47 protein-coding genes are annotated in these 51,683 nt (G+C 70.8%); 12 read left to right on the top strand and 35 right to left on the bottom strand.

What is annotated here, in order from left to right; all coding sequences use genetic code 11:
- Positions 1-270: 270 nt before the first annotated feature.
- Both ACYVK5_RS04490 and ACYVK5_RS04485 read right to left on the bottom strand, forming a co-directional pair.
- A complete protein-coding gene (locus tag ACYVK5_RS04490) occupies positions 271-690 on the bottom strand; it encodes a PIN domain-containing protein (protein WP_460702211.1) in 420 nt (139 codons plus the stop codon).
- Positions 687-923 (bottom strand): YlcI/YnfO family protein, encoded by a 237-nt coding sequence (locus tag ACYVK5_RS04485; RefSeq protein WP_460702209.1) that lies wholly within the window; start codon positions 921-923, stop codon positions 687-689. The genes ACYVK5_RS04490 and ACYVK5_RS04485 overlap by 4 nt, the downstream gene beginning before the upstream one ends.
- 99 nt (positions 924-1,022) lie before the next feature.
- Between ACYVK5_RS04485 and ACYVK5_RS04480 the strand changes: the two genes are divergently transcribed.
- Positions 1,023-1,445: an NUDIX hydrolase gene (locus ACYVK5_RS04480; RefSeq protein WP_460702207.1), complete on the top strand. Its 423-nt coding sequence runs from the start codon at positions 1,023-1,025 to the stop codon at positions 1,443-1,445.
- Between the two features lie 77 nt (positions 1,446-1,522).
- On the opposite strand, the gene ACYVK5_RS04475 is transcribed toward ACYVK5_RS04480, so the two are convergent.
- From ACYVK5_RS04475 to ACYVK5_RS04425, 11 genes are all read right to left on the bottom strand, one after another.
- Complete coding sequence (locus ACYVK5_RS04475; RefSeq protein WP_460702205.1) at positions 1,523-2,794, bottom strand: ATP-binding protein; 1,272 nt, start codon at positions 2,792-2,794, stop codon at positions 1,523-1,525.
- A 147-nt stretch (positions 2,795-2,941) separates the two neighbouring features.
- The gene (pcrA, locus tag ACYVK5_RS04470) at positions 2,942-5,605 is read right to left on the bottom strand and encodes a DNA helicase PcrA (RefSeq protein WP_460702203.1); all 2,664 of its coding nucleotides are present in this window, start codon (positions 5,603-5,605) and stop codon (positions 2,942-2,944) included.
- Positions 5,606-5,694: 89 nt separating this feature from the next.
- Positions 5,695-6,606 carry a hypothetical protein gene (locus ACYVK5_RS04465; protein WP_460702201.1) on the bottom strand — a complete coding sequence of 304 codons (912 nt, stop codon included), beginning with the start codon at positions 6,604-6,606 and terminating at the stop codon, positions 5,695-5,697.
- On the bottom strand, positions 6,603-7,163 hold the full coding sequence (locus tag ACYVK5_RS04460) for a SigE family RNA polymerase sigma factor (RefSeq protein ID WP_460702199.1): 561 nt from the start codon (positions 7,161-7,163) through the stop codon (positions 6,603-6,605). The genes ACYVK5_RS04465 and ACYVK5_RS04460 overlap by 4 nt, the downstream gene beginning before the upstream one ends.
- A 238-nt stretch (positions 7,164-7,401) precedes the next feature.
- Positions 7,402-8,781 (bottom strand): hypothetical protein, encoded by a 1,380-nt coding sequence (locus ACYVK5_RS04455; RefSeq protein ID WP_460702197.1) that lies wholly within the window; start codon positions 8,779-8,781, stop codon positions 7,402-7,404.
- Entirely contained in the window at positions 8,778-9,365 is a 588-nt protein-coding gene (locus ACYVK5_RS04450; protein ID WP_460702195.1) for a SigE family RNA polymerase sigma factor, read from the bottom strand. The genes ACYVK5_RS04455 and ACYVK5_RS04450 overlap by 4 nt, the downstream gene beginning before the upstream one ends.
- Before the next feature lie 161 nt (positions 9,366-9,526).
- Positions 9,527-10,978, bottom strand: a complete 1,452-nt coding sequence (locus ACYVK5_RS04445) for a hypothetical protein (protein WP_460702193.1) — start codon at positions 10,976-10,978, stop codon at positions 9,527-9,529.
- On the bottom strand, positions 10,975-11,979 hold the full coding sequence (locus ACYVK5_RS04440; RefSeq protein WP_460702191.1) for a glycosyltransferase: 1,005 nt from the start codon (positions 11,977-11,979) through the stop codon (positions 10,975-10,977). The genes ACYVK5_RS04445 and ACYVK5_RS04440 overlap by 4 nt, the downstream gene beginning before the upstream one ends.
- The gene (locus ACYVK5_RS04435; RefSeq protein WP_460702189.1) at positions 11,976-12,932 is read right to left on the bottom strand and encodes a glycosyltransferase family 2 protein; all 957 of its coding nucleotides are present in this window, start codon (positions 12,930-12,932) and stop codon (positions 11,976-11,978) included. The genes ACYVK5_RS04440 and ACYVK5_RS04435 overlap by 4 nt, the downstream gene beginning before the upstream one ends.
- Positions 12,929-14,659 carry a hypothetical protein gene (locus ACYVK5_RS04430; protein WP_460702187.1) on the bottom strand — a complete coding sequence of 577 codons (1,731 nt, stop codon included), beginning with the start codon at positions 14,657-14,659 and terminating at the stop codon, positions 12,929-12,931. The genes ACYVK5_RS04435 and ACYVK5_RS04430 overlap by 4 nt, the downstream gene beginning before the upstream one ends.
- Complete coding sequence (locus ACYVK5_RS04425; protein WP_460702185.1) at positions 14,656-15,240, bottom strand: hypothetical protein; 585 nt, start codon at positions 15,238-15,240, stop codon at positions 14,656-14,658. Before ACYVK5_RS04425 ends, ACYVK5_RS04430 begins: the two co-directional genes overlap by 4 nt.
- 189 nt (positions 15,241-15,429) lie before the next feature.
- Here ACYVK5_RS04425 and ACYVK5_RS04420 point away from each other — a divergent pair, with 189 nt between their 5' ends.
- The 3 genes from ACYVK5_RS04420 to ACYVK5_RS04410 are packed head-to-tail and all read left to right on the top strand — an operon-like array spanning position 15,430 to position 19,257.
- Complete coding sequence (locus ACYVK5_RS04420) at positions 15,430-16,407, top strand: glycosyltransferase family 2 protein (protein ID WP_460702183.1); 978 nt, start codon at positions 15,430-15,432, stop codon at positions 16,405-16,407.
- Positions 16,394-17,755 (top strand): tyrosine-protein kinase domain-containing protein, encoded by a 1,362-nt coding sequence (locus tag ACYVK5_RS04415; RefSeq protein ID WP_460702181.1) that lies wholly within the window; start codon positions 16,394-16,396, stop codon positions 17,753-17,755. The genes ACYVK5_RS04420 and ACYVK5_RS04415 overlap by 14 nt, the downstream gene beginning before the upstream one ends.
- The gene (locus ACYVK5_RS04410) at positions 17,752-19,257 is read left to right on the top strand and encodes a lipopolysaccharide biosynthesis protein (RefSeq protein ID WP_460702179.1); all 1,506 of its coding nucleotides are present in this window, start codon (positions 17,752-17,754) and stop codon (positions 19,255-19,257) included. Before ACYVK5_RS04415 ends, ACYVK5_RS04410 begins: the two co-directional genes overlap by 4 nt.
- A gap of 32 nt (positions 19,258-19,289) precedes the next feature.
- Here the strand turns inward: ACYVK5_RS04410 and ACYVK5_RS04405 are convergent, their stop codons facing one another.
- From ACYVK5_RS04405 to ACYVK5_RS04380, 6 genes are all read right to left on the bottom strand, one after another.
- Entirely contained in the window at positions 19,290-19,724 is a 435-nt protein-coding gene (locus ACYVK5_RS04405; RefSeq protein WP_460702976.1) for an adenylyltransferase/cytidyltransferase family protein, read from the bottom strand.
- 5 nt (positions 19,725-19,729) lie between these two features.
- On the bottom strand, positions 19,730-20,455 hold the full coding sequence (locus ACYVK5_RS04400) for a CDP-alcohol phosphatidyltransferase family protein (RefSeq protein WP_460702974.1): 726 nt from the start codon (positions 20,453-20,455) through the stop codon (positions 19,730-19,732).
- 297 nt (positions 20,456-20,752) lie between these two features.
- Positions 20,753-21,922, bottom strand: a complete 1,170-nt coding sequence (locus tag ACYVK5_RS04395) for a DUF1972 domain-containing protein (protein ID WP_460702972.1) — start codon at positions 21,920-21,922, stop codon at positions 20,753-20,755.
- Positions 21,923-22,102: 180 nt separating this feature from the next.
- Positions 22,103-23,506 carry a uroporphyrinogen-III C-methyltransferase gene (gene cobA, locus ACYVK5_RS04390; protein ID WP_460702177.1) on the bottom strand — a complete coding sequence of 468 codons (1,404 nt, stop codon included), beginning with the start codon at positions 23,504-23,506 and terminating at the stop codon, positions 22,103-22,105.
- A complete protein-coding gene (locus tag ACYVK5_RS04385) occupies positions 23,499-24,461 on the bottom strand; it encodes a phosphoadenylyl-sulfate reductase (RefSeq protein WP_460702175.1) in 963 nt (320 codons plus the stop codon). Before ACYVK5_RS04385 ends, cobA begins: the two co-directional genes overlap by 8 nt.
- Positions 24,458-26,191 carry a nitrite/sulfite reductase gene (locus tag ACYVK5_RS04380; RefSeq protein WP_460702173.1) on the bottom strand — a complete coding sequence of 578 codons (1,734 nt, stop codon included), beginning with the start codon at positions 26,189-26,191 and terminating at the stop codon, positions 24,458-24,460. The genes ACYVK5_RS04385 and ACYVK5_RS04380 overlap by 4 nt, the downstream gene beginning before the upstream one ends.
- A gap of 290 nt (positions 26,192-26,481) precedes the next feature.
- On the opposite strand from ACYVK5_RS04380, the gene ACYVK5_RS04375 reads away from it, so the two are divergent.
- A complete protein-coding gene (locus ACYVK5_RS04375) occupies positions 26,482-26,841 on the top strand; it encodes a hypothetical protein (protein WP_460702171.1) in 360 nt (119 codons plus the stop codon).
- Positions 26,842-26,939: 98 nt separating this feature from the next.
- Here the strand turns inward: ACYVK5_RS04375 and ACYVK5_RS04370 are convergent, their stop codons facing one another.
- The gene (locus ACYVK5_RS04370; RefSeq protein WP_460702169.1) at positions 26,940-28,313 is read right to left on the bottom strand and encodes a serine hydrolase domain-containing protein; all 1,374 of its coding nucleotides are present in this window, start codon (positions 28,311-28,313) and stop codon (positions 26,940-26,942) included.
- Between the two features lie 176 nt (positions 28,314-28,489).
- The gene (locus ACYVK5_RS04365) at positions 28,490-29,620 is read right to left on the bottom strand and encodes a glycosyltransferase family 4 protein (RefSeq protein WP_460702167.1); all 1,131 of its coding nucleotides are present in this window, start codon (positions 29,618-29,620) and stop codon (positions 28,490-28,492) included.
- Positions 29,621-29,873: 253 nt separating this feature from the next.
- Between ACYVK5_RS04365 and ACYVK5_RS04360 the strand changes: the two genes are divergently transcribed.
- Positions 29,874-31,397, top strand: coding sequence for a sugar transferase (locus ACYVK5_RS04360; RefSeq protein WP_460702165.1), 1,524 nt, complete (start codon positions 29,874-29,876; stop codon positions 31,395-31,397).
- Between the two features lie 81 nt (positions 31,398-31,478).
- On the opposite strand, the gene ACYVK5_RS04355 is transcribed toward ACYVK5_RS04360, so the two are convergent.
- The 4 genes from ACYVK5_RS04355 to ACYVK5_RS04340 form a co-directional block, all read right to left on the bottom strand.
- On the bottom strand, positions 31,479-31,937 hold the full coding sequence (locus ACYVK5_RS04355; RefSeq protein ID WP_460702163.1) for a GNAT family N-acetyltransferase: 459 nt from the start codon (positions 31,935-31,937) through the stop codon (positions 31,479-31,481).
- A gap of 140 nt (positions 31,938-32,077) precedes the next feature.
- Positions 32,078-32,551: a DUF456 domain-containing protein gene (locus tag ACYVK5_RS04350; protein WP_460702161.1), complete on the bottom strand. Its 474-nt coding sequence runs from the start codon at positions 32,549-32,551 to the stop codon at positions 32,078-32,080.
- A 238-nt stretch (positions 32,552-32,789) separates the two neighbouring features.
- Positions 32,790-33,479: a LuxR C-terminal-related transcriptional regulator gene (locus ACYVK5_RS04345; RefSeq protein ID WP_460702159.1), complete on the bottom strand. Its 690-nt coding sequence runs from the start codon at positions 33,477-33,479 to the stop codon at positions 32,790-32,792.
- Positions 33,476-34,963, bottom strand: coding sequence for an ATP-binding protein (locus tag ACYVK5_RS04340; RefSeq protein ID WP_460702157.1), 1,488 nt, complete (start codon positions 34,961-34,963; stop codon positions 33,476-33,478). The genes ACYVK5_RS04345 and ACYVK5_RS04340 overlap by 4 nt, the downstream gene beginning before the upstream one ends.
- A 135-nt stretch (positions 34,964-35,098) precedes the next feature.
- Here ACYVK5_RS04340 and ACYVK5_RS04335 point away from each other — a divergent pair, with 135 nt between their 5' ends.
- Both ACYVK5_RS04335 and ACYVK5_RS04330 read left to right on the top strand, forming a co-directional pair.
- Entirely contained in the window at positions 35,099-36,742 is a 1,644-nt protein-coding gene (locus ACYVK5_RS04335) for a PspC domain-containing protein (protein ID WP_460702155.1), read from the top strand.
- Positions 36,739-37,392 carry a hypothetical protein gene (locus tag ACYVK5_RS04330; protein ID WP_460702153.1) on the top strand — a complete coding sequence of 218 codons (654 nt, stop codon included), beginning with the start codon at positions 36,739-36,741 and terminating at the stop codon, positions 37,390-37,392. The genes ACYVK5_RS04335 and ACYVK5_RS04330 overlap by 4 nt, the downstream gene beginning before the upstream one ends.
- A gap of 82 nt (positions 37,393-37,474) precedes the next feature.
- Here the strand turns inward: ACYVK5_RS04330 and ACYVK5_RS04325 are convergent, their stop codons facing one another.
- The 4 genes from ACYVK5_RS04325 to guaA all read right to left on the bottom strand — a co-directional run bounded on the left by ACYVK5_RS04325 (position 37,475) and on the right by guaA (position 42,187).
- Complete coding sequence (locus ACYVK5_RS04325) at positions 37,475-38,098, bottom strand: prepilin peptidase (RefSeq protein ID WP_460702152.1); 624 nt, start codon at positions 38,096-38,098, stop codon at positions 37,475-37,477.
- A gap of 166 nt (positions 38,099-38,264) precedes the next feature.
- Entirely contained in the window at positions 38,265-39,686 is a 1,422-nt protein-coding gene (locus ACYVK5_RS04320) for a glycosyltransferase family 4 protein (RefSeq protein ID WP_460702150.1), read from the bottom strand.
- A 22-nt stretch (positions 39,687-39,708) separates the two neighbouring features.
- A complete protein-coding gene (locus ACYVK5_RS04315; RefSeq protein WP_460702148.1) occupies positions 39,709-40,299 on the bottom strand; it encodes a Uma2 family endonuclease in 591 nt (196 codons plus the stop codon).
- A 286-nt stretch (positions 40,300-40,585) separates the two neighbouring features.
- Positions 40,586-42,187: a glutamine-hydrolyzing GMP synthase gene (guaA, locus tag ACYVK5_RS04310; RefSeq protein ID WP_460702146.1), complete on the bottom strand. Its 1,602-nt coding sequence runs from the start codon at positions 42,185-42,187 to the stop codon at positions 40,586-40,588.
- 117 nt (positions 42,188-42,304) lie between these two features.
- On the opposite strand from guaA, the gene ACYVK5_RS04305 reads away from it, so the two are divergent.
- The 3 genes from ACYVK5_RS04305 to ACYVK5_RS04295 all read left to right on the top strand — a co-directional run bounded on the left by ACYVK5_RS04305 (position 42,305) and on the right by ACYVK5_RS04295 (position 45,321).
- Positions 42,305-42,718 (top strand): DUF3817 domain-containing protein, encoded by a 414-nt coding sequence (locus tag ACYVK5_RS04305; RefSeq protein WP_460702144.1) that lies wholly within the window; start codon positions 42,305-42,307, stop codon positions 42,716-42,718.
- Between the two features lie 135 nt (positions 42,719-42,853).
- Positions 42,854-43,996 (top strand): hypothetical protein, encoded by a 1,143-nt coding sequence (locus ACYVK5_RS04300; RefSeq protein ID WP_460702142.1) that lies wholly within the window; start codon positions 42,854-42,856, stop codon positions 43,994-43,996.
- Positions 43,997-44,139: 143 nt separating this feature from the next.
- Positions 44,140-45,321 (top strand): MalY/PatB family protein, encoded by a 1,182-nt coding sequence (locus tag ACYVK5_RS04295; protein ID WP_460702140.1) that lies wholly within the window; start codon positions 44,140-44,142, stop codon positions 45,319-45,321.
- A gap of 14 nt (positions 45,322-45,335) precedes the next feature.
- Here the strand turns inward: ACYVK5_RS04295 and ACYVK5_RS04290 are convergent, their stop codons facing one another.
- Positions 45,336-45,566: a hypothetical protein gene (locus ACYVK5_RS04290; protein WP_460702138.1), complete on the bottom strand. Its 231-nt coding sequence runs from the start codon at positions 45,564-45,566 to the stop codon at positions 45,336-45,338.
- A 712-nt stretch (positions 45,567-46,278) separates the two neighbouring features.
- On the opposite strand from ACYVK5_RS04290, the gene ACYVK5_RS04285 reads away from it, so the two are divergent.
- Positions 46,279-46,470 (top strand): hypothetical protein, encoded by a 192-nt coding sequence (locus tag ACYVK5_RS04285; RefSeq protein WP_460702136.1) that lies wholly within the window; start codon positions 46,279-46,281, stop codon positions 46,468-46,470.
- 523 nt (positions 46,471-46,993) lie between these two features.
- Here the strand turns inward: ACYVK5_RS04285 and ACYVK5_RS04280 are convergent.
- From ACYVK5_RS04280 to ACYVK5_RS04260, 5 genes are all read right to left on the bottom strand, one after another.
- Complete coding sequence (locus tag ACYVK5_RS04280; RefSeq protein ID WP_460702134.1) at positions 46,994-48,169, bottom strand: ABC transporter permease; 1,176 nt, start codon at positions 48,167-48,169, stop codon at positions 46,994-46,996.
- Positions 48,156-48,881: an ABC transporter ATP-binding protein gene (locus tag ACYVK5_RS04275; RefSeq protein ID WP_460702132.1), complete on the bottom strand. Its 726-nt coding sequence runs from the start codon at positions 48,879-48,881 to the stop codon at positions 48,156-48,158. The genes ACYVK5_RS04280 and ACYVK5_RS04275 overlap by 14 nt, the downstream gene beginning before the upstream one ends.
- Positions 48,878-50,239 carry an efflux RND transporter periplasmic adaptor subunit gene (locus tag ACYVK5_RS04270; protein WP_460702130.1) on the bottom strand — a complete coding sequence of 454 codons (1,362 nt, stop codon included), beginning with the start codon at positions 50,237-50,239 and terminating at the stop codon, positions 48,878-48,880. Before ACYVK5_RS04270 ends, ACYVK5_RS04275 begins: the two co-directional genes overlap by 4 nt.
- A gap of 11 nt (positions 50,240-50,250) precedes the next feature.
- Positions 50,251-51,054, bottom strand: a complete 804-nt coding sequence (locus ACYVK5_RS04265) for a hypothetical protein (RefSeq protein WP_460702128.1) — start codon at positions 51,052-51,054, stop codon at positions 50,251-50,253.
- Between the two features lie 73 nt (positions 51,055-51,127).
- On the bottom strand, positions 51,128-51,683 hold a 556-nt coding region (locus ACYVK5_RS04260), incomplete at its 5' end, for a peptidase inhibitor family I36 protein (RefSeq protein WP_460702126.1).

The raw sequence follows: 51,683 nt of genomic DNA, 5'->3' as shown, positions 1-51,683 counted from the left end.
CGCGCGGATCTGGTTGGCAATCTGCAGATAGGGCGGGTCGGTCCGTTCGATGCCTGCCATGACCTCCGAGCCCTCCGTTCGCTACCGTACCAGGACACCATACGCCTTCTCGCAGAATGGCTCGAGACGGCGTCCGCTCAGCGGCATTCGCAGCAGCAATCGCGCGGATCGGACGGGAACAGACTAGGACAGTCTCACAGCAAGGCGACCTACCGTCAGGTGTACTAGTACAACTTCGCGATAGGTCACGCGACTGCGGGCGCGGCGCCGTCATTCCGTCGCGGGCAGTACAGTCACATCCGCGCCGTCGCACAGCAGCGAGAGGTCATCGACGTCAGCCGTGAGCACGGCGGTGGGAGCAGCCTCCCGAGCAACTGCGGCGACGATCGCATCGACCGTCAGGTTCCGCTTCTTGCGGCGCGCATGCTCGGCTCGTTCCCGCAGTATCCCGGCCGCCACGGCCGTGGATCGATCGACGGGAACGACGTCGGACACCAGGTTCAGGACGCGATGCAGCCGGGCATCGCCGGCGCGGCCCGTGAACAACTCGGCTGCGACGACGGCGGGGACCACCACCCGTTGATCAAGACGAGCTGCGGCTTCCAGCCGCGCTTTGATCCGCGCGTCATCCCGAGCCGCCGCGGAAACTGCTTCGCTGTCCAGCACGATGGTGCGGAGCGAGGCCGTCACTTCATCTCGTCCATGTAGCGTGCGACGAGGTCCTCGTCGACAGGGCCTGAGCGCTCGATCATCTCGTCGACAAGCGTGCGCAGCTTGTCCCGCTCGATCTGGCGACGCAACGCCGAGACGACATAGGCGGAGAACTCGCCGCGGCCGGCGATGGCACGAGCCTCGGCCAGCACGTCATGAGGCGCGGTGAACGTCGCACGTTCGAAGTCTGAGCCCGCCATGGTGTCGATCATACCGACAATGTAATCGGGCCCGCCAGCGTCTCGCCGGTCGAGGGAGTCCTCCTCGCGATATTTGCGGGCAGCTCGCCGACATGCGACAGGATGTGGGCCATGGACCTTCGCATCGGCTGCTACGCCGTCATCACCGACGATGCCGGACAGATGCTCCTGCCGCACTGGAACGAAGGGCACATGTCCGGCTGGACGATGCCCGGCGGCGGGATGGAGCCCGGGGAGCACCCGGCCGACGCCGCCGTGCGCGAGGTCTTCGAGGAGACCGGCTACCACGTGGAACTCGGCGAGCTGCTCGGCGTGGACAACATCGTCATCCCCGCCGAGGACCGCATCGAGCCCGGCCGTGGCCCGATTCAGGGCGTCCGGCTGGTCTGGCGGGCCTGGATCACCGGCGGGAAACTCACCGTGGAGCAGGACGGCACCACCGACGACGTCGCCTGGCACACCCAGGAGTCGGTCGACGCCCTCGACCGGGTCGAGCTGGTCGACGTCGCGCGACGCTGGGCGGGTCTCATCTGATCCGCCCAGGGCTCAGAGCTTGGTGGAGGAACACGACCGGGAACTTATCGTTCCCGAGGACGCTCTCTCGGCCGTAGTCACGGAGCGCTGACCGGTCGCCCCTCCCAGAGCGCGGAGAGCGGAAGCGCCGCCAAGCGGTCGCCGAATGGTTGCGGCTCTGGGCCGAGGTACAGGACGTATCCGGCAACGAACCGATCACCCACTTTGTCCCTGAGCCAGGCGAGGTGCTTGAAGGAATCGCTGCGCACCGTTGAACCCGCCTTCACCTCGATCCCGACCAACGACCCATCGCGTCGCTCCAGGACGAAGTCGATCTCACGACCCTCGCGGTCCCGGTAGTACGACAGTTCCGCCCGCACCGAGCTCGTCGACAGCTGCCGCACGAGTTCGGTGAAGACGAAGCTCTCGACCATCGCCCCTGCTTGGGGGTGCCCCGGAACCGCCAGAGCTGTGGCATCGACACCGAGTAGCGACGCCGTGAGCCCTGAATCCGTGACATAGACCTTGGGTGTCTTTGTCAGCCGAGTGGTCAGGTTGTTCGACCACACAGGTAGTCGCGCCGTCAGATAGACGACATCGAGGTATCCGAGATAGTCCCGCACGGTGGGCTGGGCGAGACCTACCGCACGCGCAAGGTCCGCGACGACAACGCCCGTGCCCGACCGGGCGGCAACCAGCCGCAGCAATTGGGGAACGACGTCGGCGTGCCGCACGTCCGCAAAGCCGGCCACGTCGCGAAGCACGACCGTCGACAGATAACTCTCGAACCAGTCATCACGGAACTGCCCCGGCAGGCGCACAGCCTCGGGATAGCCGCCCGCAGCGATCGACTCGGCGTAGTGCTGGCGTGTCCACTCCGTCGCCAACGGGCGCCGGGTGAGTTCGTCGGGCAGGAAGAGATCCCGACCCACATCGGCACCCGATCTCGTTCGCTCTGCCGCGCTCAGTGGCCACAGATCGACGAACACGGCACGGCCCGCGAGAGACTCGGACAGCGTCGGCACGGTGAGGAACCGTGTGGATCCAGAAAGCACGAACTGCCCCGGCGCGTCGCTGCGGTCGGTCATCGCCTTGATCGCCAGCAGCATGGGATCGCCCCCACGCTGCACCTCGTCGATGATGTGCGGCGCGTCACCGAACTCGACGAAGCCAGCAGGATCGTCTCTGGCAGTAGCCAGCGCCGTCGGATCATCGAGCGTGACGAATCGCCCGCCGCGCGCGGCATGCAGCGCCCGCAGAAGCGTCGTCTTGCCTGCCTGCCGCGGTCCCCCTACCACGGTCACGCGAAAAGCTTGCATCCGGTCGGCCAGCAGGTCTTTAGCCCGCCGGGGGATGATCGTGCGCTCCATACCGTCAGTATATCCGCGATCTTCGAGGTGTACCTTCAGATTCGCGGTAGGTCTACTAACAGATCTGCGGAAGATCTAACCTAAGATCCGCGGAAGATCGGTCGTCTCATCCCCTCTTCCCGGAGCGCGGTCTCGCTGCTCGGCCGCTCAGAGCTTGGTGACCTTCGTGTACTTCAGCGCGATGCGCTTGGCGCCGTTCGAGCCGAAGTCGATCTTGACGACGTCGTTCTTCTCGACGCCGATCACCGTGCCCAGGCCGTAGGTGTCGTGGGTGACCTTGTCGCCCACGTCCAGGGCGGGGACCGCCTTCTGGACGTTGACCGAGCCGAACCTCGAGCTGCCGCCCGACGGCGTGTCGGCCGGGCCCCGGTCCTTCGCCGGGCTTCCGGAGCGCGATCGTGAGCCGCTCCAGGAGGTGTCCACCCGGGAGCCGGAACCCGAACCCCCGCCACGACGACCGTCACCCGAGCCGTAGCCGCCCGAGCCCCAGCCGCCGTACCCGCCGCGGATCGCCTGGGTGGAGGACTCGCGCCGCTTCCAGTCCCAGAGCTCCTCCGGGATCTCGTCGAGGAAACGGCTCGGCGGGAACTCGTTGGACATCCCGAACGCCGCCCGGACGGCCGACCGCGAGATGTACAGCCGCTCGCGCGCCCGCGTGATGCCCACGTAGGCGAGCCGGCGTTCCTCGGCGAGCTCGGTGTCGTCGTTCATGGAGCGCATGTGCGGGAACGTGCCGTCCTCCATGCCGGTGAGGAACACGACCGGGAACTCCAGGCCCTTCGCGGTGTGCAGGGTCATCAGGGTGACGACGCCGCGATCCGCGGATTCCTCCTTGGCCTCCTCGGCGGCGCCGTCGGCCACGTCCTCGTCCGGGATCTGGTCCGCGTCCGCGACCAGCGACACGCGCTCCAGGAAGTCGGCGAGGTCGCCCTCGGGTTCCAGCTCGCTGAACTCGGTCGCCACTGCGTGCAGCTCGGCGAGATTCTCCACACGGGAGGCGTCCTGCGGATCGTCCGACGCCCGGAGCTCGGCCAGGTAGCCCGTGCGGTCCAGCACGGCCGACAGCACCTCGGCCGGCCCGGCGCCGTCGTCGACCAGCTCGCGCAGTCCGGTCATGAGCTCGGCGAACGCGCGGAGCGGCTTCAGGGACCGGGTCGTCATGCCCGGGATCTCGTCGACCCGGTCGAGGGCCGCGCCGAACGAGATCCGCTCCCGCTCCGCGAAGTCCGCGACGAGTGACTCGGCACGAGCGCCCAGTCCCCGCTTGGGCACGTTGACGATGCGGCGCAGGTTCACGTCGTCGTCCACGTTGGCCAGCGCCCGCAGGTACGCGACGGCGTCCTTGACCTCCTTGCGCTCGTAGAAGCGCGTGCCGCCCACCACCTTGTAGGGCAGGCCGACCCGGATCAGCACCTCCTCCAGCGCGCGCGACTGCGCGTTGGTGCGGTAGAAGATCGCGACATCGCCCGGGCGTACGCCGTCCTCGTCGCCCAGCCGGTCGATCTCCTGGGCGACGTACCGCGCCTCCCCGTGCTCGTCGTCGGCGACGTAGCCGGTGATCCTGGAGCCCGCTCCCGCGTCCGTCCACAGCCGCTTCGGCTTGCGGCCGGCGTTGCGGGAGATGACGGCGTTCGCCGCGCTGAGGATGTTCTGCGTGGAACGGTAGTTCTGCTCCAGCAGCAGCGTGGTGGCGTTCGGGTAGTCGGCCTCGAACTCCTCGATGTTGCGGATCGTGGCGCCGCGGAACGCGTAGATCGACTGGTCGGCGTCGCCCACGACCGTGAGCTCGGCCGGGTCGAGCGCGGCCTCCGGCGCCGCCGGCGCGTCCTCCACGACCCCCGCCAGCTCGCGCACCAGCACGTACTGCGCGTGGTTCGTGTCCTGATACTCGTCCACGAGGATGTGTCGGAACCGGCGCCGGTAGTGCTCGGCGACGTTCGGGAACGCCTGGAGCAGGTTCACCGTGGTCATGATGATGTCGTCGAAGTCCAGGGCGTGTGCCTGGGACAGGCGCTGCTGATAGCGCGTGTAGACGTCGGCGAGCACCTGGTCGAACCGCTGCTTGTCCCGCGCGGCCGCCCAGCCGACGCCCGCGGGGACCTCCTCCTCCGTGCCCGCCTGCCGTGCGTAGGTGTCCGGATCGATCAGCTCGTTCTTCAGGTCGCTGATCCGGTTCGCGAGGGAGCGCGCCGGGTACTTCTTCAGATCGAGGTTCTGCTCGCGCGCCACCAGCTCGATGAGCCGGCGGCTGTCGGCGGCGTCGTAAATGGAGAAGGACGACTTGAGCCCGAGAGTCTTGGCCTCGCGCCGCAGGATGCGCACGCACGCGCTGTGGAACGTGGAGACCCACATCCGGCCCGCGGCCGGGCCCACCAGGTTCGCGACCCGCTCGCGCATCTCGGCGGCGGCCTTGTTGGTGAAGGTGATCGCCAGGATCTCCCCCGCCCGCGCGCGACCCGTGGCCAGGAGGTACGCGATGCGATGGGTGAGCACGCGGGTCTTGCCCGAGCCGGCCCCGGCCACGATGAGCAGCTGCCCGCCCTCGTGCACGACGGCGGCCCGCTGCTGCGGGTTCAGCCCCTCCAGCAGCTCGTCCGGGTCAAGGTGCGAGTACGCCCCCTGCGCCCGTGGCACCTCCGCCTCGTGCGGCAGCCCCGCCAGCCACTCGGGCTCCGGCGGGACCGCCGAGTCACCCGCGCCGTCGTCGTCCCATCGGGGCGCCACGCTCGGCAGGCGCGACGTGCCGCCCGGCTCGCCCTCGGGGCCGCCGGGAAAGCCGGGAAGATGCAGGGAGTCGAAGAGGGAGGTCATCGAGAGCAAGCCTATGCGGGGTGGCTGACATCGACGAAGGCCGCCTGGCCGGAACAACGCAGCAGACCTGGATCCGGTTGTCTCGTTCCTCACTTCTTCCGGTATGGCGCCAGCCGCGGATCGTCACGGGAGATCGGTTCGAGCGAGTGGGCCAGTTCCTTGAATGTCTCCAGGTCCGCGTCGGCGTCGGACAGCATGTACGAAACACCGTCCTCGACCCAACGGAACACGCCCACTGCAGGCCCGGCGGACGACGCGTGGAGCGCCACACCACCGTCGAACGGCACCACCTCGGCACCATCAAGACTTCTGAGGTGTTCTTCGACAGGTCCGGACGGCCAGGTTGCCTCCAGGTACGACGCCAGCCCCCCGGTGTCGTCCACCGTTTGCATGAGCTCCCACGTGAACTGGATGTCGTCAGGACCATGCCCAGGCGGGTCGACGGACAGCGGCCGGGAACAGCCGATCGAGCGGGCCGAGATGTACGGGGGCTCCGTGATCGGCACATCGGGACGGGTCACGGCGTGCGCGTAGGCCCCGTGCCAGTCCGGAAGCTCGAGCGACCCGGCTTCCACCGGATAGGCCACATCGGCGCCGCAGTATTCTCGTCGCTGCTCGAGTCTGTATCGCTCGGACTCCGTCAACTCGTCCTCGGACTGCCCGGTCAGCGGGTTCGTTGCCGGGTCGCCGGTGGACCTCGCGGCCGATGACGGAGACGATGTCGGCGTCGCCGGTGCGGTGCTTGGCCTGTCGTCCCCGGGCAGCACCCACGGCTCCGCCAGCGGGTCCCCCGTGACCGCGAGCGCTCCGGCCGCCAGCACGAGCACGCCGACCACGCCGCCGCTCACCGCGGCCGCCACGCGCCGGCGTCGGACCGTGCGCACGGCCGCCGCTGCCATCGTGGCGCCGTCGAGTGCGGGTGGAGGCGTGATCGTCCCGCTCGCCGCGCGCATCCGTCGGAGCACGTCGTCCTGTTCGCCGTAGGTGTCGTGGACGTTCATGGCCGGTCCTCCTGTCCTGGCTCGGGTGCGACGAGGGTGCGGAGCCGCGCGACCGCGCGCGACGCGGTGGACTTGACGGTTCCCGCGGACAGCCCGAGTTCGGCCGCGGTCTCCTTCTCCGACCGGTCCAGCAGGTAGCGCAGCACGACGACGCGACGCTGCTTGACCGGAAGCGTCATGAGGGCACGCAGGAGCCGGTCCCGCTCGGCAATCTCCATGTCCGACGACGGCGCCGCCGGGCCGTCGTTCCCGATTGGGTCGTCGCTGAGTACCTCCCGGCGGGTCCTGCGCCAGGTGTCGATCCGCGCCGTGGCGAGCACGCGGCGCGCGTAGGCGAACGGGTCGCCGTCGCCGACCCTCCGCCATGCCTTGTAGGTGCGTTCCAGCGCGAGTTGCACCAGGTCGTGCGCGCGATGCGGGTCGCCGCACAGCAGGTACGCGATGCGGTACAGCGCCGGGGTGCTGTCCTGGGCGAAGGCGGTGAACGCCGCCACCGGATCCGCGTGCGACCGCACGACCTCGACGTCGTGCGTCGTACCGTCTCTCTCAGTGGCCATCGCCATGTCGCTCATCCGGTCCACCGGCTCTTCGGTCTCATGCCTCACAGACGCAGCACACCCGCCGAAGCGTTCCACGTTTCTGCACCGGGCAGTCTGCACCGGGCTGGATCCCGCCGCCGTCCGGTGGGCGATCGGCAGGAAGCACGTGCCGATCACCCACCGGATCGCCGCCGCGGAGCAGTTCGGTCACGGGACGGCCGACGCCGAGAACCCGGACGCCCGGTGCGCGGAGCTCTCAGCGCTCGTAGCTCAGCGTGCCGACGACCTGGCGCGCGAGTTCCACACCCTCGTCCCCGCCCGGGAAGTTGAGGGTGACCTTCGAGTGGTTCCCGTCGCCTTCCTCGTGCAGCCGGACATCGACGCTGAGCGAACGCAGGTCCTCGTCCCCGAAGTGGGACGGCCCCTCCATGATCCGCATCGCGGCATAGTCCGCCCCGGGCACCTCGATCTCGCTGGAGCCCTCCAGGCTCGGATCGAACCAGCCCGGCCAGAAATTCGCTCCCGGATCGCCAGATTCGACGTACCCGTTCCACCGCACCTCGGGATCCGCGTACCCCGGCTCCACCGCGACAACCTCGTCGGACTCGAACTCCACCATCTCTCCGAACGTGCTCTCGTCGAGCGGCTCCGCGGTCCATCGCTCCGGATACGCGTACGAGAGTCCGCCGGTCGTCGCCCTGGTCCATCCGGCCGGGATCGCGTGCTCGATCCGCCCGAGGTCCGGATAGGTGATCATCGGCACGTACCACTCCGGTTCCCCGGAGTCCTTCAGCCAGAGGTTCCCGAGAAAGTCGCGCAGCATCTCGTCGCCGTCGGTGTCCGCCGGGAAGCGGGTCTCGATGACCCAGCCCTCGGCCCCGCTGCGGATACGGGTCTTGACCGGCCTGATCTTGGTCCCTGTCCCGTCGTCCACCACCTCGTCCGGCTCGATCACGACCAGATCGGCGCCTTCGATCTCCATCGTCATCGCCCCGGAGTCCTTGTCCGGGACGGTCCAGCCGGCGACGTCGAACACGTTGCGGAGCTCGATGTCGGCCACGACGTCTTCGATCGACATGTCGAGCGTGTCGGCCATGCCGCCACCGAGTTCACTGTCGGGATGCGCCCAGCCGATCTTGCCTCCGGCCGCCACGTCCCCGATCGCCGTCCACCCGCCCGGCGGCAGCTCGTACCAGAGACCACCGAAGAGGTAGGGGCTCGCGCCGCCGTCGGTCACGCCGTGCCGCAGGTCCGGCATCGCGGGCAGCTCACCGCCACCGGTCCTGAGGTACCGCACGGCTGCGTCCTCACTCGCCCCGTCCTCGTCCGACGTCGTCTCCGACGGCGACACGCTCGGTGACGGGTCGGGCTGCGCGGTGTCCGACGCCTCCGCGCTCGCCGACGACGCCGGCATCGGCTCCTGCCGGTTCGCGTACACGGTGCCGGCCGCCCCTACGGCTCCGCTGATCGCGACGAACACCGCGAGGCACGCGGCCGCGGTCAGTACCACCCGGCGCTGCCTCTCGCGGCGGATCGCGGAGCCCGCCATCGCGCCGCCGTCGACGACGGGCGTCAGGTCACCGGCCATCCGGGCCAGGTGGTGCCCGAACAGGTCCTGCTGCTCCGGAGCGTTCATGACCGGCCCTCCACTCGGCTCGCCGCGATCTCGTCGGCGCCCAGCAACTCCCGGAGGATCGCCAGGGCGCGGGACGCCGTCGACTTGACTGTCCCGGTCGAGACGCCCAGCGTCTCGGCGGTCTCCGCCTCGGAGCGGTCCACCAGGTAGCGCAGCACGACGACGCGGCGCTGCTTGACGGTCAGCTTCGCGAGCGCCCGCACGAGGCGATCCCGCTCGGCGATCGCGGTGTCCGACGCCGGTGCCGCCTCCGCCGTGCGCCACACCATGGCGTCGTCCTCGATGGGCACCTCCTTGCGGTTGCGCCGCCAGGTGTCGATCCGCGCCGTGGCGACCACGCGCCGCGCGTAGGCGTACGGATCGCCGTCGGCGAGCTTGTTCCAGTGCCGGAACGTGCGCTCCAGGGCGGTCTGGGCGAGGTCGTGGGCGCGGTGGGCATCGCCGCACAGGAAGTACGCCATGCGCACCAGGTCCGGGGTCCTGGCCTGGGCGAACGCGGTGAACTGCACCTCGCGGGTCCGGTCCCCCGTCACCACGACCGGCAGGCTGCCCGTGATCGCGTCGGCACTCGCGGCTGACGTCATCCGAGCGCCTCCCCGCGTCGATCGGCCGGCGCGGGACCGGTCTGTCGAAGATTCATGCTGCCTCAACGCAGCAGACCTGGATCCGGTTGTCTCGTTCCTCACTTCTTCGGGTACGGCGCCGGCCGCGGATCGTCACGGGAGATCGGTTCGAGCGATCGGGCTCAGACGGTGCGTGCGGCCTGACCCGCCCCTGTGCCGGTGCCCTGCGCCGGCTCGACGTCCCCGCCCACCGCGTCCGCCCAGCGGGGCAGGAGGACCACCACCGCCAGGACGAGCATCGGCACCGAGGCGTAGATCGGGCTGAAGAACAGGTTCCAGACGGTGAGGATCGCGACGTACACGAGCAGCGCGTCCGCCATCCCCCGCACCGTCCGCCGCACCAGCGCGATCACGACGAGCAGCAGGAGGAACAGCCAGAACACGACGCCGGCCGGCCCGTACACCGCCCAGAAGTCGCCGAACAGGGAGTGCAGCTCGATCCCCCGCCCGAACATGTACTCGTAGACGTAGTTGTTCTCGGGGTCGTATCCGAGCTGGGACATCCCGTGCTTGGCGATGGCCAGGTCCTCGCTGTTGACCGGCACGCCGGGGCCGAACCCGATCGGCCGGTGGGCGATCAGCGCCGCCGTCGCCCCCATCTCGGGACGTCCCGCCGCCAGCAGGTTCCCGCTCAGCTCGAGCTGCTCGGCGGTGCGCTGGGCCATCGCCGTCCCGAACGCCCCGTCGAGGATGAGGGCCTGCGCACCGCCGTACGCCGCGAGCCCGGCGGAGACGACGGCGCCCACCGTGATCCACGCCGACCGGCGCAGCGAACGATCGTCGATCCGCACCTGCCAGAGCACCACCGCCGCGGTGAGCAGGAGCATCGCGAACGCGGACCGCCCGTCGTCGACCGCGAACAGCACACCCAGGCACACGCACGCGACCGCCTGGGCCGCGCGCGGCACGCGCCGCCAGACGCCCCGGCCGGGACGCAGGCCCGGCGTCAGCCATCCGAGCACGATGACGGTCACCGCGAGCCCCGCGCCGAACTTGAAGCTCAGCTCGCCCCGCTGGACGACGTCGATCAGCATCCCCGTGCCGTACGCGACCGCGAGCCACCGGACCCCCAGGTGCAGCCGTGCCCACAGCAGTGCGCCGGCGCCGAGCACCAGCTCGGCCAGCCGCACGTAGTTCTCGCGCTGCAGCAACGGGTCGATGGCGTGGCCGGGCTCGGCCAGCGCGGTGAGGACCGGCCCCGTGATCGCACAGAGCGCGCCCAGCGCGAGGAACGCCCCGGCCCAGCGGTACTTCGCCGCCGCCGACAGCCACACGGGCGCGAGAGCGACCGCGAGCAGTGTGCCGACCGGCACCCCGGCCGCGACGACGAGGCGCGAGCCGACCGCGATGCTCAGCACGAGCGCGACGACGACCGAGGCACTCTGCCACTCCCGGGAGACGACGGCGCTCCGCCACCGGCGCGCGGCGGCGGCCACCTCCTCCGGGGGCTCCTTCGCCGAGGGTTCCTCCGCCGGAATCGCCCTCGGCAGCTCCCTCGTCGCGTCGTCCTCCGCCGGAGCACTCTCCGCCGGGGCCACCCTCGGCAGCTCTCTCGTCGCGTCGTCCTCCGTCAAGCCGCTACCCGTCGGTACACCGCGGCGTGCGCCGCGCCGATCTCGGGCCAGGTCCGTCCGCGGAACCGCACCGGCGCCGCCGGGATCGGCTCGGCCAGCGCCGCCGAGAGCGCCACACTGTCGAGCTCTCCGGTGTAGGTCCGGACCCAGCCCGGCCCGGCCTCGTCGGCCAGGTCGCGGTTCACCGCGTTGTCGGGTACGAGCACGGGCCGTCCGAGGGACAGGGCGAGCAGCGCCGCGCCTGAGTTGTGCATGCGCCGGTAGGGCAGCACGACGAGGTGGGCCTCGCCGATCTCGCGCGCCAGGGCGTCGTCGGGCACGAATCCGGCGCGCAGCACGATCCGGTTGTCGCCGTCGGCCATGCTCCGCACCTCGCCGAGCACGCCGTCGTCCTTGGCGGGGCCGACGATGTGCAACGCGGCCGCGTCGTCGTCCAGCGCCCGGAACGCGCGCACGAGGGTGTCGATGCCCTTGTAGGGCCGGATCAGGCCGAAGTGCAGGGCCCGCCCGGGTTTGCCGGCGGGTACGGCGTAGCCGGCGTAGGTGGAGGTGTGCTCCCCGAGCGGGATCACGGTGGCGGTCAGGTCGCGGCCGAACCTGGTGTGCGGGTTGAGCAGGATCAGTTCGTCGGTCCAGCGGTCGACGAGCCGCAGCAGCCATCCCTCGATGCCGGTCGGGGATTCGTGCGGGGACTCGTTGTGCACGGTGCGCACCGTGCGTACCCCGCGCAGTCGCATCGCGGCCAGCGAGGCGACGAGCAGGGCCGAGGCGACGGCGGTCCGCAGCGTGTTCCGGCGCCGGAACAGAGTCTCCGGCCAGTGCACGTGCAGCACGTCGACCGGTCCGAGCAAGGCGCGGCGCCGGGAGAAGGTCACGGCCTCGACGTCGTCGGGCAGGGCGGCCATCAGTTCCGTGATGTAGGGATTGGTGGTGGTCCGGATCGCCTCGGCGGAGAACATGACGACGGTCCGGCCGCGCCGCCGGGGTGCGGCGGCGGTCACGGCGTCGCCCCGAGCGGTCGGGGGCTGCGCCTCGCCGCCCGGGAGTACTCCGTGTACACGAAGCCGACGGCGCCGGCGATCATGCCCGCGCCACGCGCGGTGGTCCGGATCCCGTGGGCGGAGCCCCGGCCGGCGAGGATTCCGGCGGCGGCGCGGGCGAGCCCGCCCGCGACGCGCATCGCGCCGGCCCCGACGCCGCGCGCCCGGGCGGCGAAGCGGCCGGGTGTGGTCTCGGCGATCTCCACCTCGGCCCGGATCGTGCAGTTCCCGACCCGGTACGCCCGGCGCACCACCCACCTGCGGGTGAATCGCTTGGCGGGGATCGGGTCCTCGACGACGGCCTCGTCGCACCAGTACAGCGCGCCGCCACGGGCGGTGATCCGCAGGGTCAGCATGGTGTCCGACCCGCCGGTGAGCCCGAACGCCTCGTCGAACCGGAGGCCGTGCTCGGCGAGCCAGCGCACGTCGAGCAGCAGGTTGTTGCTCGCGGCCACGTCGATGCGTGTGCCGCTGGGATACCGCGGGCGGGTGAAGAAGCCGCCGGACTCGATCCACGCGTCCCTGCCGGGCAGGCTGGGGACCGCGGGCCCGGCCACGCCCGTCCCGCCGTAGCATTCGTGCGCGGCCAGGAGGGTGGCGAGCCAGCGCTCGCCGGGGGTCTCGTCGTCGTCCACGAAGACGATCAGCTCCGAACCGGAGGCCGTGACCTCGTCGAGTGCGCGGTTGCGCGCGGCCGCGATGCCCGGGGCGGGTTCGTGGACGTACCGGACGGCCGGATGGCCGGCCGTGACGCGCTCGAAGATCCGCCGTGCGGACTCCGTCACGTCGTTGTCGACCACCAGCAGCCCGGCGCCGGCCGCCGACACGTGCGGCAGCAGCGCCCCCAGCGCCGTCGCGAGCCGCTCCGGACGCCGGTACGTGAGGACAGCTACCGTCGCACGTGGCGCGGTCATCCCCCGTTCACCGTGATGTCGGCCCACTGCGACCAAGCTGCGTTCCCCCACGGGTCATGGGCGACGACGATGTACCTCCGGGTCGTGCCGGGCTCGGCCTCCGTGTCGGTGTAGGACATGGTCTCGCCTTGCCAGAAACTGCCGGTGCGCTCCTGGACGTGGATCGGTTCGTTCGACGTGGTCCCGCGGTACAGCGAGTAGGTGAGGGTCTTGTCGTCGCGGTCGTGGTTCGACGGCCAGGACGCCTCGACGGTGCCGGGCTGGGCCGACTCCAGGGTGAGCTGGAAGTCCGCTCCGCCCAGCCGGGGGCCGTCCGCGTTGGCGGCCTCGTCCCGCACGGTGAACCGTACGAGGCCCTGCTGCGGCTGGTTGTTGACCCGGGTGAACTCGCCGCCGTACAGGACGTAGTCGCCTGCCGCCGTGACGTCCCACGGCCCCTGGCTCTGACCGGTGTAGTCACCCGGCGTGAAGTCCGGGTACCAGTTCAGGAGCTCGGGGCGTGGCGTGCCGGGGCTGTCCGGGTAGCCGTGCTCGTCGTCGGCGACGTTCTCGCCCTCGACGGTCCGGGTCGTCGCCGTGCCGTGGTGGAACGTCTTCGGGCTGGTCTCCGGGAAGCCGCCACTGGTGGCGCAGTCGTGCTTGTGGCTCGCCATGAAGACGGAGCCCTGGAACGGCGCGACCGAGTAGGTGTCCCCGTGGCAGTCCTCGAGCCACACGAGCGCGCCGGTCTCCCAGCTCGCCGCGAACGCCCCCTCCATGGAACCGTTCTTGTCCCACTGGTAGCCCGTGCCGTAGAAGTACTCGTCATCGCGGGCGAGGGACAGGACCGCCGCGTACTTGCCGGCGTTCCGCACCACGTCGTTCACCGGCATCGACAGCATCGCGCCGGTGTCGGCGTCGAGCCGGGCCAGCCCGTACCCGGGGTTCTGCGAGCCGTTCACCGCCGTGAAGTTCCCGGCGATGACCACCTGGCCGCCCTCGGGCGAGACGACGAGGTCCTGCACCGAGCGGTCGGCGACGTCCGCCTGGAACGGCCGGGTGGTCACACCGCCGGCGGCGTCGACGGAGGCCACACGGATGCGCTCCACGTTGTTCACCGACGAGAAGATGCCGCCGAGGTAGACGGTGTCGCCCGCCACGTCCACGGCGTTGACCAGGGAGTTCACCGAAGGCCGGAACGCGGTGAGCGCGCCGGTGGCGGTGTCGAACGCGGCGGCGCGGTACCGCGTGACGCCGTTGACCGACGTGAACCGGCCGACGGCGTACAGCGTGCTCCCGTCCGGCGACGCGGCCAGGTCCTTGACCTCGCCGTTCGTCTGGGGAGCCCAGCCCTCGATCAGCTCGCCGGTGTGCAGGTCGTAGGCCAGCAGATTGGCACGCGGCGTCTCCTGCGCGCCGGGCGCGGTGCCCGCAGGGCGCGCCGACGAGAAATCCCCACCCACGTACACGACGTCGCCGACGACCTCCTGCGCCCACACGACGCCATCGATCTGCACCGTGGGCAGGACGTCGGTGCTCACGGGCGCGACCGGTTCCTCGGCGACCGGCTGATCCCTCACGGACTTCGACGGCAGCCCCACCGCGTCGAGCGCCGACTCCAGGCCCACCGCCGACTTGGAGATCGTGTCCTCGTCCGTGTCCGCGGCCGCGGAGACGCCCGCTCCCACGGAGGCGGCGAGAAGGGCTCCGGCCGCGACGGCGGCGGCCAGGGCGGGTGCGATTCTCATGGACTTAACTCTCCCTCGAACAGTGCGACGTGCAGCTGCGGGTCGACGTCGATCTCGACGAGCACCCGTTCGGTCCGGTCCTCCGGGACGCCGAACTCGTAGGTTCCGGTCACGGTCTGCCCTCCCGGCACAGAATCCGGGAGATCCTGCTCCCCGGAGCCGGAGAGCGAACTCGCCGGTATGCGGTCGGGACCGTAGTACAGGTTCACGACGCTCGCACCAAGAGCGTGATTTGCGGCGCCGGAGTTGATGACCGCCACCTCGACACGGATCGCCGGTCCGGCTATCTCACCCGGCATGGACGGCTCCGCCTCGGTCCGCTCGATGGCGACAAGCTCCACGAACAGGCCGCGGTCCGGGCTCTCGTCGACGGCGACCTCCTCGGAGTCGAGCGGGACGACGCCGGTCGTGGTGCGGCCCGCGGCGACCGGGGTGTCCCCTTCGTCGGACGAATCGTCGTCGTCGGACGCCGGCGACGGCTCCGGGGTGGCCTCGTCCCGGGGCGTGGGTGACACGCTCGCGGACGGCTGCTCGGCGCCGGCCTCCTGGACCGCGGTGCCGCACGCCGACAGCACGAACAACGTCGCAACGAGGGCAGTGACCCGTCCGGCGACGGCAGTCGCCGGGGATCTCGTCCGTGAGCCTTTCTTCCGGCCGCAAGATGTCATACGGCAAAGGTTATGGGCATGAGCGACGATATTCTCGCCGTGTCCCTCATTTCACCCGAGCTATGACTCGCCCTCGCACGGCCGTTCCGGCAGGATGCACAGGTGTCCACCACCCCTCGGCCCGCGGTCGTCGTAGTGAACTACAGATCGGCGCACCTCGCCACCGCGGCACTCCAACCGTTCGCGGGCACCCGATGGACCCGCGTGCTCGTCGACTGCTGGAGCTCGGCCGCCGAGCGTGAGCGTGTCGTGGCCGCCGGCTCCGCGAACGACTGGACACTCGTGCTGCCCGGCGAGAACCTCGGCTTCGGCGGCGGGGCCGACGCCGGCATCCGTGCCGCGCGGGACGCGGGATGCGACGTCAGCCTGGTGCTCAACCCGGACGCCACCCTCGGCCTCGCCGACGCCGACGCCCTCGCGGCCGACGTCGCCGCAGACACCGGCCTGCTCGTCGCCCCGGCGGTCCGCACCCCTCGGGGCAAGGACTGGTTCACAGGCGCCGTCCTCGACATGCGCCACGGCCGCACGCGGAGCGGCGGCCCCGACGGGCCCGACGACGTCCCCTGGATCTCCGGCGCCTGCTTCGCCGCATCCACCCGGCGGCTGCTCGACGTCGGCGGGTTCGGCGGGGAGTACTTCCTGTACTGGGAGGACGTCGACCTCAGCGTGCGGTGGACGCGCTCCGGGGGGCGCCTCGCCCTGCGGGACGACCTCACGTGCGTGCACGACGCCGGCGGCACGCAGCACGGCAACACGCGCGCCACGGGCAGGGGCAAGTCGCCGCTGTACCACTACTACAACACCCGCAACCGCCTGCTCTTCGCGTCCCGGCACGTGGCCCGGGACCGCTGGGGCGGCTGGCTGCGTGCCACCCCCGCCCACACGCGCGAGGTCCTGCTCCGGGGCGGCCGCCGCGCCGTCGTGCGCCATCCGCTGCGTACGCTGTGGCCTGCACTGCGCGGCACGGCGGCGGGAGTGCGGTACCTCCTGGCCGCCCGCCGCACCACGCCGGGCACCGCTCCCGCGGCTGTCATGCCCGCGACCACCGATCGGAAAGGCCTGATGGATGGAGCTCGCTGACTACGTCGCCGCCCTGCGGAAGCGATGGGCGGTTCTCGTCGTGGCAATCCTGGTCGGCGGCCTCGCCGGCCTCGGGTACGTGCAGACCGTCCCGCCGCAGTACCGGGCCACCACGAGCGTCTTCGTCAGCCTCGAGCGGGGTGACACCGTCTCGGATCTCATGCAGGGAGCGAACTTCACGCAGAACCTGGTGACCTCGTACGCCTCGCTCGCCACGATGCCCGCGGTGCTGAACCCCGTGATCGCGGAGCTCGGCCTCGGTACGACGACCCGCGACCTGTCCCAGCGGGTCGAGGCCGTGGTGCCGCTCGACACCGCGATCATCGAGATCTCCGCCGAGGCGGACGGCCCGTGGCAGGCCGCCGAGGTGGCGAACTCCGTCGCCCGGCACCTGTCGGAGACCGTGTCCGAGGTGTCGCCGTCGAACGCCGACGGGGCCAGCGCCGTGCGGCTGACCGTCGTCGCGGCGGCCGAGGCACCCGAGTACCCGTTCGCGCCGAACACCAGGCTCCTCACCGTCGGCGGGGCGGCGGCAGGGCTTGCCGTCGGCGCGCTGATCGCCGTCGGCCTGGCCCTGTTCGACACCCGGATCAGGACGGCGAAGGACCTGCCGGCCGGCGAGGACCTCGCGGTGCTCGGCACCGTGCCCCAGATCCGCAAGGGATCCGCCGAACCGCAACTGCTGGCCGAGTCCTACCGCCGGATCCGGACCAACCTGCAGTTCCTCGACGTCGGCGCACCGGTGCGATCGTTCGTCGTCACGTCCTCCGTCCCGGACGAGGGCAAGACGACCACGGCGATCGGCCTGGCCCACGCGCTCGCCGAGCGCGGCTCCCGGGTCCTGCTCGTCGACGCCGACCTGCGCCGCCCCTCACTGGCCGACCGCCTCGGCCTGGAGGGCACGGCAGGCCTGTCCACCGTGCTCATCGGCAGAGCGGACCTGGAGGACGTGGTCCAGCAGGCCGGACCGCCGCGGTTCGCCGTGCTGACCGCCGGCGACCTGCCACCCAACCCCGGCCGCCTCATCGAGGCCGAGTCGATGGACCAGCTCGTGCGGCAGGCGCGGGCGAGCTACGACATCGTCATCTTCGACGTCCCGCCCCTGCTCCCCGTGACCGACGCCGCGCTGCTGGCCCGCCGCACCCAGGGCGCCGTCGTCGTCGCGCGGGCGAAGAAGGTGCGCCGCGCCCAGCTGCACGACGCCATCGCGTCCCTGGACGCGATCGGCGCGACGTGCCTCGGCCTCATCGCCACCGGCGTCTCCCGCAAGGACCACGACTTCGACACGTACGCCGGCTACGGCGACGGAGAGGCCGCAGGCGTACGGTCCCGGTGGCGCAGGACGTGACCGAGCGGGACGTGACCGAGGAGGACGGGGCACGACAGGGTCTCGGGCGCCGTGCCGCACGCGGCGCCACGGTCACGGCCGCGTCCCAGGGCGCGCGCATCGTGCTCCAGGTCGCCGCCGTGGCGGTGCTCGCCAGGCTGGTGCCGCCCGCCGAGTACGGGCTGGTCGCGATGGTCGCGGCCGTCGTCGGGGTCGGGGAGATCCTGCGCGACGCCGGCCTGTCGTCGGCGGTGATGCGGTCACCCACCCTGACCAGGCAGCAGCGCGACAACCTGTTCTGGGCGAACGTCGTGATCGGCGCCGTGCTGTGTGCCGCGTGCATCGCGGCGGCGCCGCTGATCGCCCGGCTGTTCGACGAGCCCGCGCTGGCGGGGATCTGCCGCGCGCTCGCCTTCGTCTTCCTCATCAACGGGCTGGCCACACAGCACAAGGCAGGGCTGGTCCGGGAGATGCGCTTCCGGACGCTGGCCGTGGTGGAGGTGGCGGCGCCCGTGGCCGCACTGGGCGCCGCGATCGCCGTCGGGCTCATGACGCACGACCACCGGGCCGTCGTCGTCCAGCAGGTGGCGACGGCGGCCGCGACGCTCGTCGGGGTGTGGGTGGCGGGCCGCTGGCTGCCCGCACGCCCGCGGCGCCGCGCGGGAACTCGCGGCTTCTTCCGGTTCGGCGGCGGACTGCTGGGCTCCCAGCTCGTCGGCTACGGGGCCGACAACCTGGCCACGTTCGTCATCGGCCTCTCGCTCGGCCCCGGCCCGCTGGGCCTGTACAACCGGGCGTACCACCTCCTCATGCGGCCGCTGAGCCAGCTGCGCCAGCCGTCCACGACGGTCGCGCTGCCGGTACTGTCCCGGCTCGCCGAGGAGCCGGCACGGTTCGACCGCATGCTGCTGCGGGGCCAGCAGGTGCTGGCGCTGCCGGTCGTGCTGGTGCTCGCGGTGGTCATCGGGGCGTCCGACGCGGTGGTCGGCGTGTTCCTCGGGCCCGGCTGGGAATCCGCCGCGCCGCTGCTCGCCGCGTTCGCCGTGGCCGGCGGCTGCCAGACGCTCGCCTACGTCGGGTACTGGACGTACCTGGCCCGCGGGCTGAGCGGCGCGCTCCTGGCCTACTCCATGGTGACCGCCGTGCTCAAGATCGCCGGCGTGCTGGTCGGGAGCTTCTGGGGCATGAACGGGATCGCGGCCGGGTTCGCGGCCTCCGCGCTGCTCGAGTGGCCGCTGTCCTTCTGGTGGCTGTCGCGCATCACCTCGTACCCCGGCGGCCGGCTCGCGCTGGGCGGCCTGCGGATCCTGTCCCAGGCGGTCCCGGTCGGGCTCGCCGCGTGGTTCGCCACGTCGCTGCCGGACGCCGTCGGCGCGGCGGGCTCGTCCGTCACCGAGCTGCTCCTCGCGGTCGCGAGCGGGCTCGTGGTGTGGGGCCTGAGCCTGGCGATCGTTCCGGCGCTACGGCGCGACGCCACGCTGCTGGTCGAGGTGCTGCGCGCCGTCAGGGGTAAGGCGCTCTGACAGGAAGGGCGGAGGCCGCTCTCCCGGTCAGGTCACGAACCGCCGTGAGCCCGCGAGTGGAGCTCCCTGTCGAGGACCTCACGCAGGAAGGTGCTCGACGTGTGCACGGTGTACGGGAAGTACACGACCTCCACGCCGACCCGCGCGAACCGCTGTTCGAGCTCGCGCCCCTTGGCCGTACCCTTCCAGTCGTCGCCCTTGAAGAAGACGTCGAACGGCCGGCTCCGCCACGTCTCGAGCTTGTCCGGCTGCGTCTCGACGAACACCTCGTCCACGAACGTGACGTGCCGGATGATCTCCGCGCGTTCGACGAGCGGGATGACGGGACGCCGGCCCTTGGCCAGCTCAAGCATGTCGTCGTCCACGACGCCGGCGACGAGGTAGTCGCAGTTCGCCTTCGCATGGCGCAGCACGTTGAGGTGTCCCACATGAAACAGGTCCCAGGCACCAGGCGCGTACCCGATCACTTCGCTCACAGACGCCCCATCTCTCGAAACCACTTGACCGAGGCCAGCAACAGGAACACGGTCAGGCAAGCAGTGATCACCGTGTACACGGTGAAGAACACGATCGGCGCTCCCAGGAGGACGAAGACCCAGCAGAGCACGCCGTAATCGGTGGGAAGCATGAGCACCGGCCGCAGCCACGGCACGCGCCCCCCGGTCGCGGCCCGCGATTCGACGCCGCGCGCGCGGCGCAGTTGCTCCGTCAGGATCATCGCGAAGAACAGGGCGCTGCTCACGACGGCGGACACCAGCGGGACGAGCAACCATGCCTCCGGCACGACGTCGTACCGGTAGAAGCCGAGCCCGAGCGCCAGCGGCAGCGCCACCACTTTCACCGCGTCGACCACGTGGTCGAGCCACTCCCCCGCGGGGCTGCTGAGCCCGCTCAGCCGCGCCACCTGGCCGTCCGCGGAGTCCCAGGCGTACCCGAGCACGAGCAGCGCGGTCACGGCCGTCCCCTGCCCCCACGACGGCGGGAGGGCGACCAGCAGCCCGATCCCGGTGAAGGTGAACAGCGCGCTCACCGCGGTCACCGCGTTCGGCGTGAGGCCCGCCCGATAGGCACCGGCCGCGAGCACGCGCCCGATCTTCCGGTTCACGAACCGCGAGTACGCCGGCGCTCCCCTGGCCGCGCCCTTCTGCGCCGAGCTGAGCCGGGACAAGGTCTCCCGGAAACTCTCCCGCGGCCGCATCACAGCGGGCTTTCGCACGGACGCCGCGGAAGCACTCACCGTGTCACGCCCTCTCCGGCAGTGGCCTCCGTCGGAACCGCCCGACCAGGCCTCTCCCCGGAGCTACCGGCGTTCGTGGCGGCCAGAGGCACACCTCGGGTTCCGATCATCGCGCTGCGCGGGGGTCTGGTGAGCACGGTCTCCAGGGTAGGGCTCGTGACCCGGCTCGGCCATAACAAAAGCGGGTGAATCCGGCGTGAATTGCGCTCGAACACCACGCCTCGGTCGCCACGCCTCAGGCGGCCCGGCGCACCTGCTTCACAGCCCGGGCACCCGCCGGCGCCGCCGTCGGGCGAACGGGCGCGGCCCGGGCGTGTTCCGCGCGGCGAGGTCGTGGGCGAGCAGTTCGTAGCCGTCGACGACGACGTCCCAGTCGTAGTCCTTCGCCCGGCGCTCCAGCTCGCCGCCGCGCGACTCGGTATCGTCCGGGTTGGCCTCGGCCGTGAGGACCTGCTCCGCCAGTTCCACAGGCGTGCGGAAGTACCGCCCGGCGTCCCGCAGCACCTCGCGGTTGAACGGCACGTCGTACGCGACGGTGGCGGTGCCGCCGCCGATCGCCCGCAGCAGGGAGGGGTTGGTGCCGCCCACCGAGTGGCCGTGCAGGTAGGTGAACGCGTTGGCGTACAGCTGGTCGAGCAGTTCCTGGTCCCACACCCCGCCGAGCAGCCGCACCCGGGGGTCGCCGTCGGCGAGATCCTGGATGCGCTGCGTGTACTCCTCGGAGTAGGGCGCGGAGCCGACGACCACGAGCGGGAGCTCGGCGTCGTTCGCCACGTAGCCCTCGACGATGACGTCCACGTGGTTCTCCGGCTCGAAGCGCGCCACGACCAGGTGGTAGCCGCGCGGTTCCAGGCCCAGTTCCTCGAGGCGGTCGCTGCCGACCGCGGAGAGGTCCGGCGCGCCGTAGGTGATGAGGCGGCTGCCGACGTCGTACTCGGTGGCGTAGTAGTCGGCGATTCCCTGCGCGTCGGCGATCAGGGCGTCGGACAGGCGGACCGACGCCGTCTCCACCTCCCGGTAGTACCGCTTCCCGACCCGGCCCCACTTGGCCCGCCGCCATTCCAGCCCGTCGACGTGCATCGCGACCGGGATCCGGGCCGCGCGCAGCACGGGGAGCAGCGGGGCGTTGGCCGCGTTGAACACGATCGCGGCATCGGTCCGGTGCGCGACGAGGTGCCCGACCGACAAGGCGGTATGGCTCAGCGTCTCGAGCGAGCGGCGGCGCAGCGCCGGCAGCACGACACGCTCCATGCCCAGGTAGACCGGCGGGTCGGAGGCGTCCTGCTGCTCCGGCCGGCGGCAGTACACCCGCACGTGGTGACCGCGCGCCGCGAGGCGCGACCCGATCTCCTCGACGGCCGTCTCGAAACCCCCGTACCGCGCGGGCACACCTCGGGTTCCGATCATCGCGATACGCAGGGGTCTCATGGCCACGATCTCCAGAGTAGGGCTCGTGGCTCGGCTCGCACATCACGAATGCGGGTGAATCCGGCGGGACTTGACGTGGCAACACCCGGCGGATGCGGAAAGCACTGAGCGCCGGTCCCCTGCCGCCGATGGGCCTTCGGTGCGGCAGGGTGCCGGCGCTCAGCTGTCTGTGGGGCCGGCTCAGCCGGCCGGCCGGTCGCGCCAGGCGGGGGCGAGGCGGACGACGTCGCCGACGACGACGACCGCCGGCGGCTGGACGTCCGCCTCCGCGGCGCGCTCCGCGATGTCGGCGAGCGTGCCGACCGTGACCCGCTCGCGCGTGCCGTAGCCGTCCTCGACGATCGCCACCGGCGTGCCGGCCGGGCGTTCGGCCGTGGTCAGCGCTGCGGCGGTCTCCGCCAGCCGCGAGACGCCCATGAGCAGGATCAGGGTGTGGTCCGGGCCGCCGGTCACCGTGGCGGCGCGCTCGCCCGGCGCATCGCCGTCGTCGTCCCGGTGCCGTGGCAGCTGGAGGGCGTCGTGCCCGGTCAGGACGCTGAATCCGCGTGCGACGCCGCGGTGCGTGACCGGGATCCCGACAGCGGCCGGCACCGAGACGGCGCTCGTCACACCCGGGACCACCTCGGCCTCGATCCCGGCCTCGCGGCACGCGGCCAGCTCCTCGCCGCCGCGCCCGAGCACGTACGGGTCGCCACCCTTGAGCCGCACCACGTTCCGCCCGGCGGCGGCGTGCTGCACGAGGATGCGGTTGATCTCGTCCTGCGGCACGGGGTGGTTGCCGGCGGTCTTGCCGACCTCGACCACCTGCACGTCGGGCGCGAGCTCGTCGAGCAGTGACCGCGGCCCGAGCCGGTCGGCGACGACGACGTCCGCCTGCGCGAGCAGCGACCTCCCCCGGACGCTGATCAGGCCGGGATCTCCCGGCCCGCCACCGACGAGCGCGACCCACCCCGGCCGGACAGGGACGCTGACCCGGCCCTCGCCCCGATGGCGACGGATCGGGAGGGCGCCCGACTCGAGCTGCGCCTGGACCTCGGAGCGGATCGCCTTGGCGCGGCGCGGGTCACGGCCCGCGTGCACGGAGACCGTGATCTCCTCCGGTGCGAGACGGACCCGCGCGACGGCGGGCGTCCAGGCGGTGCCGGTCTCGGCGTCGCCGGCGGTGACGCAGAAGACCCGGAGGGTCTCGGCCTCGTCGGCCACCCGGCGGTCGACGGCCGCGTCGCCGGTCGCGGTGTGGACCAGCCAGGCCTCGTCCAGGTCGCCCGTGCGGTACTCCCGCCGCACCCACTCGACCCCGCCCGTGGCCACGTCGACACCGGACGTGTTCTCCGGCCGGTCACGTCCCGGCGCGCCACCTGGCGCGCCGTCGCCGATCAGCACCGCCAGGTCCTCGCAGACCGCCGGCGCGATCACCCGCACCCGCGCGCCGGCCTCGGCCAGCCCGCGCGCGCGACGCGCGGCCACCGGCCCGCCGCCGACCACGACGACGAGCCGGCCCGCCACGCGCAGCCCCAGCGGGTACAGCGAGTCCGGCGACCCGCCCTTCCGGCTCGGCCCGCCCGGCGCGGGAGTCTCAGCCATGGAGACCGCACTCCACCTTGTCGCGGCCGGCCCAGCGGCCCGAACGCTTGTCCGCGCCGTCCTCGACGCGCTGCGTGCAGGGAGCGCAGCCGATCGACGGGTAGCCGTCACCCAGCAGCGGGTTCACCACGAGGCCGTTGGCGACCGCGTACTCCTCGACCTGGTCGTCGGTCCAGCCGGCGAGCGGGTTGACCTTCACGACCTGGTTCTTCTCGTCCCAGGTGATCAGAGGCGCGTTCCGCCTCGTCGACGCCTCGCCCCGGCGCAGGCCCGTGGCCCACGCCTCGTAGTGACGCAGCGCCTGGCGCATCGGCGCCACCTTCCGCATGGCGCAGCACTTCTCGGGGTCGCGCTCGTACAGCCGCGGGCCGTACGCCTCGTCCTGCTCCGCCACGGTCCGCTCGGGCTTCACGTCCACGATGTTCACGTCCAGCGACAGCTCGGCCGCGTCCCGCGTGCCGATCGTCTCGGCGAAGTGGTAGCCGGTGTCGCCGAACAGCACGTCGACCCACGGCAACTGCTTGGAGACGAGGTGCGCCAGCACCGTGTCCTGCATCGACGACGCCACCGCCAGCCACGGCCCGAACTCCCGCACCGCCCAGGCGATGACGGCCTCCGCCGACGCCTCGCGCTGCGTGTCCGGTCCGCCGGGCAGCGACGTGCCGTGCAGCAGCGCCTGACCGCGTTCGACGACGTTCTTCAGTTCCTCCGGTGTCCGACGGCGCCGCACGCCTCCGGCCCGGATGTGGGCGTGCGCCTCGCGTGCGGCCGCACGGGCACGTTCCCGGGCCTGCGCCCGCGCCCGGATCTGCTCCAGTCGCGACATGCTGCCGCCGACGCTGGTAGCGGCGCCGTCCGCCACCGGCGTGATCACCGAGGTCGCCGCGGAGGAAGGCTCCTCGGAGCCGGCGGGCGCGCCCGCGACCGCCGTCGGACCGGAATGAGGACCGCTCATCGGAGTGCCTCCTCGTCCGCACGATGTGCCCACTGCGCGAAGGACTCGTCGTCCTCGCGCGCCTTCTCGAACTGGCGCGTGACGCGCTCCACGTAGTCCGCGATGCCGTCGGCGGTCACCTTGAGGCCGCGCACGGTCCGGCCGAGGCCGGCCTCGTCGCGCTCCTTCGAGGCGAGCCCGCCGCCCAGGTGCACCTGGTAGCCGGGTACCTGGTTGCCGTCGTCGTCCATCACGAGCTGGCCCTTGAGGCCGATGTCGGCCGTCTGGATCCGCGCGCACGAGTTCGGGCAGCCGTTGACGTTCAGGCTGATCGGCTTGAGGCGCGAGGTGTCGCCCAGTCGCTCCTCGAGCTGGTCGATGGCGGCGGCCGCGTTCTTCTTCGTCTCGACGATCGCGAGCTTGCAGTACTCGATGCCCGTGCAGGCGATGGTGCGGCGGCGGAACTCGCTCGGCCGCGTGTGCAGGCCGATCTCGCGGAGCTCCTTGGACAGAGCCTTGACCTCCTCGCCCGGCACGTCCAGCACCAGGAGCTTCTGGTGCGGGGTGAGCCGGACCCGCTCGCTGCCGTGCGCCTCGGCGAGGTCCGCGACGCGGGCGAGGATGTCACCCGACACCCGGCCCACCGTCGGCGCGACACCCACGAAGAACTTCCCGCCCTTCTGCGGATGCACGCCGACGTGGTCGTTGTCCGACGACGGCAGCGGGGGCTCGATCCCGTCCGGCAGCTCGTATCCGAGGTACTCGTCCTGCAGCACCTGGCGGAACTTCTCCGTGCCCCAGTCCTTGAGCAGGAACTTCAGGCGGGCCTTGTTGCGCAGCCGGCGGTAGCCGTAGTCGCGGAAGATCCGCACCACGCCGTGCCACACGTCCGGGGCCTGCTCCTCGGTGACGAAGACGCCGAGCCGCTCGGCAAGGCGCGGGGCGGTCGACAGGCCGCCGCCCACCCACAGGTCGTAGCCGATGCCGAGCTCCGGGTGATCGACGGCGACGAACGAGATGTCGTTGATCTCGTGCACCACGTCCTGGCTGGGGTGGCCGGTGATCGCGGACTTGAACTTGCGGGGCAGGTTCGCCAGCGAGGGGTCCCCGATGAACCGCTCCTGGATCTGCTCGATCACCGGCGTCGGGTCGATGAGCTCATCGGTCGCGATGCCCGCCACCGGGCTGCCCAGGATGACGCGCGGGCAGTCGCCGCACGCCTCCGTGGTGGACAGGCCCACCGATTCGAGGCGGCGCCAGATCTCGGGGACGTTCTCGACCTCGATCCAGTGCAGCTGGATGTTCTGCCGGTCGGTGATGTCGGCCGAGTCGCGGCCGAAGTCCTTGCTGATCTGCGCGATGGTGCGAAGCTGCCGGGTGCTGAGGGCGCCGCCGTCGACCCGCACCCGCAGCATGAAGTAGCGGTCCTCGAGCTCGTGCGGCTCCAGGGTGGCCGTCCTGCCGCCGTCGATCCCGGGCTTGCGCTGCGTGTACAGGCCCCACCAGCGGAACCGGCCGTGCAGGTCGTCGTCCGTGATGGCGTCGAAGCCCTCGCGGGCATAGACCTGCTCGATGCGTTCGCGGACCTGGAGCGGGGCCGACTCCTGCTTGAACTCCTCGTTGTGGTTCAGCGGGGTGGTGCCGTCGATCTTCCACTGGCCGTTGGGGCGGGCCTGGCGGGCCGGGCGGGCCTTGGGTGCCGTGTCCGATGCGGTCGGGCGCGCGGAGGCGTGCTCGGGTGCCTGAGTCATGTGAATGTGATCCTTGTCCGTCGTTCGCTGGTCGGTCGGGGCGGCGTACGACGGCAGGAAGATCAGCCGTCCCGAGAGGGGCGTCGATCGCCGGCGTACGCCAGGAGACACAGGCACATTCGCGTGCCACGCATCGCTTCAGGGCGCATCGACCGGATCACGTCACCGACAGTAACCACCCGGGATGGCGTTCGTAATCCCCTTCTCACATCGTGGATACCGATGTGAACCATCGATGTCGTCGATGTCTCGTGCGTCACACCCGCGACGGCGGGGATAGGCTGCCGAGCATGGAGTTTCTCTACGACGTCTTCGTGTTCGTGCACTTCGCGAGTTGGGCTCTCGTCTTCGGGGGCACGATCGCGTCCATGCGCGGCCAGGCGCTCTACAAGGCAGTCTCGCACGGAGCCTGGGGCGCGCTGGTGGCCGGCGTCATCATGGTGGGTATCGGCGAGATGGCGTCGGTCGGCGCGTTCGAGGGCGATGACACCTCGATGGCCAAGATCGGCGTGAAGCTGGTCGTCGCTCTCGCGGTCGCGGTCACCGCCCAGATCGCGGTGCGCAAGGGCGAGAACGTCTCCCAGGGCCTCAAGGGCGCGGTCCTGGGCCTGACCCTGCTCAACATCCTGGTCGCGGTCTTCTGGCACTGACGGGCGGTTGCCTGCGGCGCATGAGGTTGCTTACGCCTGAGCCGCGTCAGGCGTAAGCAACCTCATGCCCGGCCAACCTCGTTGCTCGCCGCGACCTGTCAGCAGGTCGCCAGCAGCATCGGGGTCAGGAGTTCGTTGAGGTCGTACTGCGGGGCCTCGCCGCTGAGGTCGCGGGAGTTGACACCGAGGGTGATCTGCCGCTCACCGTCGGGCGAGGACCAGTTGATGCTGAGCGTGCCGAACGCGCCGCCGTCGTGCCCGTACAGGTATTCGCCCTCGTTGCACGGGTCCGGCACGCGGTAGACACCCAGCCCGTACTCGAGGGCGCCGTCGAACAGGGCTCCGCGCGGTGTGAGCATGTCCTCGGTGGTCTCCGGCGAGACGAGCCGGCCCGAGAAGAGCGCCTCGTTCAGCCGGTTGAGGTCCCGCGTGGTGGCCGTGGCCGCGCCGGCGCCCGCGAACATCGTCGGGTCCCACTCGTCCAGCGACTCCCAGCCGGCCTCCTCGCCGAAGTACGCCGCGCCCACCATGACCGGGCCGCGCACGCCCGGCTCGGTCGGGTAGTCGGCCCGCCACATCCCGGCGGGCAGGAAGACACGCCACTTCAACAGCTTGTCGAGCGGCCACCCCGTCTCCTCCTCGAGCATGAGCCCGAGCAGGACGTAGCCCGCGTTCGAGTAGTTCCCGTCGGTGCCGGGCTCGAACTCCCACGGCGTGGAGTCGATGGTGGTCAGGTGGTCGTCGATCGTGTACCGCTGCTCGAGCGCGTCGGCGAAGTCCTCCCACGACTCGGGGTCGGCCATGCGGTCGACAACCATCTGCTGGATGTGCAGCGACGGCGCCCCGGAGCGGTGGCTCATCAGTTGCTCGACGGTCACGACACTTCCGACCTCGGCCGGCAGCACCCCGGGCAGTACCTCCTCGACCGTGGTGTCGAGCGTCCACGTGCCCCGCTCGACCTCCTGCATCGCCAGCGTGGCCACCATGGTCTTGGTGTTGCTCGCCACGCGGAACTCGTCATACGTCCTGGCGCTGCGGTGCCCGCCGAACTCTCGGAGCCCGGCGGCGCCGGCCCAGCGCACGCCCGGTGCCTCGACCCGGGCCGTGGCGCCCAGGGCGCCGTCGGCGACGACGGCCGCGACCGCGTCGTCGAGGGTGCCGGTGACGTCGTCCGACGCCGGACCGCCGGGCGCGGTGCTCCGGGTCTGCGGGCCGGCCGTCCGGGCGTCCTGGATCCGCTTCGCCTCGGCGACCGCCTCGCTGAGCTCGGCGACGAGCAGTTCCCGCGCGTCCGCCTCCCCTGGCTCCGGCGCGTGCGCCGCAGGCACCTCCCGTTCCGTGGCCGACGCGACGACCGACGACGCCGGTGCTGCCGCCGCCACGCCCCCGGCGGGGATCGCCATGGCGAGCAGAGCCCCGGCGAATACTCGTGCACCGCGTCCGGAGCGGAGCGTCTTTGCTGATCGGGTCATGTTTCCTCCTTCGCTCACGACCATCGTCACGGCGGGCGGCGGCGGGGCGGATCCGCCGCCGGGAGGACATCATCGGAGGAGATCGGCACGGGAAGTTCCTCCCACGGGAGGAGCGGCATCCACCTTTCGGCCGCGCCCAGGCCGGGAGCGGGCATCCGTCGCCGCGCGCCGTTCTCCTAGGCGCGCGGGGACAGGATCGCGCGGGCCATCTCCGAGCGGTAGCGCTCCACGCCGAAGCGTTCTTGGGCGTCCTTCCGGCCCGCCGCGGCGAGCGTGGCCGCCCGCTCCGGGTCGTCCAGCAGCTCCGCGACCGCCCCGGCCAGGGCGGCGGGGTCGCCGGGTGGGACGCTCAGCCCGGTCTCGCCGTCGCGCACGATCTCGGCCAGGCCCTGCGTCCGGCTCACCACGAGGGGGCGCTCGGCCCGCAGCGCCTGGACGGCGACGTTCCCGAACGGCTCGACGCGCGAGGGCACGACGACGACGACGGCCCGGGCGAACCACTCCCACGGGTCCGCGTACCCGACGAAGTCGACGGCGCCGGCGAGGTCGGGCAAGGATGCTCGCGCCCGCAGTTCGTCCTCGAACCACTCGTAGCCGTCGAACGCCGTGCCGCACAGCGTCAGGCGGACGTCGCGGCCGTCCTGCCGCAGCCGGCCGACGGCCTCCAGCGCCACGTCGGTGCCCTTGCGCGGGGACAACCGCCCGACGAGGACGACCCGGGCACTGCCCGGCGTCGACGCCGGACCCGGCCCCGGACCGCCGTCGGGCCCCGGGACGCCGTTGTAGATGATCCGCGTCCGCCGCCGGAGCGGCGGTACCGCGCCGACGACGACGTCGCGCGCCGTCTCCGAGTTCACCACCACGTCCCGGGCCAGCAGGAGCGGCGCGTTGAGGCCGATGCGCACGAGGAGTGGCGCGTCGGCCTCCGCCTCGTGCACGTGGCACACGGGCGCAACACCGGCGAACCGGGAGATTCCGAGCCACGCGGGGATGGTCACCGTGTTCACCACCACCACGTGTGGCCGGTGACGTCGGACGATGCCTACCATGCGCGGGGTCGCACGCACGGTGTGCAGGAACAGCCCGATGACCCCGCGAGGGTTCAGGTGGGCCTTGCGCAGCACCGGCATGTCGACGATCTCGACGCCGGCGCCCGCGTTCCGCAGCTCCTCGACGAGCGGCCCGTGCTGCGGAAGCGCGACGACGACTTTCGCTCCGGCCTCCCTGAGGGCTGTGGCGGTCTCGACCAGCTGCAGGTCGGACCCGTACAACTCGGCGGAGGCGTGGGCGAGAAGGACCGTCGTCATGGCTGAACTGTGCCATCCCGCCACCGGGGCGTGCCTGCCGGGGCGGGGGCGACGGGCCGGACGGGCCGCGACACGCCAATCACGAAACGCGGGATATCGGATGAAATCGCGGGTGAACTTGCGATGAACGACAGGCAAGAGTGCACTTTCCGATTTACCGTGATCTCGGCCCCGGTCTTCGTCGGGGTCCCCTACCTCGCTCGGAGAACCGTGACAGGCACCGATTTCAGACGAATCTGAGGGGAAATCGCGCGTGACGACAGAGGCCGTGATGGCCAAGGCCCCAGCCACGTCCGACGGCGGCACAGCGCCCCGCGACCAGACCACACCCAGCTCCGTCTCCGCCGCTCCGGACAGCGTCCGGTCCGGTCCCGTCCGGTGGCAGTCGCGCCATCGCGTGCTGGTCAGGGTGACGGACGCGCTGGTCGTGGCGGGCGCGTCCGTGGCGGCATACGCCAGCTATCTCGCGCGCCCGGCCGGCGAGGTCGATCCGATGGCGGTGCCGGTACTCCTGTCAGCGGCGGTCGCCTGGCTGCTCGCCCTGCGCGCGAGCAAGGCGTACGACTGGCACCTCTTCGGTGGCGGGATGACCGAGTACCGGCGGGTGTTCGGGGCCACCTGGAAGACGTTCAGCATCGTGGCGATCGTCGCCTGGCTCGCGACGATCTCCGGCGTCCGGGACGTGGTGCTCGTGGCGTTCCCGCTGGGTGTCGTGGGCCTGCTCGCTGCGCGGTTCGCCTGGCGCCGCCGCATCCTCCACCTGCGCGAGCGGCGCGCGGCCTGCATGACCGAGGTCGTCGCCGTCGGCCACCGGATCCAGGTGTCCCGGCTCGTCGCTACCTTGGCCGACGCACCCGACCACGGGTTCCGCGTCGTCGGCGCGTGCGTGCCCGCCGACGAGGCCGACGTCGGCGAGCTGATCGACGGCGTGCCGGTGCTCGGCGACCCGGACCGCGCCGGTGAGATCGCCGAGCGCGTCGGTGCGGGTGCCGTGGTCGTGAGCAGCTCGCACGAGATCACGGCCGACGTCGTCCGCCGCCTGGGCTGGGCCCTCGAGGCGCGCGGCATCGACCTGATGCTCACGACCGAGCTCGCCGACGTGGCCCTGCCGCGGATCAGCGTGTCGCCGGTCCCGGGGATGTCGCTGCTGCATGTGGACCTGCCGCGGTTCACCGGTCCCAAGTACGTCGTGAAGCAGGTGATGGACGGCTCGCTGGCGCTGGTGCTGACCGTGCTGGCGGCGCCGTTGATCGGGATCCTCGCGCTGGCCGTCGCCCTCACGAGCCGTGGTTCGCCCTTCTACGTCTCCGAGCGCGTGGGGCGGGACGGCCGCATCTTCTCCATGGTCAAGCTCCGCACGATGCGCAAGGACGCCGACCGCCTCCTCCCCGCCCTGTCCGCGGCGGACGACGGCGCGGGCCTGCTGTTCAAGCTGCGCGAGGACCCGCGCGTCACCGCGATCGGACGCGTGCTGCGGCGCTACTCGCTCGACGAGCTGCCGCAGCTCTTCAACGTCCTCGCGGGCCACATGAGCCTGGTCGGCCCGCGCCCGCCCCTGCCCCACGAGGCCGCCGAGTACGAGGAACGGATGCGCCGCCGCCTGCTGGTCAAGCCGGGAATGACGGGCCTGTGGCAGGTCCGCGGCAGGTCTGATCTGTCGTGGGACGAGACGGTGCGCTGCGATGTGTACTACGCCGAGAACTGGACGCCGCAGCTCGACCTGCTCATCCTCGCGGACACCGCGCGCGCGGTGATCAGCGCCAAGGGCGCCTACTGAGTTGCGTTCAACAGGGCCTTGCACCCACCTATCGGGGCTCGGAAGGTCTGCGCGGCCCTGTTGAACGCCCCTCAGCAGCGGTCAGGGCCGCTGTAGCCGCATCGGGATGTGCGGGATGCCGTCCTCGAGGAACTCCTCGCCGTAGGGCGCGAATCCGAACGTGGCGTACCAGCCCGCGAGCGGCGACTGCGCGTCGAGCACGGCGTCGCGGCTGTCACCCGTCGCGTCGACGTGCGCCAGCGCGGCGCACATGACGTCGTCGGCGAGACGCCTGCCACGCGCGGAGCGGTCCAGGCAGACGCGGCCGATCCGCCAGACATCGCCGTCGTCCAGGAGACGTGCGGCGCCGAGGACGCGGCGTCCGGCGTCGTCCGCGGAGCCGAGGAGCAGCACGTGCGACGTCGTCGGCTCCAGGTCCCGGCCGTCCAGGTCCGGGTACGGGCAGTCCTGCTCCACCACGAACACGTCCTGGCGCAGCCGCCAGAGGTCGTAGGCCACGGCGGGCTCCAGCTTGTCGAACGGGGCGACGAGGATCTCCATGCGCCCATTGTCCGCTGCCCGAACTCGCCGCACTGCTGAGACCGACGAACCGGTCCCGGGCCGCCGGAACGGTTGCGAAGACCGAGGACGCGACGCAGGAGCGCCCGCAGGGCTGAGCCCGGCGGCTCCGGAAAACACTGTCAGACGAGGAACAGGCCGATGATCCACGTCGTGGCCGCGGCGAGGGCGCCCAGGAGCTGGATGCCGATCGTCATCGCGCTCGCCTGCAGGGCGGCCACGGTGGCGCGCCACGCGGTCACCTTGTCCCGGCGCCGGATCAGCTCCACCACGAAGACCGCGGCGGCGAAGAACAGGAACAGGCCCACCACCGGCACCACGAAGAAGCCGACCACTCCAGCGATGCCGCCGATCACGATGGTCGACGTCGGCACCTCCGACCGCTTCATGTGCCCGCCGGCCACGATGTACTGCAGCACCTCGGCCACCACGAGCAGCACCGCCGCGATCGCGAAGATCGTCCATGCCACCGGGCCCCCCGTGAGGAACGCCCACACCAGGATCGAGGCACCGACCAGGATGCTCCCCGGCAGCACCGGGACGACGATCCCGATGAGCCCCACCAGGATCGCAAGCCCGACGAGAGTCTCAGTCATGCCATCGAAATTGACGTCCACGCTGCGGTACTTCCTGTCCGTCGGAAATGTGACGGCCTGAGCGTACAGCGTTGTCCGGAGCCGCCGGGCTCACAGCGTTGTCCGGAGCCGCCGGGCTCAGCCCTGCGGGCGCTCGTGCCTCGCGTCCTCGGTCTTCGCACCCTTTCCGGCGGCCCGGGACCGGCTGAGCCGGTCTGTCAGGTGCGGAAACCTGGGCGCCTCATGGGGCCCGGAGTCGCTACAGCAGCCGGCGGGCCGCTGCCCAGCGGGTGAGTTCGTAGCGCGACGAGAGCTGGAGCTTGCGCAGTACCGCCGACACGTGGGTCTCGACCGTCTTGATCGAGATGAACAGCTCGCTCGCGACCTCCCGGTAGGAGTAGCCGCGGGCGATCAGCCGCATGACCTCCTGCTCGCGCTTGGAGAGGCGGTCCAGCTCGTCGTCGGCGACGGCGATGTCGGCGGCGCCCGTCCCGAACGCGTCCAGCACGAACCCGGCGAGCCTCGGCGAGAACACCGCGTCGCCGCCCGCGACCCGGACCACCGCGGCCGACAGCTCCGGGCCCGAGATGTTCTTGGTGACGTAGCCGCGAGCGCCGGACCGGATGACGGCGACCACGTCCTCGGCGGCGTCGGACACGGACAGCGCCAGGAACCGTACGGGCACTCCGTCGCCGTTCGGGCGGGCCACGTCCGCGCAGCGCTGGACCACCTCGGCGCCCCCGCCGCCGTTCCCGCCGGGCAGGTGCACGTCGAGCAGGACGACGGGTGGCCGTTTGTCGTGCACGACGGCGACCGCGGAGTCGACGTCGTCCGCCTCGCCCACGACGGCGACCCGCTCGTCGAGGGAGGCGCGCACGCCGGTGCGGAACAGGTGGTGGTCGTCGACGAGCACCACCGGTACGCGCGGGCGGGTCTGGTCGGCGGTCATGCGTTCTCCTCGGTCTTCGCGGTGGCGGTGTCCGGCGCGGCCGGCTGCGCCTCGTCGGTCCTGGTTCCGTTGCTCTTCGTCCCGTTGGTCCTGCCCCCGTTGCCCCGGGGCCTGTCCGACGGCGGTTCCCGGCGGGGCACGCGCATCCGTACCTCTGTGCCCCACCCGGGCCGACTCTGCACCTCGGCGACCCCGTCGCGGCGTCGGACACGCCCGAGGATCGACTCCCGGACGCCGAACCGGTCGGACGCGATCTCGTCGATGTCGAAGCCGTCGCCGCGGTCGCGGACGAAGGTCTCCACGGACTCCTCCCCCACCTCGAGGTAGACGGAGACGGGCGGGCGGCCGTGGGTGGCGGCGTTGACGAGCGCCTCGCGGGTGGCCTGGAGCAGGGCCGCGGTGTTCGGGGTGGGCACGCAGTCGCCCACTGCCACCGTGTCCACGGTCAGGGGTGCGAACGCGTCCTCGACCTGACCGACGAGATCTCGCAGTTCCGCGGCGACGGACTCGCCGGGCGAGGGCCGGTCGTCGTAGAGCCACTCGCGCAGCTCGCGTTCCTGGGCGCGGGCCATGCGGGAGACGGACTCGGAGTCGTCTGCTCGGGCGCGGATGAGGGCGAGGGTCTGAAGCACGGAGTCGTGCAGGTGGGCGGCGATGTCGGCGCGCTCGGCCTCGCGGGCACGGGCGGCGCGCTCGTCGCCGAGCTCGCGGACGAGCTTGAGCCACCACGGTGCGAGCACGAGGATCACGCCGGCGACCACCGCGACCGAGGCGACGGTGGCCTGCACCATCGTGCTGATCGATGCTTCCTGCCCGACCAGCATCAGCACGCCGACGATGGTCAGCAGGATCCCGCCGACCAGGCGCAGCATCCCGGCTCGCGTCCGCGGGCTGTCGCCCAGCCATCGCCCGCGCGACGTGCCGTCGAGCTGGCTCCAGGCGAGGGCGATACCGCCCAGCACGATCAGCGCGGGCAGCAGCCAGGACGCCCAGAGGTCCCAGCCGGCCTGGACCGCGAGGAGGAGTGCGGCGCCGCTGAGCAGCACCACGCCGATGGTGATGTCCCGGGTGTTCAGGCGTGTGACCGGGCCGGAGAGGCGCAGGCGGTCGGTCAGGGAACGGGCCGCGGCGTCGTCGTCGCCCGGCTCCTCCACGGCGGCGAGGCGTGGTGCGATGCGACGGCGTGCGGGGTCGACGTCGATGTCGGTGTCGGCAACGGGCTCCGGGCGGCCCGGAGCCACGGTCACCCACCAGAACAGGTAGGCGATGACGCCGGCGCCGTTCAACAGCGTGGTCAGCACGAAGAGCACCCGGATCAGCCAGACGGGCATGCCCAGGTGCGCGGCGAGCCCCGCGGCCACGCCCGCGACCCAGCGGCCCTCGCGGGGGCGCCGCAGGGTGAGGCGGGCGGGCGCGGTCGGCGCCGGGCTCCCGGCCGGGCCGGCGGGCGGTGGGCCCGCCGTCGGTGGTGCTTGGTTCGTCACACCACGATCGTGGCATGTCGCGGCTCCCCTGAGGAGCCATGGACGGGGATCTCAGGGTCCGGGGGACGCCGAACCAGGGTCGGTTCAGGGCAGCACCCGATCCATATCGCGCGGCCCGTCGACGAGCATGGAGTCATGACCACAGACCCGACCGCAGGCGAGGGGCCGACGCCACCGGGCGAGCCCGAACCGAGCGCGCAGCAGACATCGTTCGCGGAGCAGGCCCCGCCGCAGCAACCGCCCGGAGCCCAGCCCCGTCCGGCTGGTTCCGGCTTCTTCGACTCGATCCGCCGCACCGGCCTCTACCGCGCCGACCGGCGCTGGGTCGGCGGCGTCGCGTCCGGCGTGGCCGCCCGCCTGGGCTGGGACCCCCTGCTGGTCCGGGGCCTGTTCGTCATCACCTTCTTCCTGGGCGGCATCGGTCTCATCGCGTACGGCCTCGGGTGGGCGCTGCTGCCGGAGCAGTCCGACGGCCGCATCCATCTCGAGCAGGCGATCCGCGGCAACTTCGACGTCGCGCTCCTCGGTGCGGCCGTGCTCTTCCTCTTCGGATTCGCGTGGGGCGGCCCGTGGGACTGGGGCTTCTTCGGTAACTCGGAGTGGATCGCGGGGCTGTTCTGGATCGCCGTCGTCGTCGGGATCGTCTACCTGCTGGTCCAGGCAGTACGGCGGCGACCCTCGACCGAGGGGGAGCCGCACGCGCAGCCGTACCCCGGCCCGCAGCAGTACGCGGCGGGGCAGCCGTACGCCGGGCAGTCGTATGCCGGGCAGCCGTACGCCGGAACGACGACGACGGCGGCGGCCGCCCAGCCCGGCCGGGGCGGCACGACGGCTCCGGCGCCGCCCGCGAGCGGCCCCGCGGGGCCTGGTCCGGCGACGCCTCCGGTGGCCAACGGGGCCGTCGGCCTGCACGACCGCCCGGCCGCGCCGTCGGGCACCGCGCCGACGGCCCCTTATGGCGGTGCGCCCCATCCGCCGTACGCGGCGCCTCCCACGCCGTATGCCGGCGCGCCCTACGCGCAACCGGTCCCGCCTCGGCGCAAGGGCGGCGGCGCGGGGATCGTCTTCGGCCTGATCCTGCTGACCGGTGCGGTGCTCCTGTTCGACGCGCTGGTCCTGGGCGGCAGGATCCCGTACCTGTCCACGGACGAGGCGGGGATCTGGGGCGCCTGGGTCGGGACCTCGCTGCTGATCGTCGGCGTCGCGATCGTCGTCGCCGGGCTCCGCGGCCGTTCGAGCGGCGGCCTGGGAGCGCTCGCGATCGTGGGCCTGATCCTGGGCATCCCGACGCTCTGGTGGGTACAGGAGGACGTCTCCGGCCACGTCGACGACGGCCGCGCGATCGTCGGCGAGGTCTTCGACTTCGACGGCCGCGTGGACGGCTACGAGCCCGGCACCCCCATCGCCGACGGCACGTTCTCGCCGAACCGGATCGCCGAGGCCGAGCGCGGCTACTCGGTCAGCTGGGGCGACCCCACCATCGACCTGACCGAGCTCGATCTGTCCGATGTCGACCCGGGCGATCCGGTCGAGGTACCCATCGCGGTCGGCGCGGGAGCCGCGACCGTCATCGTGCCCGCGGACGTCGCCGTCGAACTCGACGGCCTGATCTCGGCCGGAGAAGTGGAGTGGTTCGTGGACGGTGACGAACGAGCCTACAGCGGTATCGACGACCAGCGGGTCGAGATCGCCAGCGACGAGGTCGACGACGACGGGGCCACGCTCCGCCTGGTCGTCGAGGTCTCCGCGGGCGGTCTCGTCATCGAGGAGGAAAAGTGAGCGAGAACAAGCACGAGCCCGATGAGGCCCGAGAGAACGAGACCCGTTCGGCCGGTGCGCCGGAGGGTGCCGTGGCCGGCGACGTCGCGGACACCACCGAGGTGATCGAGAACCTCCCGACCCCGGACCCCGAGTCCACCGACGAGGCCGCCGGCCCGGTGGAGCCGGCGACGGCTACCGGACCGGGTGCCGGACCGGGCGCCGAGCCGGGTGCCGAGCCGGCAGGTTCGGCCGGGCCGCCGGAGCGATCGGTGCCGGAGACGGAGGAGATCGGGATCGGCCGGAACGGCGACCCGGCGGCAGCGGGCGGCTCCGGCGTGGACCCGGCGGACGTTCCGCCGGGCCAGCCGGCCTCTGTCCACCACGGCGCGCCGGGCCAGGCATCCGGGCAGGGCGCTCCGCCCGCGACCGCGGTTCAGACCGTGCAGCACCCGAACGTCCCCCCGCGGCCCGCACCGCCACAGGGCCCGCGCGTCGGGACCGTCGTCTGGGGACTGGTGGTCCTCGCGATCGGACTGGGCGTGCTCGCCGCCTCGGCGGGCGCCCGCATCGACGTCAGCCTCGCGGCGATCCTGCTGCTCGGCGGCGCCGGCGTGGCCCTGGTCGCGGGCTCGATCGTCTCGAGCTTCCGCAGGCGCGGCGAGCCGTAGCAGTTGCCGCGAGCCATGAGGCTGCTTACGCCTGACACGGCTCAGGCGTAAGCAGCCTCATGGTCCGTCGACGGACCCGCCCTCAGGTCACCAGCCGCTCCCACGTCAGGGCCACCACTACGCCCAGGAGCATGAACGGGCCGAACGGGATGTACGACTTGCGGCCCGCCAGGCGGAACAGCAGGAGGGCCACGGCGACGACACCGCCCACCGCATAGGGCGCGACCGCCCCCAGCAGGAACGCGTCCCAGCCCCACCAGGCAGTGACCGCGCCGAGGACGCCGGCCAGCTTCACGTCCCCCAGCCCGATCCCGCCGGCGAAGATCAGCCACATCAGCAGGTAGAAGCCCGCGTGTGCGGCGAACCCCAGGGCCGCCCGCCCGAGCGCCTCCCAGGATGGTCCTCCGGTGAGGGCACCCGCCACTGCGGCGAGGATCAGGAGCCCGCCCACCACCGCCGTCGTCGGGTACACGATCGCGTTCGGCAGGCGATGCGTCCGCGCGTCGATGACCCCGAGCGCGGCGCCGGCCACGGCGAGGACGACGACGGCCGGCGTGGCCCACGAGGCCCCTCCCGCCCACACCGCCCACACGACGGCCAGGACGGCGACCACGACCACGGACCGCGCGAACGGCCGCACCTCTCCGACGATCCTGGTGGACAGCGAACCGGCCGGGAGCGCCGGGCGGGTTTCGGACTCAGTCACGGAACGAGCGTAGACACGTCACGCCGAATCGCACGCCCATCACGCAAACGGATGCCGAATCGCACGTTGAATCGTTTTGATCGCGCGTTTGCACGATTCAACCTGCGGTTCCACCGCGGCTGTCGGAGCGGGCCTGCGGTTCGGTGGCGCGGAGTACACGAGGTCTTCATCGCACGAGGGCCAGCTCAATCGCACGGGCGTACGCCCGCTCCGTCGCCGCGAGGACCCCGGGCCAGGCGTAGGCGGCCAGGCGGGTGTCGTCGCGCGAGCGCTCCAGGAGCCGGTGCAGCAGGTCGCCGTCCGTCGCAAGCCGGACGAGGGCGCGCGCCAGGGCGGCGTCGTCGGGCACGATCAGGCCGTCGACGCCGCTTGATACCCGCTCCGCCACGCCCGACCCGGCCCGCGTCAGCACCGCGAGGCCGGCGGCCTGCGCCTCAAGCGCCGCGATGCCGAACGCCTCCGCCACCGCGGGCGCGGCGAACACGTCGGCGCCGGCGTAGAGCTCGCGCAGGCCGTCGGCGCCGAGGGCGCCGGGCAGCGAGACGACGTCGGACAGCCCGTGCTCGACGACGAACCTCCGGGCGCGCGTGAGCTCGGCCCCGTCGCCGGCGAGCGTGACCCGGAGACGGCCACGGGCGAGCACCTCGTACGCCCGGGCCGCCGACGCCAGCAGCGGCAGCATCCGCTTGCGCGGCGCGAATCGCCCCGCCGAGACCAGGTGAAGGCCGCTGGTCCGGAAGCCCTCGAACGGTGATCCACCCGGTGCCGCCCCCGGCCCGGAGCCACCAGCAGGCCCGACGGTTCCGGTCTCGTGGACGTTCCCGGTTCCGCCGGCAGCCCCGGGCTCTCCCGCGTTCCTGGTTCCCTCGGTGTCCCGGGAGTGCCTTCCTTCGGCGTCCCGGTGGCGCACGGGCCGCCATTCCGCCAGGTCGAGCCCGTTCGGCAGCACCAGCACCTCGCCGCGCGTCCCGACGATCCGTCGCAGCGGCGCCGCCGTCAGTTCACTCACCGCGGACCACTGCACTGGCCATCGCGACCACCGGGTCATCGCGTCGGCGGCGGCGAAGGCCCGCCACGCCGGGCCCCACACGCTGTGCACGGTCAGCACGGCGGGCAGGCCGAGCCGGGTGATCGGGCCGAGCGCGGCCTGGACGGTGGGCGCGAGGACACCCATGTGCAGGTGCACGACGTCGGGCCGCGCCCCGCTCGCCATCGCCATCCGCAGCCGCCGCACCACGTGCGACGTCGAGCGCGGGTGGATCGGCCAGCCACCGGGAACACGCGCGGCGATGCGGTGCACGGTCACGTCGGGCACCGCGGCGGCAGAACCGGCCACGTCGTCGCGGGCGCCGTCGGCATCGGAGTCGGAACCCGAGTCATCGACACCGGAGCCGACAGCAGCGGAATCGAAGGCCCCCAGGCGTTCCACGGCCGTCGTCACCCCGCGCTCGCCCGGCGCCCCCGGCGTCGTGGTGATCACCTCGACCTCGTGCCCGGCCGCGGCTTGCCGCGCGGCAAGCCGCGCCACCTGCGCCTCCATCCCGCCCATCAACGGCGCGAACGTATCGGAGACGTGCACGATCCGCACGGCGCGCACCCGGGTCCGGGAACTACTTCGCGGGCGGGTAGAGCGCCTGGACGTCGAGCTCTATCGGGAACGGGCGGTCCACCTTCAGGGTGTCGCGGAAGATCCCCGTGGGGACATAGGCGCTGGTCATGTCGTCCAGCTCGTAGACGTGGACCGTGGTGACCGGCCCGCCGTCCCGCACTTCGCCCTCGACTCGCCAGAAATGGCCTATCCCTGCCTCGGCGTACTTGTGGGGCTTGACTGTCTTGTCACGGTGGTCGGACTCGGGGGAGACGACCTCGACCGCCAAGAGGATGTCCTGCGCGTCGTACCAGGTCACATCCCAATCGACCGCGCGACTGGACACGATCACGTCAGGCTCGGGTCGGTTGCGGTCGTCGAGGCGAACGGTCATCTCGCTGTCGACGACCAGGCCCTCCGGCGCCTGCTCCATGAGGAAGCTTCGGAGGTAGAAGATGGCGTCGCTGTGCCAGCGACGCTGTGGGGACATCATGAAGACCAGGGCTCCGTCGATCAGTTCGGTGTGGCGGGGAGCGTCCGGCAGGCCGTCCAGGTCCTCGGCAAGCCAGCCCTCCTCACGAGGAGGGCGCATCCAGTCAGGGAGCTCGGCCATGGCACCACCGTAGCAACGTGCGACGCGCACGCCATGAGCCGTCCTGAGTCCTCCAGATCGCATGTCGAGAGGTTAACAGGTCCAGTTGAGTCGCGCCCGCGGAGCGAGAAATGCGCAGCATGCCCAGCGCCCAGGGCATGACGATCCGCGAAGCGAGGCCGGGGAGTTGAGGATGTCCGTTCTGGGATGGTGCCCCCGTAGCGAGGAACGAGCGCAGGGGGTATCTCTTCCCAGAACGGACATCCTCAACTCCCCGGCCGCCTCCGGGCAGCGGACGAGCCGCCGCTCACTCCCACTCGATGGTGCCCGGCGGCTTGCTCGTCACATCCAGGGTGACGCGGTTGATCTCCCGCACCTCGTTGGTGATCCGCGTCGAGATGACCGACAGCACGTCGTACGGCAGGCGCGTCCAGTCGGCCGTCATCGCGTCCTCGGAGCTCACCGGGCGCAGCACGATCGGGTGGCCGTAGGTGCGGCCGTCGCCCTGCACGCCCACGCTCCGCACGTCGGCGAGCAGCACCACGGGGCACTGCCAGATCTCGCCGTCGAGCCCGGCCCTGGTCAGTTCCTCGCGCGCGATCGCGTCGGCGCGGCGCAGGATCTCCAGGTTGTGCTCGGTCACCTCACCCACGATGCGGATACCGAGCCCCGGCCCCGGGAACGGCTGCCGCGACACGATCTCCTCCGGCACGCCGAGTTCGCGGCCCACGGCCCGGACCTCGTCCTTGAACAGCGTCCGGAGCGGCTCGACCAGGGAGAATGTCAGGTCCTCGGGCAGCCCGCCCACGTTGTGGTGCGACTTGATGTTGGCCGCGCCCTCGCCGCCGCCGGACTCCACGACGTCCGGGTACAGCGTGCCCTGGACCAGGAACTTTACTTCCTCGCCGTGCGCGCCGGCGGCGGCGACGATGTCCCGCTGTGCGTCCTCGAAGACACGGATGAACTCGCGCCCGATGATCTTGCGCTTCCGCTCCGGGTCGGTCACGCCCGCGAGCGCCGCGAGGAACCGCTCCTTCTCGTGCCGGATGACGAGGTTCACGCCGGTCGCGGCGACGAAGTCGCGTTCGATCTGCTCGACCTCGCCGGCGCGCATGAGGCCGTGGTCCACGTGCACGCAGGTGAGCTGGTCGCCCACAGCCTTCTGCACGAGGGCCGCCGCGACGGCGGAGTCGACCCCGCCGGACAGCGCGCAGATCACTCGTGCGTCGCCGACCTGGGCCCGGATGGCCTCGACCTGCTCGGCCACGACGTTGTCGGCGGTCCAGTCGGGGGCCAACCCGGCGCCGTCGTACAGGAAGCGCTCGAGGACGGCCTGGCCGTGTTCGGAGTGCTTGACCTCGGGGTGCCACTGCACGCCGAAGAGGCGCCGTTCGCGGTGCTCGAACGCGGCGACGGGGGCGCCGACGCTGGTGGCGAGGACCTCGAAGCCCGGAGGCGCGGCTCGCACGGAGTCGCCGTGGCTCATCCAGGTGACCTGGTGGGCGGGGGTGCCGTCGAGCAGCACGCCCGCGGCGCAGACGTCGACGTCGGTCCCGCCGAACTCGCTGAGCCCTGTCTTGGCGACCTCGCCGCCGAGGGCCTGTGCCATGGCCTGGAAGCCGTAGCAGATGCCCATGACGGGCACGCCGACGTCGAACAGCTTGGGGTCGACGGCGGGTGCGCCGTCGGCGTAGACCGACGACGGTCCGCCGGACAGGATGATCGCCGCCGGGTCCTTGGCGAGTATCTCGCCGACGGTGGCCGTGTGCGGCACGACCTCCGAGTACACCTTCGCCTCGCGCACGCGGCGTGCGATGAGCTGGGCGTACTGGGCGCCGAAGTCGACCACCAGCACGGGGCGGTGCTGGCGCGGTTCGGCGAGGGGCTGGTTGGCGGCGGACGTCGTCACCCGAAGATTCTATGTGTCCGACGGCGGTGCGCGGGCGCCCTGCAGCGGTGCGGGACCGGTCGTTCCGCCGACCTCGTGCCCGGCGGAGCATCGGCGTCGGCCTACTAGGCTCGCCGTGTGAGCACCGCCGAGTCCGAGAGCCCGTCCGTCCCCTCCGCCGAGGCCGCCGGCACCGCGATCCGCAAGGCGCGCGGCGCGCTGACGCGATATCGCGTCCTGGCGATCGTGACCGCCGTGATGTTGCTGGTCCTCGTGGTGGAGATGGGGATCAAGTACGTCCTGGGCGCGGTCGTGGACGTCGACCCGGTCATGCCGTTCATCGCGTGGGTGCCGTTCGCGCACGGGTGGATCTACGTGGTCTACCTCGTCACGGTGGCGGACCTGTGGTCAAAGATGCGCTGGGGCTTCGGGCGGCTGGTGACGATGGTGCTGGCGGGTGTCGTGCCGGTGATGTCGTTCGTGCTGGAGCGCAAGATCCACGCCGAGGCGGAGGCGAAGCTCGCCGCGCTCGAGGAGCGTTTCGGGGTCTGAACGTCCGGACGCGGCACCCATGTCCGTCACATCCCTCTCATTTCCATCTCAAGACCGTAACGATAGTTGACCTCAATCGCCAAGGTTTGGAAAGATAGTTCCACATGGAACTTCACCCGGAATCAGGGGGCGGTTATGGGTGAGACGACTTTCCTCTATCTGTCTGTCGCCACGCTCGTGCTGGCGATCCCGGCGATCATCCTGGTCTCGGTCGCGACCGTGGCATCAGGTTTCTCGGGCCTCCTGAGACTGGGCTTCGGAGCCCTCCGGGCAGGCCTCATCCCGGAGCATCGATACGTCCGTGACCATGGCATAGACCAGCTTTCTGCAGTTCGGGGCGTCGCCGGTGCCGTCCTGCTGACCACCGCGGAGCTGATGCGGTCCAGGGCCCTTCCGACCAAGCTCCCGGCCCCGATCCCGGACACGGGACTGCCGTCCTGGATCGGCATCCTGGCTCACGGGACCCTCTGGGCGGTGAGCTCCCTCGCGGCCGTCGCGCTGTTGATCTCGCTTGGCTCACTCTTCATGTACAAGCGGCAAATTCGTTACCCACCACCCATTACACCGGAAGACGGCCGGGCCCGCTCGGTCCTCTCCCCCTTCCTTCCCCTGCGCGCCCCGGCGACGCTCGCGGTCATCAGCATCCTGACGGTCGCCTACGTCATGGTCCTGCCCCCGCTGTGGCCGGAGGGCGGCGCCGAGCTGCCCGAGGCGCAGACTCCGGAGGTCGGGTCGCTCCTGCTGCTGGCCGTCCTCATGATCCTCGGGATCATCGGGCTGATCCTGCTCGTCGGCGTCGTCACCGTCGGGCTGCCGCTGGCCATCACCTTTCACTCCCGTGGCGCCGACGGCCACCCCACACTCCCGGCGCTCTGGTCGCTCGCCCTGGCCGGGCTCTACGCGATGCAGCGCGGGCCGGAGTGGTTCGCCGTGGCGTCCGACGCGGTGGCCGGCGGCGGTTCCGGCACCCTGCCGGGCGGAGCCACCGGCGAGTACCTCGTCACGGCCGCGATGCCCGGCTTCACGGCCATGCTGATCATCGTCATGATCTCGGTGTGGGAGCTGATCCGGCTGCACGTCGTGCACGGCATCGACCCGTGGACCCCCACCGCCGTCCTGACCCCGCCACGCGGCCCCGAGACCGACAACCCGCTCGTCGCCGACCCGCAGGCAGTTCCCGGCCTGCGCCCGGACAACCCGCGGAAGTCCGGTGTGGCTCGGATTCCGAGCTACCTCACGAGGAAGCTGCGGCAGGTCGGCCAGACGGTGAAGGGGTAGCGGGCCGGCTGTCGAGCGGTCGGCTCCTTGTCATTGCGGTCGGTCCCCCAAGAGACCGACCGCAATGACAGCGGACCGACCACACACCCACCTGTGCGCGGACAGGCTGTCGGACCGCCGCGGCGCTTTGGTTGAATGCTTGCGTGACCACACACCCGTTCGATGCCATCACCGCCGACCAGCTCCGCGACGCCGGCAGCATGAAGTGGACCGCCTTCCCCGGCACGATCGGGGCGTGGGTGGCCGAGATGGACTTCGGCACGTCGCCCGAAGTCACCAGGGCCCTGCACGAGGCCGTCGACCGCGCCGCGTTCGGGTACCTGCCGAAGGCCCTGGTCACCGAGATGTCCGAGGCGTATACCCGGTTCGCCGCGGACCGCTACGGCTGGGACGTGGACCCGGCCCGCGTCCGCCCGGTGTCCGACGTGCTCACCGCGCTCGAGGCCGTCATCACCCACTACTCGCGCCCGGGCTCGCCGATCATCCTGCCCACCCCGGCCTACATGCCGTTCCTCACCCTGCCGGGCACCCTGGGCCGCGACATCATCCAGGTCCCGATGGCAGTCACCGACACCCCCGAGGGCCCGCACCACAGCTACGACCTCGACGCGCTCGACGCCGCGTTCGCCGCCGGCGGTCACCTCCTGGTGCTGTGCAACCCGCACAACCCGGTCGGCCGCGTCCTCACGCCGGACGAGATGCACGCGATCACCGAGGTCGTGGACCGCCACGACGGCCGGGTCTTCGCCGACGAGATCCACGCGCCGCTGACGTTCGCCCCGCACCGCCATGTCCCCTACGCCTCGCTGTCCGAGACGGCGGCCGGCCACACCGTCACGGCCACCTCGGCGTCGAAGGCGTGGAACCTGCCCGGCCTGAAGTGCGCGCAGCTCGTGCTGTCGAACGGCGCGGACGTCAGGACCTGGAACGAGGTGGGCCACCACGCCGAGATGCAGGCCGCGACCCTCGGCGTCGTCGCAGCCACGGCCGCCTACGACCGCTCCCGCGACTGGCTCGACGACACCCGCGCCTACCTCCAGGGCAACTTCCGCACACTCGTCGACGGCGTCGCCGAGCACCTCCCGGACGTGACCGTCACCCCGCTGGAGGGCACCTATCTGTCGTGGCTGGACTGCCGCAAGCTGGACCTCGGCGACGCGGCGTCCCCGGCAGCGTTCTTCCGCGACCGCGCCGGCGTCACGACGACCGACGGCGCCCTGTGCGGCGAGGCGGGCCAGGGCTTCGTCCGCCTCAACCTGGCCACCCCGCGCCCCATCCTCCGGGAGGCCCTGACCAGGATGGGCACGGCGGTCGCGCAGGGCTGACGCACCGCGCCCCGTCACCTCGACCCACCGGCCCGCGGGACAGGGATCGCCGGCCCCGACGCCGGGACGTCGAGCAGGCGGAGGTACCGGACGGCAACGGCGGCGATCCAGCCGAGACTGATGCTCAGATTGATCCGCTGCCACAGCCCGTGAAAGGTGCCTGACGCGGAGTCCATGTCGTACGCCCCCGCCGCAATCGCGAACGTCGCCGGAATCGCCACGGCCGTGACGACGGAGTACCACATCCACGGTCGCCCGCCCGGGCAGAGCAACCGGACACTCCGCCCGACTTCGCGACGGAGACCCCCACGCTCATGGCCGCCATCACCAAGGGCGGTTCGCCCGACGGCCCGGCTGCCTTCGAGGACGGCATCGCCCTGCTCCTCGACGGCATCGAAGCCGGTCGCTGACCAAGGAGCCCGTCACCTTCCACCTGCCCGTGCGCAATGTGCGCGTGCGCCGGAGTCCCGCTCGACAGGACACATAGAGACCGCGAACGTAGGATGTCGGAAGTTTCAGCGAGGTGCGCAGGGCGTACCTCGCTGCTGCTATTCCACCAACAACACACGGGAGAAGTCCTTGGCCTTCCACGGGACCCCAGACAGCGGAGCCGCCTCCGCGAGCGCGCTCGCCGGCTGCCAGGTGTTCGTCGACGAGACCAAGGTCAGGGGGTTCGTGCTCGTCGCGGCCTTCGTAGCACCGCATGAAGTCCATCGCCTTCGAGCGGCCTTGCGCGTTCACCGCAAGCCCGGCCAGCGCAGCTTGCACTTCAAGTCGGAGAGACCTGCGGTACGCGAGGCCGTGATGAGGACACTCGCAGCGCATGGAGTGACTGCCGTGCTCTTTCGCGCGGAAATGAAGAAGGGCTCGCCGCCACGTGGAGCCTGTATCCGTGCTCTCGCGCGATACGTACGGGATCGTGAGTGTCGGTCTGTGGTCTTGGACATGGACGAAAGCGTGGCAGTGCTCGACCGCCGCATCCTCAACCAGGAGCTACGCAAGACCGAAGTGCGTTATGACCACATGCACCGCCATGAGGAGCCGCTGCTCTGGGCAGCAGACGCTGTCGCGTGGGCCTGGCAGCGCGGCGGCCCGTGGCAAGCGGCCGCCAAGGGCCTGATCGCAGAAGTCATCGAGACGCCGCTCTGACGCGACTGAGTCCGGACAGCGCGAAGCCCGGGCTACCAACCGTCCGGAAGGCCCCCGGGCTCACTTCTCAGGGCTATTGCCCCTCGCATGAACCACCGTACATCGGATCCGGGAAAGTGCAAGGTGGCCTTGACGTCCTGGGCGAAGGGGTCAACTTGCACCGTCAGCAGCCGCTGGAAGAAGCCCCGGCCTCACGCCGCCGGCAGCCCCGCGATGCCCGTGTCCGGGTCCGTGGCCCGGCCGCCGCGCTTGCCGCCCGCCATCTCGTCGCGGACGAGCGAACACCCACCACTGCAGCGCGTAGAACGCATTCTGCAGGTTGACGCCCGTACCGCCCTCGATCATGGGGCGGGGAATCGAGGCGGAGCTCACGCGACAACGGGCAGCCGTCGGCGCTACCGGTGCGACCCGTGTCGATCGGTCGTGCCGAGCTTCTGAAGCAGGATGGTCAGCGCGGGAACTTCCATCCTTGTAGGTCCGGACCAGACCCGACCCGCCTCACCCACGGAGAACCACCCCTGAACTATTCGCTGCGGAGGCCTTCCACCGGGGAAAGCTGCGCGGCGCGCATGGCGGGGTAGACACCTGCAAGGATGCCGACCAGGACCGAGAGCCCGATGCCAACGCCGGCTGCGATCCAGTCTGGGTACGGTGGCGTTCGTTGAGCGGTTCCGTAGATGACGACGACGATCAGACCCAGGAATGCGCCCGCAGTCCCGCCGCCCAGGCCCAGGATCCCAGCCTCCAGCATGAACTGAGTGCGGATCTGCGCCGCGCGTGCCCCCACCGCGCGCCGCAGCGCAATCTCGGAACGGCGTTCCAACACGGCGATGATCATCGTGTTCACGATCCCGATCGCGCCGACCAACAGAGCCACGGCCGCCAACCCGAGCGCGAGCTGCTGGAACGTCGTGTCCACGACCTTCTGCGCCTCGGCGAGCTGCGAGGGTGGCGACACGCTCACCGCACGCGGCATCGCCGGATTGGCAGTGTCATCGAGCACCTCGGTCACCGCGTCCACCGTCCCGGACCTGGCCCGCACGTAGATCGTGCTGATCTCCAGGCTGGGATCCTGGTCCAGGATCCACTCCTCACCGAGCAGCGCCGCCGAATCCGCCTGTGGCACGAGGCCGGAGGGCTCCAGTACACCGATCACGGCATACCAGGTGTCGTCGATCCAGATCCGCTGCCCTACCTCTGTCACACCCAGATGTTCCGCGGCCCGCGCCCCAAGCACGGTCGTGGGAAGCGACGCCGATGCGGCATCGAACCAGCTCCCTCGCGCCACGGTCAGATCCATCGCGTTGGCCAGTTCAGGCTGCACGGCAATAGCCGACAACCCGCCACCCATCGTCTCGGGCACGTACTCGTTGCGGAACACCCCAACCTCCCCGAGGTTCCGCACCGCGGCGGCACCGAGCACAGGCCCCACCCGCTGGATCATCTCCGGCGCAGTCTCCGGCAACGGCACCGGCTGCCGATCCGGCCCCGTCCCGGGAGCTACCAAGAGCACGTTCGACCCCATCGCCTCCAACTCAGCACGCAGCGCGGCCTCATTCGTCGCGGTGATCCCCATAATCGCCACCAACGTCGCGATACCAATCCCGATCCCCAACATCGACAGCAAAGACCGCGATGGACGAGACCGCGGCCCGAGCATTGCCGTCGCGAACGTGTCACGCAGATCAAGCCGAGCCATCACGCCTCCCCACGGCCAGCAGGGAGTTCTCATCCGACTCGATGCGCCCGTCACGAATCTTGATCCGACGCCGGAAACCCGCCGCAATGTTCTCGTCATGCGTGATCACCACAAGTGCGACATCGTCCAGGCGACGGAACAGCGTCATGATTGACCGTCCTGTGGTCTGGTCCAACGCTCCGGTCGGCTCGTCAGCAAGCACGACGGCGGGCCGATGTGCGATAGCGCGCGCGATCGCGACGCGCTGCTGTTCACCACCGGACAGCTGCGTGGGGCGGTGGTCGAGCCGCTCGGCCAGCCCGACCCTTTCCAACGCTTCGGTAGCCCGACGACGGCGTTCGGCGCGTGCCAACCCTGAGTACAACATCCCGAGTTCTACGTTGCCCACCGCATCCACGTGCGGCAACAGATGGAACTGCTGGAATACGAAACCCAACGAGCGGGACCGCAGCTCAGACCGCTCACCGTCGGACATCGCGCCCGTCGAGCGATCATCGACCAGCACATCACCCATCGTGGGCTGATCCAGCGTGCCGAGGATCGACAGCATCGTCGACTTCCCGGAACCAGACGGCCCCACGATCGCAGCATGCTCGCCGTGCCCGACTGAAATGGACACATCCTTCAGGACCGTGAGGTCACCCGAGCCGGTCATGTATGTCTTGGACACCCCACGCAGCTCGATCGCGGGGCGTGTCGCATCCGGGTTCACGGAATCAGCACCTCGTCACCCTCATCCAACTGCGCGCTCGTGACCTGGACCTTCGCCTCAGCCACCAGGCCAACCTCGACCGGGACGAGCGTGCCGCTACCCGGCAACGAATCTGGCATCACCTTCTCCACCGCGTAGCCGCCCTCGGCCAACGCGACCAAAGCCGTCACCGGCACGATCAACGCGTCCTCGACACTGTCCATCGTCACCTCGATCCGGACCGCCGCACCAACGCTTCCCGACAGCTTGTCCTGATCCTCGATCTCCACCACCACCGTCGCCGACTCCGCCGACTCCCCCTCGCCGCCACCAGCACCATCGACCGCGCCGTCACCGGATCCGCTATCCGGATGAGATCCGTCGGTGGAGACGATCTTGCCCGGCAGTTCCTGCCCATCCGGCAGCGTGACCGTCACCGAATCGCCCACCGACAAGGATGCCTGCTGCGAACGGGTGACCTCCGCCTCCGCGCTGATCGTCGCACCCGTCCACCGCAACACCTCACCCGACGCCGGGTCGCCAACCCGCACCGGAACCGACGCCACACGGATCTGCGAGGAGTCCACGATGACTACGTCCGCCGGTGACACGAACTCGGCGCGTGCGACCGTGAAATCCCGCGCGGCCTCAGACACCTTCTTCTTCGCATCCTTGACCGCCGCCGCGAGGCTCGCGAGATCGGGGGCCTCCTCGGTTGCGCCCGCGCCGTCGCTCTCCCCGGTAGGTTCTGGTGACGATGAGCCGCCCTCGTGGGCAGCGGTGAGGGCCTTCTTCGCGTCCTCCAGCCCCGAAACCTCCGTGTCATACGCTTCCTGCGCGGCCTCGACGCGCTTCTTGCCCTCACTCGTCCTCGACGGCGGCTCATATCCCGCCGACTCGAACAACTTCGCCAGCGCACCACTCGTCCCAGGCCCAAACACATCATCGGCCCTCGACTCGTCTAGGACGCCCGCAGCAGCCAGCGCACTGTTCAAAGACTGTACGTCCTTGCCACGGTCGCCATACTGCAACGGACGCCACAACGGCACTTCGCCGCGCAGCAGAAACGTGGGGCGACCGTTCGACTCGAACAACCGCTCCCCACTCCTAATCGTCGCGCCACCTGAGGGAATCCACGTCAGAATCCCCTCGCTGACGCCGTTCAACGGCTCCGGCTCACCACGCGACAACGTGCCGCTCAGCACCATGCCTGCTGCCAACGACCCGCGAGACACGGGTGTGGCGCGCATCTCCCTCTCGGCAGCCTCCCCAGCCGCGGCGTTCTGCGGCTCGGTGAGCTGTTGCGCTGTGAACACAGCACCACTCCCCAACACCGCCACCGCCGCCGCAGCCATCACAACCTTCGAACGACGCCTCATGGCAGAAGTCTCTACCATCCCAGCTCGGCGGCGCACTCATCGGGGTCGAGGTTCTGGCACCCTTTCACCACGTCGGAGAACGGTCCGTCCACAGCATCCGCGTAAGGTGTCAGGTCTCCCATTACCTCGAAACCAAAGAGAGGAACTTCCGCTTCAGGATCCGTATACCACTCAAGAGCCATCGGGCGACTGCACACTTCACCAAGCATGGCCGCTTCATCAAGCGAAAGCCCTTCCGGAAGGATCACAGTCCCGATGTCAGCCTTGACGTTCAGCTTCGGATCAGCAACCGTTGAAACGCCCGCATCGCGCGCACATTCCGCCCATTCGACGCCGGCATCAAAGCGCTGCACGCCAGCCTCGGCCCACCCGTCATCCCCGTAGACCTCGACGTCGTTGCTGTTGATGAACGCGTCCTTTGCGCCTTCGTTATCCGCATGACAGTCCCGAATCTCGGCATCTCTATCGACACCATCGACTGCGATCGGCACGTCCGGACCAGCCTCCACAGCACCATCAATCATCATGTATGTAGCGCCAGCAATCTCCACATATCCATCCAGCCCATCAGTGCGCCCTGAGGCTGGCGACACCGTCAACCCCAGCCCTTCAAGGCAAGCCGCATACTGCACGGTCGCTTCGTTGACATAGCCCCCGCCAGTCGATCCGCCCTCCGCAGATCCAAGTGAGGCAACCTCCCCTTCAGGGCTCGCGGTGCACCCCACCACAACCGCGACAAGCACCATCCCCAGCAAGACCGGAGCCACGCGGGATCGATATACCATCTTTACTGAACACTCCTCGAATTTGCTCATATAGCCACCTTGGCGAATGCGAACTCCGACCCCCGGAACGCAACCGTCCCGGGGGCCCGGAGCCAGCCATCAGTCAGCAAGCAGCGTAGTCGTTGCTCGCCTTGGTGAACCTGGCACTCGAAATCTTATTCGGCCAGTAATCGACGTTGTACCACTTGCCGTCGGCATCGTTGTAGTATCGGTACAACACTCGGCCGCTCAGAGAGCTGTAAGACTGCCCAGGCGCAAGCTTGACACGCTGGCCCAGGCTATACAGACCAGTGTTGAAGGAGTAGCCTCTCAAGTCGAAGAACTGAGCACGGCAAGATGAATTGGTGCCATTACTGTCAACCGACTCCATGTTGTTGTTCCAGCCGGATCCCAGGCTGGCGTAGTCGTAGATGTTGTACAGAAACCGTGCGGGAACCCCGCCGCTGTAGTTGGTACCCTTCCACGAGCAACCGTAGCCCGGCGAAGGACAATCGCTCCGAGCAGCCGTTGCCGTCGGCGCTGCGGCCATGCCCACGCCAAGCATCATGGCACATGCCGCAAGCACGCTCACTACGCGCGCCACAGCGCGCGAAATCTCTCTTTCCATCGAGTTCTCGACGGTTCGTCGCTGTCGTCTTGAACGTGTTGATGAATACATC

It is taken from the genome of Myceligenerans halotolerans, assembly GCF_054782975.1.
This window is presented reverse-complemented; position numbering and strand designations above follow the sequence as displayed.

What these genes read in the sequence shown, in the direction of transcription:
- ACYVK5_RS04485 (WP_460702209.1), bottom strand. Translation starts at nt 923, where the DNA reads ATGATCGACACCATGGCGGGCTCAGACTTCGAACGTGCGACGTTCACC.
- ACYVK5_RS04480 (WP_460702207.1), top strand. Translation starts at nt 1,023, where the DNA reads ATGGACCTTCGCATCGGCTGCTACGCCGTCATCACCGACGATGCCGGA.
- ACYVK5_RS04475 (WP_460702205.1), bottom strand. Translation starts at nt 2,794, where the DNA reads ATGGAGCGCACGATCATCCCCCGGCGGGCTAAAGACCTGCTGGCCGAC.
- pcrA (WP_460702203.1), bottom strand. Translation starts at nt 5,605, where the DNA reads ATGACCTCCCTCTTCGACTCCCTGCATCTTCCCGGCTTTCCCGGCGGC.
- ACYVK5_RS04465 (WP_460702201.1), bottom strand. Translation starts at nt 6,606, where the DNA reads ATGAACGTCCACGACACCTACGGCGAACAGGACGACGTGCTCCGACGG.
- ACYVK5_RS04460 (WP_460702199.1), bottom strand. Translation starts at nt 7,163, where the DNA reads ATGGCCACTGAGAGAGACGGTACGACGCACGACGTCGAGGTCGTGCGG.
- ACYVK5_RS04455 (WP_460702197.1), bottom strand. Translation starts at nt 8,781, where the DNA reads ATGAACGCTCCGGAGCAGCAGGACCTGTTCGGGCACCACCTGGCCCGG.
- ACYVK5_RS04450 (WP_460702195.1), bottom strand. Translation starts at nt 9,365, where the DNA reads ATGACGTCAGCCGCGAGTGCCGACGCGATCACGGGCAGCCTGCCGGTC.
- ACYVK5_RS04435 (WP_460702189.1), bottom strand. Translation starts at nt 12,932, where the DNA reads ATGACCGCGCCACGTGCGACGGTAGCTGTCCTCACGTACCGGCGTCCG.
- ACYVK5_RS04430 (WP_460702187.1), bottom strand. Translation starts at nt 14,659, where the DNA reads ATGAGAATCGCACCCGCCCTGGCCGCCGCCGTCGCGGCCGGAGCCCTT.
- ACYVK5_RS04415 (WP_460702181.1), top strand. Translation starts at nt 16,394, where the DNA reads ATGGAGCTCGCTGACTACGTCGCCGCCCTGCGGAAGCGATGGGCGGTT.
- ACYVK5_RS04400 (WP_460702974.1), bottom strand. Translation starts at nt 20,455, where the DNA reads ATGCGGCCGCGGGAGAGTTTCCGGGAGACCTTGTCCCGGCTCAGCTCG.
- ACYVK5_RS04395 (WP_460702972.1), bottom strand. Translation starts at nt 21,922, where the DNA reads ATGAGACCCCTGCGTATCGCGATGATCGGAACCCGAGGTGTGCCCGCG.
- cobA (WP_460702177.1), bottom strand. Translation starts at nt 23,506, where the DNA reads ATGGCTGAGACTCCCGCGCCGGGCGGGCCGAGCCGGAAGGGCGGGTCG.
- ACYVK5_RS04385 (WP_460702175.1), bottom strand. Translation starts at nt 24,461, where the DNA reads ATGAGCGGTCCTCATTCCGGTCCGACGGCGGTCGCGGGCGCGCCCGCC.
- ACYVK5_RS04380 (WP_460702173.1), bottom strand. Translation starts at nt 26,191, where the DNA reads ATGACTCAGGCACCCGAGCACGCCTCCGCGCGCCCGACCGCATCGGAC.
- ACYVK5_RS04375 (WP_460702171.1), top strand. Translation starts at nt 26,482, where the DNA reads ATGGAGTTTCTCTACGACGTCTTCGTGTTCGTGCACTTCGCGAGTTGG.
- ACYVK5_RS04370 (WP_460702169.1), bottom strand. Translation starts at nt 28,313, where the DNA reads ATGACCCGATCAGCAAAGACGCTCCGCTCCGGACGCGGTGCACGAGTA.
- ACYVK5_RS04365 (WP_460702167.1), bottom strand. Translation starts at nt 29,620, where the DNA reads ATGACGACGGTCCTTCTCGCCCACGCCTCCGCCGAGTTGTACGGGTCC.
- ACYVK5_RS04355 (WP_460702163.1), bottom strand. Translation starts at nt 31,937, where the DNA reads ATGGAGATCCTCGTCGCCCCGTTCGACAAGCTGGAGCCCGCCGTGGCC.
- ACYVK5_RS04350 (WP_460702161.1), bottom strand. Translation starts at nt 32,551, where the DNA reads ATGACTGAGACTCTCGTCGGGCTTGCGATCCTGGTGGGGCTCATCGGG.
- ACYVK5_RS04345 (WP_460702159.1), bottom strand. Translation starts at nt 33,479, where the DNA reads ATGACCGCCGACCAGACCCGCCCGCGCGTACCGGTGGTGCTCGTCGAC.
- ACYVK5_RS04335 (WP_460702155.1), top strand. Translation starts at nt 35,099, where the DNA reads ATGACCACAGACCCGACCGCAGGCGAGGGGCCGACGCCACCGGGCGAG.
- ACYVK5_RS04315 (WP_460702148.1), bottom strand. Translation starts at nt 40,299, where the DNA reads ATGGCCGAGCTCCCTGACTGGATGCGCCCTCCTCGTGAGGAGGGCTGG.
- ACYVK5_RS04300 (WP_460702142.1), top strand. Translation starts at nt 42,854, where the DNA reads ATGGGTGAGACGACTTTCCTCTATCTGTCTGTCGCCACGCTCGTGCTG.
- ACYVK5_RS04290 (WP_460702138.1), bottom strand. Translation starts at nt 45,566, where the DNA reads ATGTGGTACTCCGTCGTCACGGCCGTGGCGATTCCGGCGACGTTCGCG.
- ACYVK5_RS04280 (WP_460702134.1), bottom strand. Translation starts at nt 48,169, where the DNA reads ATGGCTCGGCTTGATCTGCGTGACACGTTCGCGACGGCAATGCTCGGG.
- ACYVK5_RS04270 (WP_460702130.1), bottom strand. Translation starts at nt 50,239, where the DNA reads ATGAGGCGTCGTTCGAAGGTTGTGATGGCTGCGGCGGCGGTGGCGGTG.
- ACYVK5_RS04265 (WP_460702128.1), bottom strand. Translation starts at nt 51,054, where the DNA reads ATGAGCAAATTCGAGGAGTGTTCAGTAAAGATGGTATATCGATCCCGC.